55 protein-coding genes and 1 riboswitch (2 of these 56 running past the window's edge) are annotated in these 55,854 nt (G+C 73.3%); of the genes, 28 read left to right on the top strand and 27 right to left on the bottom strand.

Annotated elements, in window-relative coordinates:
* Positions 1 to 306: the 5' end (the start) of a GAF domain-containing sensor histidine kinase gene (locus ACIRFH_RS16610; RefSeq protein WP_403521083.1), read on the bottom strand. It extends 873 nt beyond the left edge of the window; 306 of the gene's 1,179 nt are visible here — the first part of the coding sequence; the start codon lies at positions 304 to 306; its stop codon lies beyond the left edge, outside the window.
* A gap of 224 nt (positions 307 to 530) precedes the next feature.
* Here ACIRFH_RS16610 and ACIRFH_RS16605 point away from each other — a divergent pair, with 224 nt between their 5' ends.
* From ACIRFH_RS16605 to ACIRFH_RS16595, 3 genes are all read left to right on the top strand, one after another.
* Positions 531 to 1,229 (top strand): SDR family NAD(P)-dependent oxidoreductase, encoded by a 699-nt coding sequence (locus ACIRFH_RS16605; protein ID WP_403521081.1) that lies wholly within the window; start codon positions 531 to 533, stop codon positions 1,227 to 1,229.
* Entirely contained in the window at positions 1,226 to 2,443 is a 1,218-nt protein-coding gene (locus ACIRFH_RS16600; protein WP_403521079.1) for an S-adenosylmethionine:tRNA ribosyltransferase-isomerase, read from the top strand. Before ACIRFH_RS16605 ends, ACIRFH_RS16600 begins: the two co-directional genes overlap by 4 nt.
* 276 nt (positions 2,444 to 2,719) lie before the next feature.
* Positions 2,720 to 3,478, top strand: coding sequence for a transglycosylase SLT domain-containing protein (locus ACIRFH_RS16595; protein ID WP_403521077.1), 759 nt, complete (start codon positions 2,720 to 2,722; stop codon positions 3,476 to 3,478).
* A 96-nt stretch (positions 3,479 to 3,574) separates the two neighbouring features.
* On the opposite strand, the gene ACIRFH_RS16590 is transcribed toward ACIRFH_RS16595, so the two are convergent.
* On the bottom strand, positions 3,575 to 6,157 hold the full coding sequence (locus ACIRFH_RS16590) for an FHA domain-containing protein (protein ID WP_403521075.1): 2,583 nt from the start codon (positions 6,155 to 6,157) through the stop codon (positions 3,575 to 3,577).
* A gap of 239 nt (positions 6,158 to 6,396) precedes the next feature.
* Here ACIRFH_RS16590 and ACIRFH_RS16585 point away from each other — a divergent pair, with 239 nt between their 5' ends.
* A complete protein-coding gene (locus ACIRFH_RS16585; RefSeq protein ID WP_403521073.1) occupies positions 6,397 to 8,205 on the top strand; it encodes a streptophobe family protein in 1,809 nt (602 codons plus the stop codon).
* A gap of 125 nt (positions 8,206 to 8,330) precedes the next feature.
* Positions 8,331 to 9,563, top strand: a complete 1,233-nt coding sequence (serB, locus tag ACIRFH_RS16580) for a phosphoserine phosphatase SerB (RefSeq protein WP_403521071.1) — start codon at positions 8,331 to 8,333, stop codon at positions 9,561 to 9,563.
* 90 nt (positions 9,564 to 9,653) lie between these two features.
* On the opposite strand, the gene ACIRFH_RS16575 is transcribed toward serB, so the two are convergent.
* The 4 genes from ACIRFH_RS16575 to ACIRFH_RS16560 form a co-directional block, all read right to left on the bottom strand.
* Positions 9,654 to 10,172: a SixA phosphatase family protein gene (locus ACIRFH_RS16575; protein WP_403521069.1), complete on the bottom strand. Its 519-nt coding sequence runs from the start codon at positions 10,170 to 10,172 to the stop codon at positions 9,654 to 9,656.
* A gap of 123 nt (positions 10,173 to 10,295) precedes the next feature.
* Positions 10,296 to 10,502, bottom strand: a complete 207-nt coding sequence (locus ACIRFH_RS16570) for a hypothetical protein (protein WP_403521067.1) — start codon at positions 10,500 to 10,502, stop codon at positions 10,296 to 10,298.
* A gap of 171 nt (positions 10,503 to 10,673) precedes the next feature.
* On the bottom strand, positions 10,674 to 10,790 hold the full coding sequence (locus tag ACIRFH_RS16565) for an SGM_5486 family transporter-associated protein (RefSeq protein ID WP_403521065.1): 117 nt from the start codon (positions 10,788 to 10,790) through the stop codon (positions 10,674 to 10,676).
* A 34-nt stretch (positions 10,791 to 10,824) separates the two neighbouring features.
* A complete protein-coding gene (locus tag ACIRFH_RS16560; RefSeq protein WP_403521063.1) occupies positions 10,825 to 12,159 on the bottom strand; it encodes a CynX/NimT family MFS transporter in 1,335 nt (444 codons plus the stop codon).
* An 80-nt stretch (positions 12,160 to 12,239) separates the two neighbouring features.
* Here ACIRFH_RS16560 and ACIRFH_RS16555 point away from each other — a divergent pair, with 80 nt between their 5' ends.
* Positions 12,240 to 13,037, top strand: coding sequence for a FadR/GntR family transcriptional regulator (locus ACIRFH_RS16555; RefSeq protein WP_403521062.1), 798 nt, complete (start codon positions 12,240 to 12,242; stop codon positions 13,035 to 13,037).
* Here ACIRFH_RS16555 and ACIRFH_RS16550 read toward each other — a convergent pair.
* The 6 genes from ACIRFH_RS16550 to ACIRFH_RS16525 all read right to left on the bottom strand — a co-directional run bounded on the left by ACIRFH_RS16550 (position 13,015) and on the right by ACIRFH_RS16525 (position 16,508).
* The gene (locus ACIRFH_RS16550; RefSeq protein ID WP_403521060.1) at positions 13,015 to 13,365 is read right to left on the bottom strand and encodes a hypothetical protein; all 351 of its coding nucleotides are present in this window, start codon (positions 13,363 to 13,365) and stop codon (positions 13,015 to 13,017) included. The genes ACIRFH_RS16555 and ACIRFH_RS16550 overlap by 23 nt on opposite strands.
* A gap of 157 nt (positions 13,366 to 13,522) precedes the next feature.
* A complete protein-coding gene (fabI, locus tag ACIRFH_RS16545; protein ID WP_403521058.1) occupies positions 13,523 to 14,290 on the bottom strand; it encodes an enoyl-ACP reductase FabI in 768 nt (255 codons plus the stop codon).
* Positions 14,291 to 14,295: 5 nt separating this feature from the next.
* Positions 14,296 to 15,000 (bottom strand): 3-oxoacyl-[acyl-carrier-protein] reductase, encoded by a 705-nt coding sequence (gene fabG / locus ACIRFH_RS16540; protein WP_403521056.1) that lies wholly within the window; start codon positions 14,998 to 15,000, stop codon positions 14,296 to 14,298.
* Between the two features lie 162 nt (positions 15,001 to 15,162).
* On the bottom strand, positions 15,163 to 15,549 hold the full coding sequence (locus tag ACIRFH_RS16535) for a type II toxin-antitoxin system VapC family toxin (RefSeq protein WP_403521116.1): 387 nt from the start codon (positions 15,547 to 15,549) through the stop codon (positions 15,163 to 15,165).
* Between the two features lie 5 nt (positions 15,550 to 15,554).
* A complete protein-coding gene (locus ACIRFH_RS16530) occupies positions 15,555 to 15,839 on the bottom strand; it encodes a hypothetical protein (protein WP_356555166.1) in 285 nt (94 codons plus the stop codon).
* 147 nt (positions 15,840 to 15,986) lie between these two features.
* Complete coding sequence (locus ACIRFH_RS16525; protein WP_403521054.1) at positions 15,987 to 16,508, bottom strand: ATP-binding protein; 522 nt, start codon at positions 16,506 to 16,508, stop codon at positions 15,987 to 15,989.
* Positions 16,509 to 16,675: 167 nt separating this feature from the next.
* Between ACIRFH_RS16525 and ACIRFH_RS16520 the strand changes: the two genes are divergently transcribed.
* From ACIRFH_RS16520 to tyrS, 5 genes are all read left to right on the top strand, one after another.
* Positions 16,676 to 17,512, top strand: a complete 837-nt coding sequence (locus ACIRFH_RS16520; RefSeq protein WP_403521052.1) for a helix-turn-helix domain-containing protein — start codon at positions 16,676 to 16,678, stop codon at positions 17,510 to 17,512.
* A complete protein-coding gene (locus ACIRFH_RS16515; RefSeq protein ID WP_403521050.1) occupies positions 17,509 to 17,709 on the top strand; it encodes a DUF397 domain-containing protein in 201 nt (66 codons plus the stop codon). The genes ACIRFH_RS16520 and ACIRFH_RS16515 overlap by 4 nt, the downstream gene beginning before the upstream one ends.
* Positions 17,710 to 17,889: 180 nt before the next feature.
* Complete coding sequence (locus ACIRFH_RS16510) at positions 17,890 to 19,413, top strand: TldD/PmbA family protein (RefSeq protein ID WP_403521048.1); 1,524 nt, start codon at positions 17,890 to 17,892, stop codon at positions 19,411 to 19,413.
* A complete protein-coding gene (locus ACIRFH_RS16505; RefSeq protein WP_403521046.1) occupies positions 19,410 to 20,804 on the top strand; it encodes a metallopeptidase TldD-related protein in 1,395 nt (464 codons plus the stop codon). The genes ACIRFH_RS16510 and ACIRFH_RS16505 overlap by 4 nt, the downstream gene beginning before the upstream one ends.
* Positions 20,805 to 20,866: 62 nt before the next feature.
* Positions 20,867 to 22,135: a tyrosine--tRNA ligase gene (tyrS, locus tag ACIRFH_RS16500; protein ID WP_403521044.1), complete on the top strand. Its 1,269-nt coding sequence runs from the start codon at positions 20,867 to 20,869 to the stop codon at positions 22,133 to 22,135.
* Between the two features lie 65 nt (positions 22,136 to 22,200).
* Here the strand turns inward: tyrS and ACIRFH_RS16495 are convergent, their stop codons facing one another.
* Positions 22,201 to 22,482 (bottom strand): GlsB/YeaQ/YmgE family stress response membrane protein, encoded by a 282-nt coding sequence (locus ACIRFH_RS16495; protein ID WP_403521042.1) that lies wholly within the window; start codon positions 22,480 to 22,482, stop codon positions 22,201 to 22,203.
* Between the two features lie 261 nt (positions 22,483 to 22,743).
* Here ACIRFH_RS16495 and ACIRFH_RS16490 point away from each other — a divergent pair, with 261 nt between their 5' ends.
* Both ACIRFH_RS16490 and ACIRFH_RS16485 read left to right on the top strand, forming a co-directional pair.
* A complete protein-coding gene (locus ACIRFH_RS16490) occupies positions 22,744 to 23,142 on the top strand; it encodes a DUF3099 domain-containing protein (protein WP_403521040.1) in 399 nt (132 codons plus the stop codon).
* 232 nt (positions 23,143 to 23,374) lie between these two features.
* Positions 23,375 to 23,596 (top strand): hypothetical protein, encoded by a 222-nt coding sequence (locus ACIRFH_RS16485; RefSeq protein ID WP_403521038.1) that lies wholly within the window; start codon positions 23,375 to 23,377, stop codon positions 23,594 to 23,596.
* Positions 23,597 to 23,635: 39 nt separating this feature from the next.
* Here ACIRFH_RS16485 and moaA read toward each other — a convergent pair whose 3' ends face one another.
* The 3 genes from moaA to ACIRFH_RS16470 form a co-directional block, all read right to left on the bottom strand.
* A complete protein-coding gene (moaA, locus tag ACIRFH_RS16480) occupies positions 23,636 to 24,625 on the bottom strand; it encodes a GTP 3',8-cyclase MoaA (protein WP_403521036.1) in 990 nt (329 codons plus the stop codon).
* A 156-nt stretch (positions 24,626 to 24,781) separates the two neighbouring features.
* Positions 24,782 to 26,416 (bottom strand): cation acetate symporter, encoded by a 1,635-nt coding sequence (locus ACIRFH_RS16475; RefSeq protein ID WP_403521033.1) that lies wholly within the window; start codon positions 26,414 to 26,416, stop codon positions 24,782 to 24,784.
* Entirely contained in the window at positions 26,413 to 26,769 is a 357-nt protein-coding gene (locus tag ACIRFH_RS16470) for a DUF485 domain-containing protein (protein WP_403521031.1), read from the bottom strand. Before ACIRFH_RS16470 ends, ACIRFH_RS16475 begins: the two co-directional genes overlap by 4 nt.
* 265 nt (positions 26,770 to 27,034) lie before the next feature.
* Between ACIRFH_RS16470 and ACIRFH_RS16465 the strand changes: the two genes are divergently transcribed.
* The 9 genes from ACIRFH_RS16465 to ACIRFH_RS16425 all read left to right on the top strand — a co-directional run bounded on the left by ACIRFH_RS16465 (position 27,035) and on the right by ACIRFH_RS16425 (position 37,698).
* Entirely contained in the window at positions 27,035 to 28,567 is a 1,533-nt protein-coding gene (locus ACIRFH_RS16465) for a S8 family peptidase (protein WP_403521028.1), read from the top strand.
* A gap of 70 nt (positions 28,568 to 28,637) precedes the next feature.
* Positions 28,638 to 30,152: a S8 family peptidase gene (locus ACIRFH_RS16460; RefSeq protein WP_403521026.1), complete on the top strand. Its 1,515-nt coding sequence runs from the start codon at positions 28,638 to 28,640 to the stop codon at positions 30,150 to 30,152.
* A 72-nt stretch (positions 30,153 to 30,224) separates the two neighbouring features.
* A complete protein-coding gene (locus tag ACIRFH_RS16455; protein ID WP_403521024.1) occupies positions 30,225 to 31,607 on the top strand; it encodes a CoA transferase in 1,383 nt (460 codons plus the stop codon).
* 62 nt (positions 31,608 to 31,669) lie between these two features.
* Positions 31,670 to 32,677, top strand: coding sequence for a CopD family protein (locus ACIRFH_RS16450; RefSeq protein WP_403521022.1), 1,008 nt, complete (start codon positions 31,670 to 31,672; stop codon positions 32,675 to 32,677).
* A 223-nt stretch (positions 32,678 to 32,900) separates the two neighbouring features.
* Positions 32,901 to 33,887 carry a DEDDh family exonuclease gene (locus tag ACIRFH_RS16445; RefSeq protein ID WP_403521020.1) on the top strand — a complete coding sequence of 329 codons (987 nt, stop codon included), beginning with the start codon at positions 32,901 to 32,903 and terminating at the stop codon, positions 33,885 to 33,887.
* Between the two features lie 80 nt (positions 33,888 to 33,967).
* Complete coding sequence (locus ACIRFH_RS16440) at positions 33,968 to 34,201, top strand: hypothetical protein (RefSeq protein ID WP_071528763.1); 234 nt, start codon at positions 33,968 to 33,970, stop codon at positions 34,199 to 34,201.
* 89 nt (positions 34,202 to 34,290) lie between these two features.
* Complete coding sequence (locus ACIRFH_RS16435; RefSeq protein ID WP_403521018.1) at positions 34,291 to 35,082, top strand: SURF1 family protein; 792 nt, start codon at positions 34,291 to 34,293, stop codon at positions 35,080 to 35,082.
* A 73-nt stretch (positions 35,083 to 35,155) separates the two neighbouring features.
* Positions 35,156 to 36,937, top strand: a complete 1,782-nt coding sequence (locus ACIRFH_RS16430) for a glycoside hydrolase family 15 protein (protein ID WP_403521016.1) — start codon at positions 35,156 to 35,158, stop codon at positions 36,935 to 36,937.
* 5 nt (positions 36,938 to 36,942) lie between these two features.
* Entirely contained in the window at positions 36,943 to 37,698 is a 756-nt protein-coding gene (locus ACIRFH_RS16425) for an SDR family oxidoreductase (protein WP_403521014.1), read from the top strand.
* Between the two features lie 112 nt (positions 37,699 to 37,810).
* Here the strand turns inward: ACIRFH_RS16425 and amaP are convergent, their stop codons facing one another.
* Genes amaP through ACIRFH_RS16400 form a run of 5 tightly spaced genes read right to left on the bottom strand, consistent with a single transcriptional unit; the run spans position 37,811 to position 40,100 of the window.
* Positions 37,811 to 38,398: an alkaline shock response membrane anchor protein AmaP gene (amaP, locus tag ACIRFH_RS16420; RefSeq protein ID WP_403521012.1), complete on the bottom strand. Its 588-nt coding sequence runs from the start codon at positions 38,396 to 38,398 to the stop codon at positions 37,811 to 37,813.
* Entirely contained in the window at positions 38,395 to 39,048 is a 654-nt protein-coding gene (locus ACIRFH_RS16415; RefSeq protein ID WP_403521010.1) for a DUF6286 domain-containing protein, read from the bottom strand. The genes amaP and ACIRFH_RS16415 overlap by 4 nt, the downstream gene beginning before the upstream one ends.
* Complete coding sequence (locus tag ACIRFH_RS16410) at positions 39,045 to 39,428, bottom strand: Asp23/Gls24 family envelope stress response protein (protein WP_403521008.1); 384 nt, start codon at positions 39,426 to 39,428, stop codon at positions 39,045 to 39,047. Before ACIRFH_RS16410 ends, ACIRFH_RS16415 begins: the two co-directional genes overlap by 4 nt.
* Positions 39,425 to 39,610: a hypothetical protein gene (locus ACIRFH_RS16405; RefSeq protein WP_403521006.1), complete on the bottom strand. Its 186-nt coding sequence runs from the start codon at positions 39,608 to 39,610 to the stop codon at positions 39,425 to 39,427. Before ACIRFH_RS16405 ends, ACIRFH_RS16410 begins: the two co-directional genes overlap by 4 nt.
* 28 nt (positions 39,611 to 39,638) lie before the next feature.
* The gene (locus ACIRFH_RS16400; protein ID WP_403521004.1) at positions 39,639 to 40,100 is read right to left on the bottom strand and encodes an Asp23/Gls24 family envelope stress response protein; all 462 of its coding nucleotides are present in this window, start codon (positions 40,098 to 40,100) and stop codon (positions 39,639 to 39,641) included.
* An 84-nt stretch (positions 40,101 to 40,184) separates the two neighbouring features.
* On the opposite strand from ACIRFH_RS16400, the gene ACIRFH_RS16395 reads away from it, so the two are divergent.
* Positions 40,185 to 40,934: a nucleopolyhedrovirus P10 family protein gene (locus tag ACIRFH_RS16395; protein WP_403521002.1), complete on the top strand. Its 750-nt coding sequence runs from the start codon at positions 40,185 to 40,187 to the stop codon at positions 40,932 to 40,934.
* A 313-nt stretch (positions 40,935 to 41,247) separates the two neighbouring features.
* Here the strand turns inward: ACIRFH_RS16395 and ACIRFH_RS16390 are convergent, their stop codons facing one another.
* The 6 genes from ACIRFH_RS16390 to ACIRFH_RS16365 form a co-directional block, all read right to left on the bottom strand.
* Entirely contained in the window at positions 41,248 to 42,051 is an 804-nt protein-coding gene (locus ACIRFH_RS16390) for an enoyl-CoA hydratase/isomerase family protein (RefSeq protein WP_403521000.1), read from the bottom strand.
* A gap of 154 nt (positions 42,052 to 42,205) precedes the next feature.
* Positions 42,206 to 42,427, bottom strand: a complete 222-nt coding sequence (locus ACIRFH_RS16385) for a helix-turn-helix domain-containing protein (protein WP_018567695.1) — start codon at positions 42,425 to 42,427, stop codon at positions 42,206 to 42,208.
* Positions 42,428 to 42,762: 335 nt separating this feature from the next.
* Complete coding sequence (locus tag ACIRFH_RS16380; protein WP_403520998.1) at positions 42,763 to 44,361, bottom strand: ABC-F family ATP-binding cassette domain-containing protein; 1,599 nt, start codon at positions 44,359 to 44,361, stop codon at positions 42,763 to 42,765.
* Positions 44,362 to 44,626: 265 nt separating this feature from the next.
* Entirely contained in the window at positions 44,627 to 46,054 is a 1,428-nt protein-coding gene (locus ACIRFH_RS16375; RefSeq protein ID WP_403520995.1) for a hypothetical protein, read from the bottom strand.
* A 168-nt stretch (positions 46,055 to 46,222) separates the two neighbouring features.
* Complete coding sequence (locus ACIRFH_RS16370; RefSeq protein ID WP_403520993.1) at positions 46,223 to 47,353, bottom strand: alpha/beta hydrolase; 1,131 nt, start codon at positions 47,351 to 47,353, stop codon at positions 46,223 to 46,225.
* Between the two features lie 650 nt (positions 47,354 to 48,003).
* Positions 48,004 to 48,675 (bottom strand): class II aldolase/adducin family protein, encoded by a 672-nt coding sequence (locus ACIRFH_RS16365; RefSeq protein ID WP_403520991.1) that lies wholly within the window; start codon positions 48,673 to 48,675, stop codon positions 48,004 to 48,006.
* A gap of 236 nt (positions 48,676 to 48,911) precedes the next feature.
* Between ACIRFH_RS16365 and ACIRFH_RS16360 the strand changes: the two genes are divergently transcribed.
* The 5 genes from ACIRFH_RS16360 to cobN form a co-directional block, all read left to right on the top strand.
* Positions 48,912 to 50,168, top strand: coding sequence for an anion permease (locus tag ACIRFH_RS16360; RefSeq protein WP_403520989.1), 1,257 nt, complete (start codon positions 48,912 to 48,914; stop codon positions 50,166 to 50,168).
* 34 nt (positions 50,169 to 50,202) lie between these two features.
* Positions 50,203 to 50,424 (top strand): hypothetical protein, encoded by a 222-nt coding sequence (locus tag ACIRFH_RS16355; protein ID WP_403520988.1) that lies wholly within the window; start codon positions 50,203 to 50,205, stop codon positions 50,422 to 50,424.
* 187 nt (positions 50,425 to 50,611) lie between these two features.
* Positions 50,612 to 50,694: riboswitch (cobalamin riboswitch) on the top strand.
* A gap of 128 nt (positions 50,695 to 50,822) precedes the next feature.
* Positions 50,823 to 51,824 carry a cobalamin biosynthesis protein gene (locus tag ACIRFH_RS16350; RefSeq protein ID WP_403520986.1) on the top strand — a complete coding sequence of 334 codons (1,002 nt, stop codon included), beginning with the start codon at positions 50,823 to 50,825 and terminating at the stop codon, positions 51,822 to 51,824.
* On the top strand, positions 51,821 to 53,329 hold the full coding sequence (locus tag ACIRFH_RS16345) for a cobyric acid synthase (RefSeq protein WP_403520984.1): 1,509 nt from the start codon (positions 51,821 to 51,823) through the stop codon (positions 53,327 to 53,329). The genes ACIRFH_RS16350 and ACIRFH_RS16345 overlap by 4 nt, the downstream gene beginning before the upstream one ends.
* Positions 53,326 to 55,854 carry the 5' portion of a cobaltochelatase subunit CobN gene (gene cobN, locus ACIRFH_RS16340; protein ID WP_403520982.1) on the top strand. 1,122 nt of this gene lie beyond the right edge of the window, so only the first 2,529 of its 3,651 coding nucleotides appear in the window; the start codon lies at positions 53,326 to 53,328; its stop codon lies off the right edge, out of view. The genes ACIRFH_RS16345 and cobN overlap by 4 nt, the downstream gene beginning before the upstream one ends.

The raw sequence follows: 55,854 nt of genomic DNA, 5'->3' as shown, positions 1-55,854 counted from the left end.
GCGGGGGTCCTCGCGGACGTCGGCGAGGCGCTCGGGCCGGGCCTCGTGCAGCATCGCGGCGAGGATGCCGTGCTGGCGGGGCAGGGGGCCGATGGCCTTCCACTGCTCGTCGCTGACGCCGTCGACGACGAACTGGGCGAAGCCGCCGTGGTCGTCGGGGACGCCGAGGGCCGCGTACTGGGCGTCGAGCAGCTCGCGGGCGGAGGCGACGATCGTCTTGAGGACGTCGCGCACCTCGAGGTGCCTGCTCATGGCCAGCAGCGCGGAACTCACCGCGGCGAGGCCGGACCGGGGGCCGTGACTCATGTCCTCACGGTACCGGCGGGCTGTGACAGTGCGGATCGGTCGGGTGACGGCCGGGGCCTGGGGCGCTGGACCTAGGACGGAGGGTCCAGGCCCGGAGATCCCGTCCTCGGGGCCTAGGGCGAAGGGCCCCGCGGGGTTGCGGCCCGTGCCCGAGGCGGTCGGTGCGGCCCCGTTCCTAGGTTGAGGCCACGCCGATCAAGGCGCCGACGACGAGGAGACGGATCATGCCGGTAGCGATCATCACAGGGGCGTCGAAGGGGCTGGGCCGGGCGCTCGCCGGGGCACTGGCGGAGCGGGGCTGGGATCTGGTGCTCGACGCCAGGACTCCCGAGGTGCTCGGGGAGACGGCCGAGGCGCTGGCGTCGTACGGCACGCGGGTGACCGCGCTGCCCGGGGACGTCACGGACGCCGGGCACCGGGCGGAGCTGGTGGCCGCGGCGTGGCGGCTGGGCGGGGTGGACCTGCTGGTCAGCAACGCGAGTGCGCTGGGAGCGGAGCCGCTGGTGCGGCTGGAGGAGCTGCCGCTGGACGGGCTGCGCCGGGCGCTGGAGGTGAACACGGTGGCCGCGCTGGGTCTGGTGCAGGAGGCGCTGCCGTTGCTGCGGTCGGCCGCGGCGGGCGCGGTGATCACCCTCAGCTCGGACGCCGCCGCCGAGGCGTACGGGACGTGGGGCGGTTACGGGGCGTCCAAGGCGGCCCTGGACCAGCTGGCGGCGGTGCTGGCCGTCGAGGAGCCGGGGCTGCGGGTGTGGGCGGTCGACCCCGGGGACATGGCGACGGACCTGTACGCGGCGGCCGTACCGGACGACGACGGTCCGCGGCCCGATCCGGCGGATGTCGTCCCGGCGCTGCTGCGGCTGCTGGACGAGCGCCCGGCGAGCGGCCGCTACGCGGCCCCCGCGCTGCTGGAGGGACGGCGGTGACGCCGGCGACGGGGGTTCCCGCGCGTGAGCCCGTTCGAGCGTGGGGGCGCGTGCCCGAGGGGCTGTCGGCACGGTTGCCGGCCGAGCAGCGGGGCCCGGGGCGGGGCCGGGACGACGTACGGCTGCTGGTGTCCCGGGGCACGGAGGTGTCGCACCACTCCTTCCCGGAGCTGCCGCGGCTGCTGCGGGCCGGGGACCTGCTGATCGTGAACACGTCGCCCACGCTGGCCGCGGCCGTGGACGGGCGGGTGGGGCACGCGCGCGTGGTGGTGCACTTCTCCACGCGCGGGGACGACGGCCGGTGGGCGGTGGAGCTGCGGGAGCCGGACGGGCGGGGCACCACGCGCGCGCGTGCGGGAGTGGAAGGAGCGGGAGGGGGAGCGCCGTCCCGGGAGGGAGGCCGGCTCGCGGGGACGGAGGTGCGGCTGCCGGGCGGCGGGCGGCTGGTGCTGGAGGAGCCGCTGAGCGCCCGCGGGGAGCGGCTGTGGTGGGCGCGGGTGACCGGGGCGGAGGTTCCCGCGGTGCTGCGGGAGCACGGGCGGCCCATTCGCTACTCCTATACGGAGCGGGACCAGCCGCTGTCCGTGTACCAGACCGTGTTCGCGCTGCCGTCCGCCGACGGGGCGGGCAGTGCGGAGATGCCGAGTGCCGCGCGTCCCTTCACCGCGCGGCTGGTGACGGAGCTGGTGAGCCGGGGGGTGCAGTTCGCGCCGGTGACGCTGCACACGGGGGTGGCGTCGGCGGAGGCGCACGAGCCGCCGTATCCGGAGTGGTTCCGCGTGCCGGAGGCATCGGCGCGGCTGATCAACGCCGCGCGGGTGGAGGGCCGGCGGGTCGTGGCCGTGGGGACGACGGCCGTGCGGGCGGTGGAGTCGGCGGCCGGTGCCGACGGGGTCGTACGGGCCCGGGAGGGGTGGACCGGTCTGGTCGTCACTCCCGAGCGCGGGGTGCGGGTGGTGGACGGACTGCTGACGGGGCTGCACGAGCCGGAGGCGTCACACCTGCTGATGCTGGAGGCGGTGGCGGGGCGGGCGGCGGTCGACCGCGGGTACGAGGAGGCGGTGCGCGGGCGCTACCTGTGGCACGAGTTCGGAGACGTCCATCTCCTGCTGCCGCAGGAGGGACGCGGGAGGAACGTGCGAGGCCCGGAAACTCCCCTCACACAACGCATTGCTCAAGCAACCGTCAGTGAGACGGACGGGAGCGCGATGTGAGCCCGCGCATAGGGTGCACGTCACGTACGAAGGGGAGTAGGAGAACGACTCGTCCGTTTTGAGCGGGACAGATGGTCCTGTCTGCCCCGTTTTGCCGGACCCTGATCCACTACCTGGGATCGTACGTCACACCTTTGCCTCCCGATTTTGCGGCCGCTAAGAATTGCTCTCGTCGCTCAGCGCCGTGGGTTCGCCCCGCGGCGTTTGTGCCCCGAAGCACCCCTGTCCCCACCGGACGAGAGCGACCTCCGCGCTATCGAAGAGGTCTATCCCGCCATGCCCAAGAACATCCTCACCCGTGGTTATCGCAGCTCCCTGGACCGCGTTCAGAAGCTGAACCGCGTCCAGAAGGCCGCGTTCGCCGGTGTCGGCACGCTCGGCGTCACCGCCGTCGCCCTCGCCGCCTTCCCGGCCGGCGCGCAGACGACGACCACGAGCGAGGCCGCTCCGGCGGCCAAGGTGGCGTACAGCAGCCAGCAGCAGGTCATGGACGTGCACGCCGACGTCGCCGACCAGCTCGCCGGTGCGAGCCAGAAGATCGCCGCCATCGAGGCGAAGAAGGAGGCGGCCGTGAAGCAGGCCGTCGCCCAGAAGCAGGCGGCCGCCCAGAAGCAGGCCGCCGCGAAGAAGGCCGTCGCCGAGCGTCGGGCGCAGGAGACCGTGAACCGGTCCGCCCAGCGCTTCGAGGTGAAGCAGGTCTCCGCGAAGTCCTACCCGAACAACCTCGACGGCTGGATCCGCGAGGCCCGGGCCATCATGGCCAAGCACAACATCCCGGGTACCTACAGCGGCATCCACCGCAACGTCATGCGGGAGTCCTCCGGCAACCCGATGGCCATCAACAACTGGGACGTCAACGCCATCAACGGCATCCCGTCGAAGGGCCTGCTCCAGGTCATCCCGCCGACGTTCAAGGCCTACCACGTGCCCGGCACGTCCTGGAACATCTACGACCCGGTCGCCAACATCGCCGCCGCCTGCAACTACGCCGCGGACAAGTACGGCTCCATGGACAACGTCAACAGCGCGTACTGAGGTCGGCGCGGACCTCTTCACGCCGGCGCCCGGCCGAACGCCGAAGGGCGGCACCCTCCTGACGGGGTGCCGCCCTTCGGGCGTTCACGGACGCGGTTACTTGCGCATGACCTCGGGCTCGTGGCGGCGCAGGAAGCGGGCCACGAAGAAGCCGCAGATCACACCGAGGACGATCAGCGCGGCCATGTCCAGCCCCCAGGCGCCGACGGAGTGCTCCCACAGCGGGTCCGTCCCGGCGCCCTCCTCGGGCGGGCTGATCTTGTTGAAGTCCAGCGTGGCGCCGGCGGCGGCGACCGCCCAGCGGGACGGCATCAGGTACGAGAACTGGTTGACGCCTACCGTGCCGTTCAGGGCGAAGAGGCAGCCGGTGAAGACGACCTGGATGATCGCGAACATGACCAGCAGCGGCATGGTCTTCTCCGCGGTCTTCACCAGCGACGAGATGACCAGACCGAACATCATCGAGGTGAAGCCCAGTGCCATGATCGGCAGGGAGAGCTCGATCAACGTGGAACCGCCGAGGATCAGGCCCTCCTGCGGGATCTCCCGGCTGGCGAAGCCGATCACGCCGACCAGCAGGCCCTGGAAGACGGTGATCATGCCGAGCACGAACACCTTCGACATCAGGTACGCCGACCGCGACAGTCCGGTCGCGCGCTCCCGCTCGTAGATGACCCGTTCCTTGATCAGCTCGCGGACGGAGTTCGCGGCGCCGGCGAAGCAGGCGCCGACCGCGAGGATCAGCAGGACCGTGGTGGCGGTGCCGTTCGGGATGATCCGGCCGGTCTTCGGGTTGACCGGGTTGGGCAGCAGGCCCTTGTCCGCGTCGATGAGCAGGCTCACCGCGCCGAGCACGGCCGGCAGGATCACCATCAGGGCGAGGAAGCCCTTGTCGGAGGCGATCACCGAGACGTAGCGGCGCACCAGGGTGCCGAACTGCGACAGCCAGCCCTGCGGCTTCGGCGGCCTCATCGCCTGCATCGGCGGGACCTGTACGGCCTGCGGCGCGACGGCGTCGATGTCCGCGGCGTACATCTGGTAGTGCTGCGAGCCCTTCCAGCGGCCCGCCCAGTCGTAGTCGCGGTAGTTCTCGAAGGCGGAGAAGACGTCGGCCCAGGAGTCGTAGCCGAAGAAGTTCAGCGCCTCCTCGGGCGGGCCGAAGTAGGCGACCGAGCCGCCCGGCGCCATCACCAGCAGCTTGTGGCAGATCGCCAGCTCGGCCACCGAGTGGGTGACGACGAGGACGGTGCGGCCGTCGTCGGCGAGGCCGCGCAGCAGCTGCATGACGTCGCGGTCCATGCCCGGGTCGAGACCGCTGGTCGGCTCGTCGAGGAAGATCAGCGACGGCTTGGTCAGCAGCTCCAGGGCGACGGAGACGCGCTTGCGCTGGCCGCCGGACAGGGAGGTGATCTTCTTGTCCTTGTGGATGTCGAGCTTGAGCTCGCGCAGCACCTCGTCGATGCGGGCGTCACGCTCGGCCGCCGTGGTGTCGGCGGGGAAGCGCAGCTTGGCCGCGTACTTGAGGGCCTTCTTGACGGTCAGCTCCTTGTGCAGGATGTCGTCCTGCGGGACCAGACCGATGCGCTGGCGCAGCTCGGCGAACTGCTTGTACAGGTTCCGGTTGTCGTAGAGGACCTCGCCCTGGTCGGCGGGCCGGTAGCCGGTGAGCGCCTTGAGCAGGGTCGACTTGCCGGAGCCGGAGGGGCCGATGACCGCGACCAGCGACTTCTCGGGGACGCCGAAGGAGACGTCCTTGAGGATCTGCTTGCCGCCGTCGACCGTGACGGTCAGGTGACGGGCGGAGAAGGACACCTCGCCGGTGTCGACGAACTCCTCGAGCCGGTCGCCGACGATCCGGAACGTCGAGTGGCCGACGCCGACGATGTCGGCCGGGCCGAGCAGCTGGGAGCCGCCCTTGGCGATCGGCTGGCCGTTGACGTACGTGCCGTTGTGCGAGCCGAGGTCGCGGATCTCCATGCGCCCGTCGGGCGTGGAGTGGAACTCCGCGTGGTGGCGGGAGACCTGCAGGTCGGAGACGACCAGCTCGTTCTCCAGGGCGCGGCCGATGCGCATGACGCGGCCGAGCGAGAACTGGTGGAACGTGGTCGGGCTGCGGTCCCCGTGGACCGGTGGCGCCCCCGCCGCGCCGCCGGGTCCCTGCTGCTGGGGGAAGGGCGTCGCGGCCTGCTGCGGCTTCGGTGCGGGCTGCTGCGGTACGGCCTGCTGCGGCTGCTGCCAGCCGGCCTGCTGCTCCTGCTGCTGCGGGGCCTGCTGCTGCGGGGCCTGCCGCGGCGGCTCCTGCACCGGTGCCTGCTGCGCCCAGCCCGCGTTCGCGCCCTGCGCGGCGTACGGCTGCTGCTGGGCCTGCGGCGTGCCGGCGGCGGACTGCGCGGCGGTCAGGCTCAGGCGCGGTCCGTCGGTCGCGTTGCCCAGGTTCACGACCGTGCCGGCGGCGAGTTCCAGGTGCTGGATCCGCTGCCCGTGCACGAACGTGCCGTTGGTGCTGCCGTGGTCCTCCAGGACCCAACCGCGGCCGTTGAAGCTGATCGTGGCGTGGCGCCAGGAGACCCTGGCGTCGTCGAAGACGAGTTCCCCCTGCGGATCGCGCCCGAGCGCGTAAGACCGGGACGGATCGAGCGTCCAGGTCCGTCCATTAGATTCCAGTACGAGTTCCGGCACTCCATGCCCCACTAGTTGTCCCCCGAATAGCCCCCGTCGCGGGGAGTCTAGGGATGTCGAACATCGGGGGGAACTATTCCAGGCCCGGCCCCCTGACCGAAAGTCGGGCCTTGTGAAGACCGCGCGCGGGCCCGACCGCCGTTTCCGTTGACGGGGCGGAAACCTGCCCGGAAAGTGGTAATCCACGCGAGGGGGACATGCGCGGCAACCCGGCCGCGCCGCGGATCGGGGGGTCTGCCATGGGTGCGTCCACGAGCGTCGGGACCGAGGGGCACGGCAGGGGGGTGCCGTGGGCGGACGTCGTGCTGTCCGCGGTCGCCTCGGTGAGCTGGGCGTTGATCGGCATGGCCGGCACGGCGGCGCTGGGGCTGCGTCTGCTGGACGCGGACGCGGCGGGTTCCCTGGGCCCGATGACGGCGGCGGCCGTGGCGCTCGGCGCGGGCGGGTCGGTCGCGTCGTCCGGTGACGTGTCCGCGTTCGGACTGAAAGGCGCCGAGGCGCACATGGCCATCGAGATCACGCCACTGGGTGTGGGCCTCGTCGGTGCGGTGCTGCTGTCGTTCCTCTTCCTGCGGTCCCTACGGGCGGCGGGGGCCGTGGTCGCGCCCGTCGAACTCCTCGCCCGCGCGGGTGCGGTGACGGCCCTGTTCGTGGCGATGCTGGGCGGGCTGGCCCGGGTGGGGCACGGCGTCGTGACGATCGACGGCGGCTCGCTCGGGCTCGACGACCTGCCCGGCGGCGCGGGCGGTGGCGTGCAGGTCCCGGGGCTCGGTGACCTCGGGGACCTCGGCGGGGTGCTGCCCGACCGGATCGGTGACCTGGTCGGCGCGAAGGCCGCGGTCGGCTTCCGCGTCGAGACCGCGCCGACGCTGCTGGGGGGACTGGTCTGGTGCGTCGGGGTCCTGCTGGTCGCGCTGCTGGCCTCGCGCCGCGCTCCCCTGCCGCGCGGGTGCGAGGCCCTGCACCGGGTGGTGCGGCCGGCCGTGTCCGCCCTGGTCACGGTGGCGCTGACGGCGGTGGCGGCCGGGTACGCGGCGGCGGCGTACGCGGCGATCGGCGACGACCGTCCCCGCCGGATCGCGGGGGCCGCGCTGCTGGGCGCGCCGAACGGCGTCTGGCTCGGCGTGCCGGTCGGCCTGTTCGTGCCGTGGGACGGGCGGGCGACCGGCGCGCCGGCCCGGTTCCTGCCGGACCCGCTGGACGAGCTGTTGAGCGGCGGTGCCGACGGGCCGGTCACCCTGGGACGGCTGGCGGAGCTGGACGGGCGGGTGTGGCTGCTGGGCGTGGCGGCGGCGGCGCTGATGCTGCTGGCGGGGGTGCTGACGGCGATACGGACGCCGGTGGCGCCGTCCGACGCGCGCGGCCCGGGTTTCGCCGGGCGGTGTGCGCTGCGGCTGGGCGTCGCCACCGCGCCGGCGCTGGCGCTGTCGGTCCTGCTGACGGAGGTGTCCGTGGACGCCTCGCTGTCGGTGCTCGGCGTCGACGCGTTCGGCGCCGGTGTCGACCTGCGCGGACACCTCGGCGCGGCGCTGCTCCTGGGCGCCGCGTGGGGCGCGGGCGCGGGGGCCGCCGGGGCACTGCTGGCACGGTCGAGCGGAGCGGCGGGACGGCGGGCGACGCCGCTGGCACGGAGTGCCGGTGGGGTGGGGGTCGCCGGGGGCGCGGGGGTGGGGCTCGGCGGGGAGGCGGGACGTGCCGGGAGCGCGGACGGGGCGTCGCGCGCTGCGCCACCGTACGGGCCGTACGGGCCGGGAGGTGCGGCGCACCGGCCGCCCGACCCGGACACCAATCCCTACCTGCGTACGCCGGGCACCTCGCGCGGGCCGCAGGACGCCCGGCCCCCGGGGGCGGACGCGGCTGTGCCGGGTGGGCGGCCGTCCGACGACGGCGACGATCTGCACGGCGCCCCGACCGTGGTCGGCCCCTTGGATCCGCCGCCGCGTCCGCCCCGGCCCGGGAACCGGCCCTCGTCCCGGTGGGGCGAAGGTCCCCCGCCCCCACCGCCCCCGCCTCCGGTGCCGCCACCACGGCCGGGGGACGGGCAGTGATCCCGTGACCGGACGCCGTACGGTCCGGTCTCGGCCGCACGGCCCGTGCGCCGGCGCGTGTTCCGTGTCCGTCAGGCGGACCTCACGGGCGGGAGGCACCGAGTGCCGGATACGGTAAGAGCACCATGAGCGCTACGCAGACCTCTGACGTTCCCACTCTTCTCGTCAAGATCTTCGGCAAGGACCGGCCGGGTATCACGGCCGGCCTGTTCGACACCCTCGCCGCCTACTCCGTCGACGTGGTCGACATCGAGCAGGTCGTCACCCGTGGCCGGATCGTGCTGTGCGCGCTCGTGACCGAGCCGCCCCGGGCACTGGAGGGCGATCTGCGGGCGACCGTCCACAGCTGGGCGGAGTCGATGAAGATGCAGGCGGAGATCATCTCCGGCATCGGCGACAACCGGCCGCGCGGCCTCGGCCGCTCCCTGGTGACCGTGCTCGGCCACCCGCTCACCGCGGAGGCCACGGCCGCCATAGCGGCCCGGATCACCGGGACCGGCAGCAACATCGACCGTATCTTCCGGCTCGCCAAGTACCCCGTGACCGCCGTCGAGTTCGCGGTGTCCGGTGTGGAGACCGAGCCGCTGCGCACCGCCCTGGCCACCGAGGCGGCGGCGCTCGGGGTGGACGTCGCGGTCGTCTCGGCCGGCCTGCACCGGCGGGCGCAGCGCCTGGTCGTGATGGATGTCGACTCCACGCTGATCCAGGACGAGGTCATCGAGCTGTTCGCGGCGCACGCGGGCTGCGAGGACAAGGTCGCCGAGGTGACGGCGGCCGCGATGCGCGGGGAGCTGGACTTCGAGCAGTCGCTGCACGCGCGCGTGGCGCTGCTGGCGGGGCTGGACGCCTCGGTGGTGGAGAAGGTGCGCGCCGAGGTGCGGCTGACGCCGGGTGCCCGCACCCTGATCCGCACACTGAAGCGGCTCGGCTACCAGGTGGGGGTCGTCTCCGGCGGTTTCACCCAGGTCACCGACGATCTGAAGGAGCGGCTGGGGCTGGACTTCGCCCAGGCCAACACGCTGGAGATCGTCGACGGCAGGCTGACCGGCCGGGTCACCGGGGAGATAGTGGACCGGGCGGGCAAGGCCCGGCTGCTGCGCCGGTTCGCCGCCGAGGCGGGCGTACCGCTGTCGCAGACCGTGGCGATCGGGGACGGCGCCAACGATCTGGACATGCTGAACGCGGCCGGGCTCGGGGTCGCCTTCAACGCCAAGCCTGTGGTGCGCGAGGCGGCGCACACCGCGGTGAACGTGCCGTTCCTGGACACGGTCCTGTATCTGCTGGGGATCACCCGCGAGGAGGTCGAGGCGGCGGACATCCTGGACGAGGGCCCCTCCGCCGGCCTCGACCGGCCCTGATCCGTCCGTCCCGCCCGTCCTCGCCGGGGGTGTGCCCCGAGGCTGAGGGCCCGGACCGCACGAGTGCCGGGCCCTGCCCGTCGGATCCGGTCAGTCGGTCGGCGCCCAGTAGTCGTCCAGCGAGGCCACGCCCGGCTCCACGGTCTTCCAGGGGCCGGTGTGGGACAGGACGGCGAAGGCGGCGGTCGGGAAGCCGCGGCGGCCCATCCGCTCGCGGACGTCGTCCTCGGCGGAGCCGGCCAGGATCTCGGTGAGGCCCTCCATGCCCGGGTTGTGGCCGATCACCAGCACGTTCCGCAGGTCGTCGGGGAGCTCGTTGAGCACGGCGATCAGTTCGCCGGGCGAGGCATCGTAGATCCGCTCCTCGTAGACGGTTTTCGGCCGGTGCGGGAACTCCGCGACGGCGATCTTCCAGGTCTCGCGGGTGCGTACGGCGGTGGAGCACAGGGCCTGATCGACGGGGATTCCGGTGTCGGCGAGCCGGCGCCCGGCCTCCGCGGCCTCCTTGCGGCCCCGCTCGGCGAGCGGCCGCTCGTGGTCGGACATCTGTGGCCAGTCGGCTTTCGCATGCCGGAAGAGGATGATCCTGCGGGGTTCTGCGACGCTCATGGCATCCAGCTTCGCATGAAACAGGCCACAGAGCGCAGGGAGTTGACACGCGGATCCACCGGGGAACGCACGACCGGAAGACACCGGCGGCCGGCCGCGTGCCTCGGGTCCGCCCGGTCGGCGTCAGCCGGTGGTCAGGTGCTGCATCCGCTCCAGGAGGTGCGCGATCACCGGCTCGCCGCCGGCCGCGTGGGCGTCCGAGGGATCGAGCACCAACAGGAGCAGCGTGACGAAGGCGAGCGCGGGCAGGACGATCGCCCACCAGGGCAGCCGCGTCTCGGCGTGGCCCCGGGTCGCCGGGTGGGGCCGGGTGCAGGTAGGGGCCGACATGAGTGCCTCCGCTGGTCTTCGGACGTCCCTGGTGCGTGCTCCGTGACCCGCCTGTCGCGGTCACGTCTCGACGCTACGGAATCCGCGCGGTCCCGCCCATCCGGAGATCCACCCACTCGACCCTGACCCTCGCCCCCTAGGGGACGGGGGGTTGTCCCCACCCCCGGCCGGTCACGGTGAGGCGATCGTCGCGATGATGCCGATGATCACGAAGATCGCGAGGAAGGCGCCGAAGACGATCAGCATCTTCTTCTGGCTGTGCTGGGGGTTCGGGTCCAGGACTGGCATGGTGCCAGTCTCGCATCCCGGTCCCGCGCCGCGGTCAGCGGGCCGCTTCCTCCTCCACGGTGCGGTCGCGTCCCGCGAGGACGCCCACCACCATCTGCGGCACCATCAGGGCGCTCATCAGCGCGATCGGCAGGCCCCAGCCGCCGCTGTGCTGGTAGAGCACGCCCACCAGGAGCGGCCCGGGGATGGAGATCAGGTAGCCGGTGCTCTGCGCGAAGGCGGACAGCTGGGCGACGCCCGTGCCCGTCCTGGCCCGCATCCCGACCATGGTCAGGGCGAGCGGGAAGGCGCAGTTGGAGATGCCGAGCAGCAGCGCCCAGGCCCAGGCGCCGCCGGCCGGGGCCAGGTACAGGCCGGCGTACCCGGTGAGTCCGCACAGGCCCAGGACCACCACGATGGGGCCCTGCTGGGGCAGGCGGGTGGCGACGCGCGGGATGACGAAGGCCAGCGGCACGCCCATCACCATGATGACGGCCAGCAGCAGACCGGCGGTGCCGGCGGACACCCCCGCGTCCCGGAAGATCTGCGCCGCCCAGCCCATCGTGATGTAGGCGGCGGTGGCCTGCAGGCCGAAGAAGACGGCGAGTGCCCAGGCGGTACGGCTGCGGGTGATCCGCAGCGCGGGCTGCCCGGCCGGCGCGTCCGTGCCCTCGGGGGCGGTGCCGGCGGGGGTCTCCTGGGCGGAGGGCGCCTTCCGGTTCCGTACGAACGGGATCCACGGCAGGACGGCCGCCGCCGCCAGCGCGGACCACACCGCGAGGCCGGGCTGCCAGTTCCCGCCCAGCGCGTTCGTGAGGGGCACGGTCGCCGCGGCGGCGGTCGAGGTGCCGAGGGCGAGGGCCATCGAGTACAGGCCGGTCATGGAGCCGACCCGGTCGGGGAAGAAGCGCTTGACGATGACCGGCATCAGGACGTTGCTGACCGCGATGCCCATGAGCGCGAGGGCGCTGGCGGCCAGGAAGCCGGCCGTGCCGCCGGCGTACGGGCGGATCAGCAGGCCCGCGGTGATCGCGACCATGCCCGCGCACACCACCGCGCCGGGCCCGAAGCGGCGGGCGAGCCGCGGGGCGGTGACCCCGAAGACGGCGAAGCAGAGCGACGGGACGGAGGTGAGCAGTCCGGCCACGCTGCCGCTCATGCCGAGCCCGTCGCGGACCTCCTCCAGGAGCGCGCCGAGACTGGTGATGGCCGGGCGCAGGTTGAGCGCGGCCAGGACGATGCCGAGCATGAGCAGGCGGGTCGTCCACGTCGTCCACGCGCGCGTGCCGGGCCGCCCGGGTCCTGAGGATTCCTCGGGTTCCCGGGCGTCGCGCGCCGCCGACTCGCCGGGGGGCGTTGGATTCAGCGTCCGGGTTTCGTCACTAGCCATGAGACCCATCATAGAATCATGGGATGATTGGTTGTCCATCCGCGACTGTCCGCCGCGGGATCCGCGTGCGAAGGTGAGCCATGCCTCTGAGCCATCCCCGTCGTTCGGCACTGTCCGAGCAGGTCATCACGGCGTTGCGGCAGCAGATCGTCTCGGGCGAGTGGCCGGTCGGCTCCCGCATCCCCACGGAGCCCGAACTGGTCGAGCAGCTCGGTGTCGCCCGGAACACGGTCCGTGAGGCGGTCCGCGCCCTGGCGCACAACGGGCTGCTGGACATCCGCCAGGGCTCCGGCACCTACGTCGTGGCGACCAGCGAGCTGGCGGGCGTGATGCACCGCCGCTTCGCCGACGCCGATCCCCGGCACTTCGCCGAGCTGCGTTCCACGCTGGAGTCGGCGGCCGCCAGGCTCGCGGCCGAGCGGCGCACGGAGAAGGACCTCAAGCAGCTCGACGCGCTCCTGGTGCGCCGGGAGGAGACGTGGGCGTCGGGTGACACGGAGGCGTTCGTGACGGCGGACGCGACCTTCCACCTGGCCGTCGTGGCGGCCTCGCACAACGAGGTGATGACCGCGATGTACGCGGACCTCGGCGAGGTGATGCGGGAGTGGCTGCGCGAGGACGTCGGCAGTGAGCTGACGCCGGAGACGCACATGGACCACACGCGGCTGGTCGACGCGATCCGCGCGTCGGACGCGGCGACGGCCGGCCAGGAGGCGGCGGGCTACCCGTTCCTGTGCCGCGCGGGCCGGATCGGAAGGCCCGCCGGTGACGCCGACGGGCCCGCCCCGGACGCCGGCACGCCGACCGCCGGTGCCGACACGCCGACCGTTCGTGCCGGTGCCGATGCCGGTGGCCTCAGTTCGCCCGTCGGTGGCTGACCCACGCCGTCCGCACGTCCTTCCAGCACCGTCCGCCCAGCCGTACGGTCTGTGCGGGCCCGGCCTCGACCGTCGGTCCGTCGCTGTCGAGGTCCCACCAGCGGGCGCACTCGACGTGCAGGCGCACCTCGTCGGTCTCCGGGTAGGGGTTGTGGCAGTACGCGGTCACCGCGGAGTCGTCGACGCGGACCCGGCACGCGGCGCCGAACGGCTCGGCCGGTGCGGTGTCCCCGTCGGGCACGCGTGCGTGGGACATCGCTTCGTACGGCAGGAACAGCACGCAGGCGAGGGCGAGGGTCGCCGGGACCGGACGGTGGAGTGGGCGCACAAGAGGACCTCCTCGGCCGTGCTGGGGAGGGAGATCGCGTGGTGACTCGCCCTTCAGCCTGTGCCGCCGGCCGCCGTGCCGCCCGGCCGGTTCCGCCGAACGGGTGACATGCCTCGGGCCCGCGCCCCGGAGGGACGCGGGCCCGAGGGGCGTTCGGTCAGGCGCCGATGGCGTGCAGACCGCCGTCGACGTGGATGATCTCGCCCGTGGTCTTCGGGAACCAGTCGCTCAGCAGCGCGACGACACCCTTGCCGGCCGGCTCCGGGTCCTTGAGGTCCCACTCCAGCGGGGCGCGGCTGTCCCACACGGAGGCCAGCTCGCCGAAGCCCGGGATGGACTTGGCGGCCATGGAGCCGATCGGACCGGCCGAGATGAGGTTGCAGCGGATGTTCTGCTTGCCGAGGTCACGGGCCATGTAGCGGCTGGTGGCCTCCAGCGCGGCCTTGGCCGGGCCCATCCAGTCGTACTGCGGCCAGGCGTACTGGGCGTCGAAGGTGAGGCCGACGACCGAGCCGCCGTTCTGCATCAGCGGCAGGCAGGCCATGGTCAGCGACTTCAGGGAGTACGCCGAGACGTGCATGGCGGTGGCGACCGACTCGAACGGCGTGTTCAGGAAGTTGCCGCCGAGCGCGTCCTGCGGCGCGAAGCCGATGGAGTGCACGACGCCGTCCAGGCCGCCGAGCTCCTCGCCGACGATGTCGGCCAGGCGGCCGAGGTGCTCGTCGTTGGTGACGTCCAGCTCGATGACCTTGGTCGGCTTCGGGAGCTTCTTGGCGATGCGCTCGGTCAGCGTGGGCCGCGGGAACGCGGTCAGGATGATCTCGGCGCCCTGCTCCTGGGCCAGCTTGGCGGTGTGGAAGGCGATGGAGGACTCCATCAGCACACCGGTGATCAGGACGCGCTTGCCCTCGAGGATTCCGCTCATGGTGTTCAGTGACCCATTCCCAGTCCGCCGTCAACGGGGATGACGGCTCCAGTGATGTACGACGCGTCGTCCGAGGCGAGGAACCGCACCGTCGCGGCGATCTCCTCCGGCTGCGCGTACCGGCCGAGCGGGACCTGCGACACGATGCCGGCCCGCTGCTCGTCGGTGAGCACCTTGGTCATGTCGGTGTCGACGAAGCCGGGCGCGACGACGTTGAAGGTGATGTTGCGCGACCCCAGCTCGCGGGCGAGGGAGCGCGCGAAGCCGACCAGGCCGGCCTTGGAGGCGGCGTAGTTCGCCTGCCCCGCGGAGCCGAGCAGCCCGACCACGGACGAGATCAGCACGACGCGGCCCTTCTTGGCGCGCAGCATGCCGCGGTTGGCGCGCTTGACGACCCGGAAGGTGCCGGTGAGGTTGGTGTCGAGGACGGAGGTGAAGTCCTCCTCGGACATGCGCATCAGGAGCTGGTCCTTGGTGACGCCGGCGTTGGCGACCAGGACCTCGACGGGACCGTGCGTCTCCTCGATCTCCTTGTAGGCCTGCTCCACCTGCTCGCTGTCGGTGATGTCGCACTTGACGGCGAGGAAGCCTTCCGGCGGCTCGCCCGAGCGGTACGTGATCGCGACCTTGTCGCCGGCGTCGGCGAAAGCGCGGGCGATGGCGAGGCCGATGCCCCGGTTGCCTCCGGTGACGAGAACCGAGCGGCTCAACGGATCACCCTTTCCCTTACGGTCTGGTAGCCCCTGCGCGCGGCAGGCGCCTTCCCCGAAAACCTATCGGTCCGTCCGCTTCCCGGAGCGATCGGGCACCGACAGTGCCATGCGGGTGTCGCTGTCGGGTCCCTACAGTCGGCGCGTCCGCCGCCCGGAGTGTCAGTCCGCCGTTCCAGGGGCGTGGGCGGACAGCCCTTCGGCGCGGGCTGTATCGAGCATCCTGCGGTCGTACGTCACCAAGGCCGTCAGGTCTTCCCTCAGCGACAGCGCACTGGCCACATGGATCGCGTCCAGCGTCCTCAGACGCCCGACGAGCAGGGCCGCCCCGTCACGCACCTCCCGGGTGAGCAGGATCTCGGTGATCCGGGCGTCCAGATCCTCCATCGCCTTCGGAAAGTGCCCCATCAGGTCCAGGGTCCGTACGGTCTCCACGAAGCCGAGGGTGCTGGTGGCGAGCGGCTCCGTGATGCGCTGCTGGAGGAAGGCGTCCAGCTCGGACCAGTGGTTGCGGCGGGTCATCCACGTGACCAGCGCCGACGTGTCCATGTAGATCAACGGTCGTCTTCCTCGCGCTCGGCCAGCAGCAGCGCCAGGGGGTCGACGTCCTCCGGGACCTCGTAGTACGGCATGCCGTGCCGGTCCGCGGCGGTGACCGGCTTCAGCTTGATCTTCCCCTGTGCCACCAGGTGCGCGTACCGCTCCATGGGCCCACCGGCCGGCGACAGTATGGCGATCACGTTGCCGTGCCGGGTGACCTGGATGGACTCGCCCTTCTCGACCCGGGCGAAGACCGCGCTGGGGTTGTACGAGAACTCACGGACGGAAATGGTGCTCATCCGAGCTCCCTTCCTACGGCGCAGGCATTGTGCCTACATCATCCCGATTCTACCTACACGGGTGCCCCCGCTCAGCGCCGCGCACCGGTCGCGGGGCGGGGACGGGCGGGACGCGGGGCGCAGTGGAGGTGTCGGGTGCGCCCGCGCTCAGTCCAGGCCGACCGGAGGGCCGGGAGTGACCGGGGTGCCGTCGGGGCCGTTCGCCCGAGCACGGCAGAAGCGGCCCGCCACGTGGACCTCACACTCCGCCCACACGGTCTTGCCCGGTCCCGTGCGCTCGTGGACGCCCCAGCGGGCGGCGAGGGTGTCCACCAGGAACAGCCCCCGGCCGCCGTCGGCGTCCGCGGGGCCCGGCACCGCCCCGGGCTGCCGCGGACGGCCCGGGCGGGTGTCGGACACCTCGACGCGCACGACGCCGGCGGCGCGGTCGTACCGCAGGCACAGCTCGAAGTCGCGGCCGGGAACGCGGCCGTGGAGGACGGCGTTGGCGGCGAGTTCGCCGACGACGAGGGCGATGCCGTCGGATTCCGGGCTGCCGTACGGCACGCCCCAGAGATCGAGCCGGTACGTGGCGAGTCTGCGGGCGAGACGCGCGCCCCGGCGCGTGGCGGAGAACCTCTGGACGAACACACTTACGGTAACGGCCTCTTGGGCCTCAGGTGCTGGCATGCGCCCAGCGTTCCGGCCCCTCCCGGCCCCCTGACAGGGACGACACCCATACAGGCATGGCTGTACCAGCGCACACTCTGGACTGGGTGGGTCACTCCCCGTGACCCTGGTTGGTCGGGCGGGGTTCGGAGAGGCGCGGACACGTGAGCACGGGAGGCGTTGCGGGGATGAGGGCGGACAACGGCGGAACGGAAGCGGAACTCTCCGACAGTCTCAAGACCTTCGGCGTGGTCCTGAAGGCGCTGCGCGAGGAATCCGGCCTGACCCAGGAGGAGTTCGCGCTGCGGGTGCGGTACTCGGCCGCCTACGTCGCCAAGATCGAGCAGGGGAAGCGGTTCCCGCCGGCGGACCTGCCCGCGCGGGCGGAGGAGGTACTGGGGCCGGTCGCGCACAAAGTCCTCACGGCGGCGGCGAAGAGCCTGACGAGGCGGGCGGGGCTGGCGTCGTGGTTCCGGCAGTGGGCGGGGATCGAGGAAGAGGCGATCTCCTTGTACGCGTACGAGTGCCGGGCGGTTCCCGGGCTGTTGCAGCCGGAGGAATACGCCAGGGCGGTGTTCGCGCGCCAGCTTCCGCCGTTCACCCAGGAGCAGATCGACCGCAGGGTGACCGCACGGCTTGAGCGTCAGACGCTCTTGACCGAGCGACCGAACACCGCCTTTACGTTCATCATCGAACAGGCGATCCTGGAGCGCGGGGTCGGCGGCACATCGATCACCAGGGCTGTCATCGACCACCTGCTGAACATGGGTGACAGGACCAACATCGAGATCCAGATCATGCCGTTGCACCAGGAAGACCACTGCGGAGTCGATGGCCAGCTGTACATGGCCGAGACACCGGGGCACCAGTGGTTCGGTTACATCGAGGGACACCGGTCGAGCAGTCTGATCGCGGATCCCGGCGAGGTGAGTGTCCTCCATCAGCGCTATGGCAAGTTGCGTTCCCAAGCCTTGGATTGCCGGGCTACGGTGAACCTCCTGGAACGGATGCGAGGAGCGCTATGAGCACCACCCCTGAGCTGCACTGGTTCAAGAGCAGTTACAGCGGCGGAGACGGGGACAACTGCGTCGAGGTCGCCGTGCGCCCCGAAGCCGTCCACGTCCGCGACTCCAAGGACAAGCGCATCCGTCCCCTCGTCGTCGCGCCGGCCGCCTGGACGGCGTTCGCGGCACTCGCGGCCGGCGCGTCCCTGGACGGCTGACTCCGCGTCGTACACGACGTTCGCGGGCGGGTACGGGAGGTGTTCCCGCACCCGCCCGCCGGTCTGTCACCGCGTGTCCTCCCCTGTCCGCCCACGCCGGACCTGGGTGCCCGGGGACGCGGCCGTGGTTCACTGCCTCCCATGGTCACCACCGGCAAGCGCCCGAAGGGATCTTCCCCCGTGCCCCACGACATCGATCAGTCCTTCACGGCACTCCCCCTGCGCGCCCTCGCCGACGCCGCGCTCGCGCGTGCGCGTGCGCTCGGTGCGGAGCACGCGGACTTCCGGCTGGAGCGGGTGCGCAGCGCCTCCCTGCGGCTGAGGGACGCCAGGCCCGCCGGGTCCTCGGACACCACCGACCTCGGGTACGCGGTGCGCGTGGTGCACGGCGGCACCTGGGGGTTCGCCTCCGGCGTGGACCTGACGATGGACGCCGCCGCGAAGGTCGCCTCCCAGGCGGTGGCGATGGCGAAGCTGTCCGCGCAGGTCATCAAGGCCGCCGGGTCGGACGAGCGGGTGGAGCTGGCCGACGAGCCGGTGCACGCCGACCGGACGTGGGTCTCGTCGTACGAGATCGATCCGTTCACCGTGCCCGGCGAGGAGAAGGCGGCCCTGCTGTCCGACTTCAGCGCGCGGCTGCTGGCGGCCGACGGGGTCGACCACGTCGACGCCTCCCTGCTCACCGTCCACGAGAACAAGTTCTACGCCGACACCGCGGGGACCGTGACCACGCAGCAGCGCGTGCGGCTGCACCCGGTGCTCACGGCCGTGTCGGTGGACGACTCCAGCGGCGAGTTCGACTCCATGCGCACCCTGGCGCCGCCCGTCGGGCGCGGCTGGGAGTACCTGACCGGCACCGGCTGGGACTGGGACGCCGAGCTGGCAAAGATGCCGGGGCTGCTCGCCGAGAAGATGCGGGCGCCGAGCGTGGAGCCGGGCCTGTACGACCTGGTCGTCGATCCGTCGAACCTGTGGCTGACCATTCACGAGTCCGTCGGGCACGCCACCGAGCTGGACCGCGCCCTCGGCTACGAGGCCGCCTACGCCGGCACCTCCTTCGCCACCTTCGACCAGCTCGGCAGGCTCCGCTACGGCTCGGAACTGATGAACGTCACCGGCGACCGCACCGCCGAGCACGGCCTGGCGACCATCGGGTACGACGACGAGGGCGTCGAGGCCCAGTCCTGGGACCTGGTGAAGGACGGCACGCTGGTCGGCTACCAGCTCGACCGGCGCATCGCGCGGCTCACCGGGTTCGAGCGGTCCAACGGGTGCGCCTACGCCGACTCCCCCGCCCATGTGCCCGTGCAGCGGATGGCCAACGTGTCACTGCGGCCGGATCCCGGCGGGCTGTCGACGGAGGACCTGATCGGGGGTGTGGAGCGGGGCATCTACGTCGTCGGGGACCGGTCGTGGTCCATCGACATGCAGCGCTACAACTTCCAGTTCACCGGGCAGCGGTTCTTCCGGATCGAGAACGGGCGGCTGGCCGGTCAGGTGCGGGACGTGGCCTACCAGGCGACGACCACCGACTTCTGGGGGTCCATGGCGGCCGTCGGCGGTCCGCAGACGTACGTCCTGGGCGGCGCCTTCAACTGCGGCAAGGCCCAGCCGGGGCAGGTCGCGGCCGTCTCCCACGGCTGCCCGTCCGCCCTGTTCAAGGGAGTCAACATTCTGAACACGACGCAGGAGGCGGGTCGATGAGCGCGCGCACGGGCAAGCCGCACGAGATCGTCGAGCGGGCGCTGGAGCTGTCCCGCGCGGACGGCTGCGTGGTCATCGCCGACGAGGAGTCCACCGCCAACCTGCGCTGGGCGGGGAACGCGCTCACCACCAACGGCGTCACGCGCGGGCGCACGCTCACCGTGATCGCGACCGTCGACGGGCGGGAGGGCACGGCGTCCGGGGTCGTGTCCCGCTCGGCGGTGACCGCGGACGAGCTGGAGCCGCTGGTGCGTGCCGCGGAGGCCGCCGCGCGCGGCGCAGGCCCCGCCGAGGACGCGCAGCCGCTGGTCACGGGCGTGCCCGCCTCGCCCGACTTCACGGACGCGCCCGCCGAGACGTCGTCGGCCGTGTTCGCCGGCTTCGCACCGGCCCTCGGGGAGGCGTTCGCCCGCGCGCGTGCGGGCGGGCGCGAGCTGTACGGCTTCGCCCGCCACGAGCTGACGTCGACGTACCTGGGGACGTCCACGGGTCTGCGGCTGCGGCACGACCAGCCCACCGGCACGCTGGAGCTGAACGCCAAGTCCCCGGACCGGACCCGGTCGGCGTGGGCGGGGCGTTCCACACGGGACTTCGCGGACGTCGATCCGGCGGCGCTCGACGCCGAGCTGGCCGTACGGCTGGGCTGGGCAGAGCGGCGGGTGGAGCTGCCCGCCGGCCGGTACGAGACGCTGCTGCCGCCGACGGCGGTCGCGGACCTGCTGATCTACCAGCTGTGGTCGGCCTCGGGACGGGACGCGGTGGAGGGGCGCACGGTGTTCTCGAAGCCGGGCGGCGGCACGCGCGTCGGGGAACGGCTCGGTGAGCTGCCGCTGACCCTGCGCAGCGATCCGCACGAGCCGGGCCTGGAGAGCGCGCCGTTCGTGATCGCGCACTCCTCGGGCGGCGACCAGTCGGTGTTCGACAACGGGCTGCCGGTGACGGCGACGGACTGGATCCACGCGGGCGAGCTGAACCGGCTGACCACCACCCGGCACAGCGCCTCGCTGACCGGGCTGCCGGTGGCGCCGGCGATCGACAACCTCGTCCTGGAGGGCGGCACCGGCCGTTCCCTGGAGGAGATGGTCGCCGGCACCCGGCGGGGACTGCTGCTGACCTGCCTGTGGTACATCCGCGAGGTGGACCCGGCGACGCTGCTGCTGACCGGCCTGACCCGGGACGGCGTGTACCTGGTCGAGGACGGCGAGGTGGTCGGCGAGGTGAACAACTTCCGGTTCAACGAGTCGCCGGTCTCGCTGCTGGGCCGGGCCACGGAGGCCGGGCGGACGGAGAAGACGCTGCCCAGGGAGTGGGGCGACTGGTTCACCAGGGCCGCGATGCCCGCCCTGAGGGTGCCGGACTTCAATATGAGCTCGGTCAGCCAGGGCGTATAACCTCGTAGTCGGCTGTCACTCGACTGCCCGAAGATCATGACCATGTAGGAGACACGAGAACCGTGACGGACATCGTCGACGAGCTGAAGTGGCGCGGGCTGTTCGCCCAGTCCACCGACGAGGACGCTCTGCGCAAGGCGCTCGCGAACGGTCCCGTCACGTTCTATTGCGGCTTCGACCCGACCGCGCCGTCCCTGCACGTCGGACACCTGGTGCAGGTGCTCACCGTGCGCCGGCTCCAGCAGGCCGGCCACCGGCCGCTGGCGCTGGTCGGCGGCGCCACGGGCCAGATCGGTGACCCGCGTCCGACCGCGGAGCGCACGCTGAACTCGCCGGAGACCGTCGCGGGCTGGGTCGAGCGGCTGCGCGGCCAGATCGAGCCGTTCCTGTCCTTCGAGGGCGAGAACGCGGCCGTGATGGTCAACAACCTCGACTGGACCGCGAACCTGTCCGCGATCGAGTTCCTGCGGGACATCGGCAAGCACTTCCGCGTCAACAAGATGCTGACCAAGGACTCGGTCGCCCGGCGGCTGGAGTCCTCGGAGGGCATCAGCTACACGGAGTTCAGCTACCAGCTGCTCCAGGCGATGGACTTCCTCCAGCTCTACCGGCGCTACGGCTGCACGATGCAGCAGGGCGGCAGCGACCAGTGGGGCAACCTCACGGCCGGCCTCGACCTGCTGCACCGCCTGGAGCCGGACGCGACCGTCCACGCCTACGCGACGCCGCTGATGACGAAGGCGGACGGCACCAAGTTCGGCAAGACCGAGGGCGGCGCCGTCTGGCTCGACCCGGAGATGACGACGCCGTACGCGTTCTACCAGTTCTGGCTGAACGTGGACGACCGGGACATCTCGCGCTACATGCGCATCCTGTCCTTCCGCTCCCGCGAGGAGCTGGAGGAGCTGGAGCGGCAGACCGAGGAGCGCCCGCAGGCCCGCGCCGCGCAGCGCGCGCTGGCCGAGGAGCTGACGACGCTGGTGCACGGTGCCGACCAGACGGCCGCCGTGATCGCCGCGTCCAAGGCCCTCTTCGGCCAGGGCGACCTGGCCGGGCTGGACGCCCGGACGCTGGCCGCGGCCCTCTCCGAGGTGCCGCACGTCGCGGTCACCGAGCCGGCCCCGGTCGTGGACCTGTTCGCCGAGGTCGGCCTGGTGGCCAGCAAGTCCGCCGCGCGCCGCACGGTGAAGGAGGGCGGCGCCTACGTGAACAACGTCAAGGTCACCGCCGAGGACGCGGTCCCCGCGGCGGAGGACCTGCTGCACGGGCGCTGGCTGGTGCTGCGCCGCGGCAAGAAGAACCTGGCCGCGGTGGAGGTCACCGGCGCCTGACGCGCGCACGAGGGGCGGTTCCCGGTGCCTTGCGGCCCGAGGGGCCGCCCCTTCGCCGTATCGCGTCAGGCGCGTTCCCGGCGCCTGTTGCCCCGCACCGCCATGTAGGCGGCGTCACCGACGCCGACGATGATGATCGCGGCCACCAACTGGAACACGTGCCGCCACCAGTCGATGCCGCGGGTCGCCTCGACCCCGACCGCGCGGGCGATCGCGTTGCCGGCGATGGCTCCGAGCATGCCGAAGATGGTGGTCAGCCACAGAGGGCTGTGCTGCTTGCCCGGAATGACCGCCTTGGCGATCAGACCGAGCACGAATCCGACGATGATCGCCCACAACCAGCCCATGGCTGCCTCCCTCATACGGCTCTACGCGAGCATTGCCGTCAGTCTTCGGCCGTACCGCGAACGGCGCATGCCGGGTACGGCCGAACGGGGGACCCGCCTACGCGGCACGGCGCACGCCGGGCGCGCGGACCGGGGGCGACCCGGTCTCGTCGCGACCGCGGCCGCGGCGTAACGTGGAGTCCGTCCGGGACCGGGATCCCCGAGCGGCCGCGGACGGAAGCGGGGCGGGGAAAGACCGATGCGGGCGGTTGGTGGAACGTGATGCGGAAGCTGAGCGGCGGGCAGAACACCGAGGTGTTCCGGATCACCGGGGCCCGTACGGGCCTCCAGGAGGACGTGCGCGGGCGGCAGCGCCGCTACGTCATCTCGATGTCGGTCCGTACGGTTTCGGTCATCCTCGCGGCCTGCCTGTGGAACGTGGAACGGTACGTCGCGATCGTGGCGCTGGTGCTCGGCGCGGTCCTGCCCTACATCGCGGTGGTGATCGCGAACGCCGGACGGGAGAACGCGCCCTCGTTGCCGTCGACGTTCGTGACGGTGCCGCCCCCGCCGATGATCACTGCTCCGCGCGCGGAGGACGACCCGGCGGAATCCGTTGCGGAAGGCGTCGCGCCCGACGCCGCGCGGGACGCGGGCGGTGAGTCGCGCGGCCGGTCGTGACCGCGGGGCCGTGGTGACGGCGACGGCGGGCCCGGCCCGGACGGGCGTCGGTTCCGCGCCAAGGCCCGAGAAAAGCTCAGATCAATCATGTGGTTCCGGTGCCGGGCGGCAGGTGACCCGTGACATACTTCGTACGCGCTCCGCATCCCCCGTCGGAGCGACGGACCGACGCCGGGCAGCTCCCCCCGTGGCTGCTCGGCGTCGCCTTTTCCGCGAGTTGTGAGACGAAGCCGTGAGTGACGAGTCGACCCCCATCTGCTCCGCCAAGGGCTGCCGCGATGCCGCGGTGTGGGTGCTGGCGTGGAACAACCCGAAGGTCCACACCCCGGAGCGCCGCAAGACGTGGCTCGCCTGCGAGGAGCACCGGGAGCACCTGTCCCAGTTCCTCGGGGTGCGGGGCTTCCTGAAGGACGTCGCCCGGTTCGAGGACTGGCAGGCGGCCGAGCACTCCTGAGGCCGCGGGCGCCCCGCGGCCCGGTCCGCCAAAGGGGTCTCAGCCGCCGATCGCGGACATCGGCCGGTCGGGCTGGACGAACGTGGGGTCGTCCAGGCCCGCGCCCGCCTTCTTGCCCCACATGGCGAGCCGCCAGATGCGGGCGATCTCCTCGTCCGGGGCACCGGAGCGCAGGGCGGCGCGCAGATCGGTCTCCTCGGTGGCGAACAGGCAGGTGCGCACCTGGCCGTCGGCGGTCAGGCGGGTGCGGTCGCAGGCCGAGCAGAACGGGCGGGTGACGGAGGCGATGACGCCGACGCGGTGCGGTCCGCCGTCCACCAGCCAGCGCTCGGCGGGGGCCGAGCCGCGCGCCTCGGAGCCCTCGGCGGTCAGCTCGAAGCGGGTGCGCAGGGAGGCGAGGATGTCACCGGCGGTGACCATGCCCTCGCGCTTCCAGCCGTGCTGGGCGTCCAGGGGCATCTGCTCGATGAAGCGCAGCTCGTAGTCGTGCTCGACGGCCCAGGCCAGCAGGTCGGGGGCCTCGTCGTCGTTGAGGCCGGGCATCAGGACCGAGTTGACCTTCACCGGGGTCAGACCGGCCTCGCGGGCGGCCGCCAGGCCCTCCAGGACGTCCTTGTGGCGGTCGCGGCGGGTGAGGGTCTTGAAGACGTCCGGGCGCAGGGTGTCCAGGGAGACGTTGACCCGGTCCAGACCCGCGGCCTTCAGGGCGCTCGCCGTGCGCCTGAGGCCGATGCCGTTGGTGGTGAGGGACATCTGGGGGCGCGGCTCCAGGACGGCGACGCGCTCGACGATGCCGACCAGGCCGGGGCGCAGCAGGGGCTCCCCACCGGTGAAGCGGACCTCCTCGACGCCGAGGGAGGTGACCGCGATGCCGATCAGGCGGACGATCTCGTCGTCCGTGAGCAGGTCGGGCTTGGCCAGCCACTGCAGGCCCTCTTCCGGCATGCAGTACGTGCAGCGCAGGTTGCAGCGGTCGGTCAGCGAGACCCTCAGGTCGGTGGCCACTCGGCCGTAGGTGTCGATGAGCACGCGGGCCCCCTCCTCGACGCGGATCGGCGGAGCGCTTCTGTCCCCCGACACCTGCGAGCCTACGTGACCGCGCCGACATCGACAGCGGCCCGATCCCTACGACGTATGCCGCGGCCCCGTCGTAGGGATCTACGACGGGGCCGCGGCGGGGTGGGATCAGTGGGCGCCCGTGCCGGTCAGCGACCGGACCTCGAGCTCCGCGTACTTCGCCTTGTCGGGTTCCTCCTTGGACAGGACCGTGCCGAGCCAGCCCATGAGGAAGCCGAACGGGATGGAGATGATGCCCGGGTTCTTCAGCGGGAACCAGGCGAAGTCGACGTCCGGGAACATCGCCTTGGGATCGCCGGAGACGACGGGCGAGAACAGCACCAGGCCGACGGCGACGATCAGACCGCCGTAGATCGACCACAGGGCGCCCTGGGTGGTGAACCGCTTCCAGAACAGGCTGTAGAGGATGGTCGGCAGGTTGGCGGAGGCCGCGACCGCGAAGGCCAGGGCGACCAGGCCGGCCACGTTCAGGTCGCGGGCGAGGGCGCCGAGCGCGATGGAGACGATGCCGATGAAGACGGTCGCCCAGCGGGCCGCCCGCATCTCCTCCTTCTCGGTCGCCCGCCCCTTGCGGATGACGTTGGCGTAGATGTCGTGCGCGAAGGACGACGAGGAGGCGAGGGTGAGGCCGGCGACCACGGCGAGGATGGTCGCGAAGGCCACCGCCGAGATCGTGGCGAGCAGGATCGCGCCCCAGGCCGAGTCGACGCCGCCCACGTGCAGGGCGAGCAGCGGCGCGGCCGTGTTGCCGGACGGGTTGGAGGCGATGATCTCCTTCTGCCCGATGAGCGCGGCGGCGCCGAAGCCGAGGGCGATGGTCATCAGGTAGAAGGCGCCGATGATGCCGATCGCCCAGTTCACGGACTTACGGGCGGCCTTGGCGTTGGGCACGGTGTAGAAGCGGATCAGGATGTGCGGCAGGCCTGCCGTGCCGAGTACCAGGGCGATGCCCAGGGAGATGAAGTCGAGCTTGGTGGTGCCGGTCGCGCCGTACTGGAGGCCGGGCTCCAGGAAGGCGGAGCCCTTGCCGCTGTTCTCGGCGGCCTTGCCGAGCAGGTCGGAGATGTTGAAGTCGAACTTCAGCAGCACCAGGAAGGTGATCAGGACGGTGCCGCCGATCAGCAGCACGGCCTTGACCATCTGGACCCAGGTGGTGCCCTTCATGCCGCCGATGGTGACGTACACGATCATCAGGACGCCGACGAGGGCGACGATGAGGATCTTGCCGGCGTCGGAGGTGATGCCGAGCAGCAGCGAGACGAGGACGCCCGCGCCGGCCATCTGGGCCAGCAGGTAGAAGATCGACACGACGATCGTGGAGGTGCCGGCGGCGGTGCGCACGGGGCGCTGTCGCATGCGGTACGCGAGGACGTCGCCCATCGTGTAGCGGCCGGAGTTCCTGAGCGGTTCGGCGACCAGGAGGAGGGCGACCAGCCAGGCGACCAGGAAGCCGATGGAGTACAGGAAGCCGTCGTAGCCGAAGAGGGCGATGGCACCGGCGATGCCGAGGAAGGACGCGGCCGACATGTAGTCGCCGGAGACGGCGAGGCCGTTCTGGAAGGCGCTGAACTGGCGGCCGCCCGCGTAGAAGTCGGCGGCGTCCTTGGTCTGGCGGCCCGCCCAGACGGTGATGCCGAGCGTCGCGAGGACGAACACGGCGAAGAGCGTGATGATCAGCGGCCGGTGCTCGCTGGCCTCGTTGGCGGCCAGTTCGGCGGCGAGAGAGGTCTGTGCGGGGCTCATGCGCCGCCCTCCATCCGGGACTTGATGGCCTCGGCCTTGGGGTCGAGCTTCGCGGCGGCGTGCCGCGAGTACCACCAGGCGATGAGGAACGTGGTGACGAACTGGGCGAGACCGAAGACGAACGCGACGTTGATGTTGCCGAACAGCTTGGCGCCCATGAAGTCGCCGGCGTAGTTCGACAGCAGCACGTAGAGCAGGTACCAGGCGACGAAGGCGATCGTCAGCGGGAAGGCGAAGGAGCGGAAGGTGCGGCGCAGTTCGGCGAACTCGGCACTCTGCTGCACCTCGGAGAACTCCTCGGCGGAGGGGAGTCGGTGTTCCTCTTTCGAGGGGGGCGGTGCGTCGGTGGCCACGGAGTCTCCTCGTACGACGGACATGACGGCTTGGACCTCGGTGTTCTCACGGGGGCCCGGTCGTGCTCGGGCCCCCTGTCCAACCACACGGCCACTGCCGGGGCGTGGTTCAACATCCGTGGCACTTTCCCCAAGTCACTTGGGAGGAATCATTGCTGGCCGACGACTTCGGGGATAGCTTCGCCCTGCACCACTGCGTCATGTACCTGCCCGAGGACCATCCGCGTCCCGGGCCGGTCTCGTTTCCGGATGATGTGGAGACCCCATGGTTCATCTGCGTTCCAGACGTCGGCTCGCCCTCGCCGTGCCGGTCGCGCTGTCGCTGACCGCCTCGCTCGGCTTCCTGCCGGCGGCGGGGGTGTCGGCCGCCGAGCGGGTGGAGGCCACCGCGCGGGCCGCGGACGCGCCGAAGCTGGCGTACGTCGTCAACACGAAGGCGGACCACCGCACGATCGCCTCGGTGAAGAAGGCGATCGCCGCGGCCGACGGCAGCGTGGTGGCCACGTACGAGAAGATCGGTGTCATCGTCGTGCACTCGGCGAACCCGGACTTCGCGAAGACCGTGCGCGCGGTGCGCGGAGTGCAGTCGGCCGGTGCGACCCGCACCGCGCCGCTGACCGCCGCCGGGACGACGGACGAGGGCGCGGCGGAGATCCTCTCCGCCGACCAGGCCGCACGGACCGCGAAGGCGTCCAGGGCCGCGGGCGCCGGCGAGCCCCTCGAAGCGGACCAGTGGGACCTGCGCGCGATCGGCGCCGACAAGGCCGCGAAGATCAACCCGGGCAGCGACAAGGTCACCGTCGCCGTGATCGACACCGGCGTCGACGACACCCACCCGGACCTCGCGCCGAACTTCTCCGCGTCCCAGTCCGCCAACTGCGTCGGCGGCAAGGCGGACACCAGCGAGGGCGCCTGGCGGCCGTACACCGCCGAGGACTACCACGGCACCCACGTGGCCGGGGAGATAGCCGCCGCCCGCAACGGCATCGGCGTCGCCGGCGTCGCCCCGGGCGTGAAGGTCGCCGGCATCAAGGTGAGCGACCCGGACAACGGCCTGTTCTACCCCGAGAACGTCGTCTGCGCCTTCGTGTTCGCCGCCGACCACGGCGTGGAGATCACCAACAACAGCTACTACGTCGACCCGTGGCTGTACAACTGCATGGACGACCCCGACCAGCGGGCCATCGTCGACGCGGTCAACCGGGCCCAGCTGTACGCCCAGAAGAAGGGCACGCTCCACCTCGCCTCGGCGGGCAACTCCAACCACGACCTGGACTCCGACGCGATCGTCGACGCCTCCAGCCCGGACGACTCCACGCCGGTGACGCGGACCGTCGACCCGCACGCGTGCTTCGACGTGCCGACCCAGCTGCCGGGCGTCGTCACGGTCAGCGCGACGGGCGTGCAGAACCTCAAGTCGTACTACTCCTCCTACGGCAAGGGCGTGGTGGACGTCGCGGCGCCGGGCGGCGACCGGCGCTACCAGCTCCCGGACACGCCGTCGAAGGACGGCCGGATCCTGTCCACCATGCCGAACAACCAGTACGCCTACCTTCAGGGCACGTCGATGGCCTCGCCGCACGCCGCCGGCGTCGCCGCGCTGCTGAAGTCGAAGTACCCGCACGCCTCCCCGGCCCAGCTGCAGGCGCTGCTGAAGGCCCAGGCGGACAACCCGGGCTGCCCGGCCTCCTACGACCAGGACGGCGACGGCACACAGGACGCGACGTGCGAGGGCGGCAGCCGGGTCAACGGCTTCTACGGGTTCGGCATCGTCAACGCGCTGCGCGCGGTGAAGTGACCCACCCCCCAGCACACTTCGGCACCCGCCACCGCACTTCGGCATCTCGAACGAACTGGAGACCTCGCACATGACAGTGTCCCGCTCCCGTCACCGTCGCGCTCTCGCCGTGCCGGTCGGCATGGCCATGGCGACGGCGCTCGCCTTCCTGCCGGGCGTCCAGGCCACCGCGGCCGAGGCGCCCGCGGCCACCGCCGAGGCGGCCTCGCTCAGCTACGTCGTCAACGTCCAGCCGGGCCACGGCCCTTCGGCGCACGTGAAGCGTGCGATAGCCAAGGCCGGCGGCACGATCGTGACATCGTACGACCGGATCGGCGTGGTCGTCGTCCACTCGGCGAACCCGGACTTCGCGAAGACCGTGCGCAAGGCGCCCGGCGTGCAGTCGGCCGGTGCCACCCGCACGGCGCCGCTGCCCTCGGCGGCGACGACCGACGTGGGCACCCCGAAGGTGCTCAGCGCGCGGGAGGCCGCCGCCGCCCAGGCCGCCGAGGGCAAGGACCCGCTGGAGTCCCTCCAGTGGGACCTGCCGGCCATCAAGGCGGACAAGGCGCACGAGAAGTCGCTGGGCAGCAGCAAGGTGACCGTCGCGGTGATCGACACCGGCGTCGACGACACGCACCCGGACATCGCGCCGAACTTCGACCGGCGGGCGTCGGTCAACTGCGTGGCGGGCAAGCCGGACACCACCGACGGCGCCTGGCGGCCGGGCGCGGCGGAGAGCCCGCACGGCACGCACGTGGCCGGGGAGATCGCCGCCGCGAAGAACGGCGTCGGCATGACCGGCGTGGCGCCGGGCGTGAAGGTCGCGGGCATCAAGGTGTCCAACCCGGACGGCTTCTTCTACACCGAGGCCGTGGTCTGCGGCTTCATGTGGGCGGCCGAGCACGGCGTCGACGTGACCAACAACAGCTACTACACCGACCCGTGGTACTTCAACTGCAAGAACGACCCGGACCAGAAGGCGCTCGTCGAGGCCGTCTCGCGGGCCTCGCGGTACGCGGAGAAGAAGGGCGCGGTCAACGTCGCCGCGGCCGGCAACGAGAACTACGACCTCGCCTCCGACGAGATCCTCGACCCGTCCTCCCCCAACGACACCACGCCCGGTGACCGGGTGATCGACCCGTCGGAGTGCTACGACATCCCGACCCAGCTGCCGGGTGTCGTCACGGTGGCGGCGACCGGGGCCAAGGGCCTGAAGTCGTCCTTCTCCAACTACGGTCTGGGCGTCATCGACATCGCCGCGCCCGGCGGCGACTCGACCGCCTACCAGAAGCCGGCGCCGCCGGCGACCAGCGGCCTGATCCTGGGCACGCTGCCGGGCGGCAAGTGGGGCTACATGGCCGGTACGTCGATGGCGTCGCCGCACGTCGCCGGTGTCGCCGCGCTGATCAAGTCGACGCACCCGCACGCCTCCCCGGCCATGGTCAAGGCGCTGCTGTACGCGCAGGCCGACGCCACGCCGTGCACCAAGCCGTACGACATCGACGGCGACGGCAAGGTGGACGCGGTGTGCGAGGGGTCGAAGAACCGCAACGGCTTCTACGGCTGGGGCACGGCCGACGCGCTGGACGCGGTGACCCGGTAGGACCCGGCGGAACCCGGTAGGAGCCGGCACCCGGCCTTCCCGTCGATCCGGTCGGTACTGCATGGTGCTGTCATGACCGACCTCGACCACGCCTGGTCCGCTCTGGGCGGTGACCCCGCCCTCCTCCGGCGCGTGACGACCACCGTGCGGGAGGGTGCCCTTCCGGGGCGCCTTCCCGTGCGGGAGTCCGCCCGGATCTGCGTCGGCGTGTGCGCGCTGGCCGCCGCCGAGCTGGCGGCGCGACGGGCGGGGCTCGCGCGGGTGCCCGGCGTGCGCGTGGACGACGGAGCCGTCGCCACCGCGTTCACCAGTGAGCGGCACCTGCGGATCGCCGGCCGGGAGCCGGTGTCGTTCGCGCCGCTGTCCCGGTTCTGGCGCACCGCCGACGGCTGGCTGCGGACCCACGCGAACTATCCGCACCACCGGCGGCGCCTGCTCGCCGCCCTGGACCTGCCGGACGACCCGGAGCTCGTGGCGGCGGCGCTCGGCGAACGGTCCGCCCTCGAGGCCGAGGAGGCGGTGTACGCGGCCGGCGGCCTGGCGGTCGCGCTGCGCACCCCGGAACAGTGGGCGGCGCACGGGCAGGGCGCTGCGGTGGCCCGGCGTCCCCTGGTCGAGCGCGAGCTCCTGGGCCCGGCGCCCGTGCGCGCGTTCACGCCCGCCCCGGCCTCCCTCGCCTCCCCCGCCGCCGGGCTGCGCGTCCTGGACCTGACCCGGGTCATCGCGGGCCCGGTCGCCACCCGCACCCTCGCGCTGCTCGGCGCGGACGTGCTGCGCGTGGACCCGCCCGGTCTGCCGGAACTGCCCGACCAGCACGCCGACACGGGCTTCGGGAAGCGGTCGGCGGCGCTGGACCTGGCGTCCGGCCGGGCGGCGTTCGAGGAGCTGCTGGCCGGGGCGGACGTCGTCGTCACCGGGTACCGGCCGGGCTCCCTGGACCGCTTCGGGCTCTCTCCCCGGGCCCTGGCCGAGCGCCGGCCCGGGCTGGTCGTGGCCCAGCTGTCGGCCTGGGGCGCGGACGGGCCGTGGGCGGGGCGGCGCGGCTTCGACAGCCTGGTGCAGGCCGCCACCGGCATCGCCGCCGTCGAGGGGTCCGCCGAGCGGCCCGGGGCCCTGCCCGCGCAGGCCCTCGACCACGGCACGGGCCATCTGCTGGCGGCCGCCGTACTGCGGTCCCTGACCGACCGGTCGCGGGAGGGCGGCAGCCGGCTGGTACGGCTGTCCCTGGCGCGGACCGCCGCCTGGCTCATGGACGCGGTCCGGCCGGACGGCACGGGACCGGACCGGCGCGAGCACGCGGGGGCGCACCCGGGGCCGGAGCCCTGGCTCGCCGAACGGGACAGCCCGCTCGGGCGGCTGCGGTACGCCCTGCCGCCGGTGTCCTACGCCGGCGGCCCGGCCGACTGGGCCCGCCCACCGGGGCCCTGGGGGGCGGACGCCGCGGCGTGGCTGTGACGCGGCGCCGGTTTCTTTTCCAGAACTTGCCCGCTTCTGGGGGAGTTGGTGAAGATCCAGAGGTGACCTCGACAAGACCCCCGTCCCCGGCCGCCGGCGCCGGACGGCACGCACGGCCCTCCGGCACCGGCCGGGCCGCGGCCGTTCTCGCGCTGGTGGCGCTGGCCGCGCTGATACCCGTGCTCGGCCCGTCCCCCGCCCTGCACGGCACCGGAGAGGCCGAAGCACCCGGCACGGGCGGCATCGCCCTGCTGCGCACGGTGCTGTTCGCGGCACTGAGCGTCCCGGTCGGCGAACTGTTCGTGAACCGGCTGGCCCGGTCCCTCCCCGGAGCTCCCCCGGGCCGGCCCCGCAGCTGGTCCCCGGCGGCGAACGCCGTCGCGTTCGCCGCCGCGCTGGGGCTCGCGTCGGTCGTGGCCACCGGCAACCTGGTGCCGGGCGGCATCGCCGAGATCGACGTCGGCGGCCTCTACGCGTCCCGCGACGGCAAGCTCGCGCTCCTCGAGGTCAACGCGTTCCTCGTGGCGGGCCTGTGCGCCGTCTCGCGCCGGCCGGGCACCCAGGTCTGGCCGCTGGCCGCCGTGATCGTCGCGGAGGCCCTGCGCGCCCACCCCACCACCGAGTACAGCCCCCTGATCGGCTCCGGCCTGACCCTGGTCCACCTGACGTGCGCGTCACTGTGGGTGGGCGGCCTGCTGTACGCGCTGCGCGTCCTGCGCGGGTGGCGGGGCGCCGCGGCGGGCGCGGCCCTGCTGGGTCTCTACGCGCGCGTGGCGGCCGTTCTGCTGGCCGCCGTCACGGCGACGGGGGTGTGCAGTTCGCTGCGCCGGATGCCGGCGGGCACGATCCTGGACCAGCTGACGGACACGGCGTACGGGAGGGTGCTGCTCGCCAAGGTGATCCTGGTGGCGGCCGTCGCCGCCCTCGCCCTGTGGGCCCGGATCCGGCTGGGTCGCGCCGCCGACCCGCTGTCCGCCTGCTCCCCCGCGCGCGGGGAGGTCGTCGCCCTCGGCGTGGTGGTCGCGGTGTCGGGACTCCTGACGGCGCTTCCGGTGCCGATCCGCTGGTGAGACCGGGCCGGAGGGTCCCTCGCCGCGCGTGGGTTCCGTCACACCCGGGGCACGCCGTCCGAGGCGCCGGGGCGTCCGGCCGGTGCTCCGCGGCCGGTCCCGGCGGTCGTGGTCGCGGCGCCCCCGGCCCGGGCGGCAGGACATGGCACGGCGGCGGTGCGCGGGGCCCGGCGGGGCACCTGCGGGGAGGGACTGTCAGTCGCGGCCCGTATCCTCATGGACCATGCTCGAAGACCGCACGACCGCAGCGCCGTCCGCCACCGCGTGGCCGGCCGCGTATCCGCAGGGGTACGCGGTCGTCGACGTGGAGACCACCGGCCTGGCCCGCGACGACCGCATCATCTCCGCGGCCGTCTACCGGCTGGACGCGCGCGGAGAGGTCGAGGACCACTGGTACACGCTGGTCAATCCGGAACGGGACCCGGGTCCGGTGTGGATACACGGGCTGACGAGCGAGGTGCTCGAGGGCGCGCCCCTGTTCCGGGACATCGCCGCGGAGTTCGCGGCCCGGCTCGACGGACGGGTGCTCGTCGCGCACAACGCCGTCTTCGACTGGCAGATGATCGCCCGGGAGTACGCGCGCGCGGAGGGTGCGGCCCCGGTGCGGCAACGGCTGTGCACCATCGCGCTCTCCAAGGAGCTGGGGCTGCCGCTGCCCAACCACAAGCTGGAGTCGCTGGCCGCGCACTTCGGTGTCGTGCAGCAGCGGGCGCACCACGCGCTGGACGACGCGCGCGTGCTGGCGGAGGCGTTCCGGCCGAGCCTGCACGCCGCGGCGGCGGGCGGACTGCGGCTGCCGCTGCACGAGTGCCGGCCGCTGACGGAGTGGTCGGACCGGCCCGCACCCCGGCTCGGGCAGCAGACGGGCTACGGCGGCCACCGGCAGAGCGGTTGGCGCCCCTCCCGCAAGAGGCCCGCGTGCCCCTATCCCAACCCGGGCCGGTACGAAGTGGGCAAACGACTCAAGCAGGGCATGCGGGTCGCCTTCTCGGGCGACACCTCGATCGAACGGGACCTGCTGGAGGACCGCGCCACCGAGGCCGGACTCCACGTCGCCACCAGCCTGTCCCGGCTGACCAGCCTGCTGGTCACCAACGACCCGGACTCGGGCACGTCGAAGGTGGTCAAGGCCCGGCAGTACGGCACGCCGGTGGTGGACGAGGCGGCCTTCGGGCAGCTGCTGGCGGACGTCGAGCCCGCGGACGACTGACCCGTACGGACGGGTGATTGCCGGACGACTCGCCCGGCACCCGCTCGCCCGCGCCCCCGCCACGGCCCACCCTGTGCCCCATGGCGACATGCGAAGTCTGCGGCAACAACTACGGAATGACCTTCGAGGTCCACGCCCAGGGGGCGGTGCACGTCTTCGACTGCTTCTCCTGCGCGATCCACCGGATGGCCCCCATCTGCGAGCACTGCCGGGTGCAGATCATCGGCCAGGGCGTCGAGGTCGAGGGCCACTGGTACTGCGGCGCCCACTGCGCCCGCGCGGAGGGGAGGGCGGGCATCGTCGACAAGGTCTGAGGCCGGATGTGGTTCCCGCCGGCGCGGGGCCGCGGTCCTCGTCCGGCCCCACCGGCGAGGGCCGCGTTTCGGCAAGGTACCGTCGACGCGTGTACCGCTTCCTGTTGTCCCGCCAGTGGGTGATCATCACGCTGGTCGCCCTGCTGCTCATCCCGACGATGATCAAACTGGGCTTCTGGCAGATGCACCGCTACGAGGAGCGCACCGCCCGGAACGACCTGGTCGCCGAGGCGCTCGGTGCGGAGCCGGTGCCGGTGGAGTCGCTGACCGCTCCCGGCAAGAAGATCACCACCCGCGAGCGGTACCGCTCCGTGACCGCGAAGGGCCGCTTCGACACGGACCACGAGGTCGTCGTCCGCCGGCGCACGAACTCCCAGGACAAGGTCGGCTACCACGTGCTGACCCCGTTCGTCCTCGACGACGGCAAGGTCCTGCTCGTCAACCGGGGCTGGATCCCCGCGGACGGCCCCAGCCAGACCGCGTTCCCCGAGGTTCCCGCACCGCCCCGGGGAGAGATCACCCTCACCGGGCGGATGATGCCCGACGAGACGACCGCCGCGAGCGGCATCAAGGACCTCAAGGACCTGCCGGACCGGCAGATCATGCTCATCAGCAGCGAGCGGGAGGCCGCCCGCCTGGACGCCCGGGTGCTCGGCGGATACGTCGTCCTGACGGCGCCGGAGCCGAAGGGCGACACCCCGGAGCCGATCGGCAAGCCGGGCAACGAGGACGCCGCGCTGAACTACGCGTACGCGATCCAGTGGTGGCTGTTCTCCGCGGCCGTCCCGGTCGGCTGGTGGATCCTGGTCCGCCGCGAGAAGCGCGACCGGGAGAACGCCGAGCCCGTGGAGAGCGCGGAGGCGGAACCCGCCACCGTGTGACGGTGTGCCCGCGGGCGTGCGGCCGCCGGTCCGGAACCGATTGCTCCGCCACCGGCCGGGAAGACGCAATCCCGTGCACCCCCGCATCGAGGACTACGCGCTCATCGGCGACCAGCAGACCGCGGCCCTGGTCTCCGCGGACGGCTCCGTGGACTGGCTGTGCCTGCCCCGTTTCGACTCCGCCGCCTGCTTCGCCAAGCTGCTCGGCGACGAGGACAACGGCCACTGGCGCATCGCCCCCGTGGGCGCCGGGCGCTGCACCCGGCGTGCCTACCGCCCCGACACCCTCGTCCTGGACACCGAGTGGGAGACCGCCGACGGCGCCGTCCGGGTCACCGACTTCATGCCGCAGCGCGACCGCGCCCCCGACCTGGTGCGCGTCGTGGAGGGCCTGCGCGGCGAGGTCACCGTGCACAGCGCGCTGCGGCTGCGCTTCGACTACGGCTCGATCGTGCCGTGGGTGCGCCGGTCCGACGGTCACCGGGTGGCCGTCGCGGGACCGGACTCCGCGTGGCTGCGCAGTGAGCCGGAGGTGCACAGCTGGGGGCAGGACTTCGGGACGCACGCGGAGTTCACGGTCGCCGAGGGCGAGAAGGTCGCGTTCGTCCTCACCTGGCACCCCTCGCACGAGCCGCGCCCGCCGCTGATCGACCCGTACGAGTCGCTGGAGCACAGCGTCGAGGACTGGCGTGCCTGGGCCGCGCACTGCCGCTACGACGGTCCGCACCGGGACGCCGTGGTCCGCTCCCTGATCACGCTGAAGGCGCTCACCTACCGGCCGACCGGCGGCATCGTGGCCGCCACCACCTCGCTGCCCGAGGAACCGGGCGGCGTGCGCAACTGGGACTACCGCTTCTGCTGGCTGCGCGACTCCACGCTCACGCTCGGCGCCCTGCTGTCGGCCGGGTACCTGGAGGAAGCCGAGGCCTGGCGCGACTGGCTGCTGCGCGCGGTCGCGGGCAACCCGGCCGACCTGCAGATCATGTACGGCCTGGCGGGCGAGCGGCGGCTGCCCGAGTCGGAGCTGCCGTGGCTGCCCGGCTTCGCCGGGTCGTCGCCGGTACGCATCGGCAACGACGCCGTGAACCAGCTCCAGCTGGACGTGTACGGCGAGGTCATGGACTCCCTGTCGCTGGCCCGGCTGGCCGGCATGCGTCCGCAGCCGCAGATGTGGGAGCTCCAGTGCGCGCTGATGGACTTCCTGGCCACGGCCTGGCGGCAGCCGGACGAGGGGCTGTGGGAGGTGCGCGGCGGACGCCGGCAGTTCGTGCACTCGAAGGTGATGACCTGGGTGGCCGCCGACCGGGCGGTGCGCACCCTGGAGGACCACCCGGAGCTGGGCGGCGACCTGGACGGCTGGCGCGCGCTGCGCGAGGAGGTGCACCGGGAGGTGTGCGAGAAAGGCTACGACCCCGAGCGCAACACCTTCACCCAGTCCTACGGCTCGGCGGAGCTGGACGCCGCGCTGCTCCTCATCCCCCGGGTGGGTTTCCTGCCGCCGGACGACCCCCGTGTCGTCGGCACGGTCGACGCGATCGGCGAGGAGCTGACCCGGGACGGCCTGATACGCCGCTACAGCACCGAGGGCCCGCCCGTGGACGGTCTGCCGGGCGGCGAGGGCACCTTCCTGGTGTGCTCGTTCTGGTACGCGGACGCCCTGGGCGCGACCGGCCGGACCAAGGAGGCCCGGGAGCTGTTCGAGCGGCTGGTGGGGCTCGCCAACGACGTGGGACTGCTGGCCGAGGAGTACGACCCGGTGGCGGGCCGTCAGCTCGGGAACTTCCCGCAGGCGTTCAGCCACATCGGCCTGGTGAACACCGCCCTCGCCCTGTACGGGGACGAGGGGGCAGGATAGGAGTCATGGATCTTGGACTGAAGGACCGGGTGTACGTCGTCACCGGAGCCACCCGTGGCCTGGGCAACGCCGCCGCGCGCGAGCTGGTCGCCGACGGCGCGAAGGTGGTCGTCACGGGGCGGAACGAGAAGAGCGTCGCGGACGCCGCGTCCGCGCTGGGCCCGGACGCGGTGGGCGTGGCCGCCGACAACGCCGACCCCGAGGCCGCCGCCCGGCTGGTCGCGGCCGCGCGTGAGCGTTTCGGACGCTTCGACGGGGTCCTGATCAGTGTGGGCGGGCCGCCGCCCGGCTTCGTCGCCGACAACACCGACGAACAGTGGCGGTCCGCGTTCGAGTCGGTCTTCCTCGGTGCGGTGCGGCTGGCCCGCACGGCGGCCGCCGAGCTGGACGACGGCGGCGTGATCGGCTTCGTGCTGTCGGGGTCCGTGCACGAACCGATCCCGGGCCTGACCATCTCCAACGGCCTGCGGCCGGGGCTGGCGGGCTTCGCCAAGTCCCTCGCCGACGAACTGGGCCCGCGCGGCATCCGCGTCGTCGGCCTGCTGCCGGGCCGCATCGACACCGACCGGGTGCGCGAGCTGGACGGCCTGTCCGCCGACCCGGAGGCGACCAGGGCGGCGAGCGAGTCCCGCATCCCGCTGCGCCGCTACGGGGCTCCCGAGGAGTTCGGCCGTACGGCGGCGTTCCTGCTGTCGCCCGCGGCGTCGTACGTGACGGGTGTGATGCTGCCGGTGGACGGCGGGGGGCGGCGCGGCTTCTAGACCTTCTGGGCCCGGGCCTTGGTCCGGGCCTGCTGGGTCCGGGCCTGCTGGGTCCGGGCCTGCTGGGCCGGTGAGCGACGCCCGGGTGCCCGCGCCGGCGGCCGGGCGTGCGTCAGCTGACCCGTTCGGCGTGGTGTCTGACGCCGTGGAGGCGTACCTCCGCCGGCAGGGCCGTGAGACCGGCCGATTCGCGGGCGTGGGTGAGGGCGCGCGCGGTGAGGTCGTCCAGCGCGGTGCCGGGGTCGACGTGGGGGGCCAGCCGCAGCCGGACGCGGGCCCGCGGGGCGTCGCGCCGCCCGGTGAGCCGGACCTTGACCCGTTCGACCCCGTCCACCCGGTCGGTCTCCCGGGTGAGGACGTCCTCCAGGGCCCGGCCGCGCAGCACCGCGCCCTCGCCGTCGCCGGTGTCGACGAGGACCTCGGAGAGCCGACGGCGGCGCAGCACCGCGACGAGCCACCACAGGGCGAGCAGCAGCAGGACCGCGAGCGCGGCGATGAGGGCCGGCCACCACCAGCCGGCGTCCCGCCAGCGGGTCCGCTCGGCATCACCGAGGAGCACGTCGTGCGGCCCCTGGTGCACCCACCAGGAGGGCGGCGACACGTCGAACCCCACCGCGAGGACGGCTCCGCCCACGGCGAGCAGGACCAGGCCCACGAGGCCGAGCAGCACACGGTCGACGGTCCTGAGCACGGATCTCACCCCTTCCGTCCCGGCCGCGCCACCCGGACCGACACGGCGGGCGGCCGGGCCAGGCCCAGCCCGCGCACCGTGTCGTCGAGCACGCCGTCCAGATCGGCTCGTACGTCGTCCAGTTCCCTGAAGTGCGCGAGCGCGCGCACCCTGGCCTTCCTGCGGCGCATCCGCACGCGCGCCGACTGCACACCGGCGACCTCCACGGCCCGGTCGCGCAGCGCCGCGGCGGCGGCCTTCCGGTGCAGTCCCGCGCGGACGTCCGGGTGGGTGCGCCGCATCGGCAGCATCCTGCGCAGGCCGGGCGTGAGCGCCAGCACCAGCAGCCAGAGGCCGAGGGCGGCGGCGACGCCGGCGCCGACCCGCACCCAGGTGTCGTCGAGGGGCCGTTCGGCGAGCTGCCGGGCCAGCTCCCGGCGCCAGCCCAGGGCGGAGCGGCCGGCGCGGACGGCGACGACGTCGTAGAGGAAGGCGCCCGCGGCGACCAGGAGCAGCAGGGCGACGATGCCGGCGGGGACACGGCGTGCCGACCAGAAGCGGCCGCGCGGTCCGCGTTCGCCCTCGGGCAGGGGCTGCGGCCCGGACGCGGTGCCGTCCGTCTTCCTCTCCATGACGGGCAGGTGCTGCGTGCTGCCCTCGGAGCCCTGGGGTTCGCTCATCGCGTCCTCCGCTGTCGCGCGCCGTACTCCGCCGCCAGGTGCAGCCGCTCCACCTCGACGCCGACCTCCGGCACCGCCATGCCGGCCAGTCCGCGTACCTGTTGGACGACGTGGTGGCGCACCTGACCGCAGCGGGCACCGATGTCGCAGGGGTAGTCGAGTTCGACGTGGACCCGCACCCGGGCGGTGTCGTGGTGGACGACGACGGTGGCGTACGGGCGCTCGGCGTCCGGATGGAGCACCCCGAGCGCCTCGCGGGCCGCCCGGGCGGCGATCTTGGCGACGACCCGGTCGGCGATCCGCGTGGCCCCGCGCTCGCCCGCGGGGACCGGCACCGGGGCTTCACGGACCTCGCCGGGCCCTTCGCTCACGCCGGTCACCGCCGCCGGTCGTCACGGGAGCGGAACAGGTCGCCGAGGTCCATGTCCCCCTCCAGGAACCGGCCGGCGACGAACCCGACGGCACCCAGGGCCGCCACCAGCAGGAAGGCGCCGAACCCGCCGAAGTACCCGGCGAATCCCAGCGCCATCCCGGCGATCATGCCGACCACCGCCATGCTCATGGTGCGCTCCCCTCAGTCCGCGTTCCCGTCACTTGATCCGCGGCTCTTCCTGCTCCTCGTCCTCTTCGTCCGGCAGTTTCACGTCGCTCACCGCGATGTTGACCTCGACGACCTCGAGGCCGGTCATCCGCTCCACCGCCGCCACCACGTTCTCCCGTACGTCCCGGGCCACGTCGATGATCGACACGCCGTACTCGACGACGATCTCCAGATCGAGCGCCGTCTGCTTCTCGCCGACCTCGGCCTTCACACCGCGCGTCACCGACCTGAACCCGCCCGGCACCCGGTCCCGTACGGCACCGAAGGTCCGCGACATCCCACTGCCCATGGCGTGCACACCCGCGACATCACGTGCCGCCATCCCGGTGATCTTCTCCACGACGCCGTCGGCGATGGTCGTCCGGCCGCGGGCTCCGGGGTCGCCGCCTCCGCGCCGGACCCCCTGTGCCCTGCCGGTCTCCAGCGTGTCCTTCTCCGTCACATCGCTCATGGCCGCACGTCCCTTCGGTCGTCGTTCTCACCACCGTAAGCACGGTGCCGCAATCGCGCGCCGTGGATGCGGCAGGCTGAAGGAATGACAACGCCTGATCGGTGGACGCGGACGGTACGGGAGCAACTGGGGCTCGGCAGGCTGCTGCCCCTGGGCGGGCCGCGGGACGGCGCGTGGGTCGCCGAACGCGCGGCACGGGAGGTGCTGCTGGCCGCGGCCCGGGGCGTGCCGGGCGTCCGTCCCGGGCGTCTGCGCATCGCCCACGCCGCCCCGGAGGAGAGCCGAGAGCCGGTCGTGCCGGCGCCGCCGAGCGCGCTGCCGCCCGGTCCGCTGCGGGTGACGGCCGACTTCGCGGCATCGGCGGCCGAGCCCGTGCCGGCCGCGGCCGGCCGCCTGCGCGCGGCGCTGGCCGAGGCGGCGACGCGCCGGGTCGGTCTGACGGTGACGGAGGTCGACCTCCGGGCGACGGACCTGCTCGACGCGGCACCGGAGCCGGCCCCCGGTGCCGCGCCGGAGCCGGGGCCCGATGCCGAAGCCGCGGGCCGCCCGGTGGTCCGGGTGGAGGCGGACGGGACGGACGAGGGCCGCGCGGCGGGCGCCGCGCTGGCGGTCCCCGGCGTACGGGGGCTGACCGACGCGCTGGGCCGTCCGGTGCACATCACGGAGCAGGACACCGGGCGGGAGGCGGCCCTGCCGCGCCGCCATGTCCGGGTGGAGCTGGCGGTCGGCGCGGACCGGCCGGCCGCGGAGGTGGCCCGGGCGGTACGGGCGGCAGTGGCCGCCGCCCTGCCGGACCGTCCCACGGTGGCCGTCCTGGTGACGGCGATCGGCTGACCGCGCCGGGCGGAGCGAGCGGGACCGGCCGGGCGGGACGGCGGGGCGTGCCGCGGACGTGAGGGCGGCACGTTCCCGTGACGGTCCGAGGGCGGCGGGACGACGCCGGTCGCCTGCACGCCCTCCCCAGGACGCGCTCACACGGAGCGTGCCCGCCGCCCCGGCGCGCATCCCTCCGGGGTACGGCCGGGCCGCACCGGTCCCGTGGGTCCGGGACCGCGTGACCGCTTCGGCCACCGGCGGCGGACACGGCGTCGCGCTCGCCCGTACCGGCGGGAGCCGTGGGTGTCCCGCTCGGCCCGCCGCCGAAGGTTCAGTCGCCGAGTCCCGCCAGGTCGCGCAGCCGGCGTCCCTGGGCGGCGCGCTCCGCGGCGCGCTGGGCCTCGTAGTCCCGGCTCCGGGCGCCCTGCAGCAGCGCCTTGGTCTCGACGACCGCGTCGCGCGGCGCGGACAGGATGGCGGTCACCAGGTCGTGCACGGCGCCGTCGAGCTGGTCCGCGGGCACGGCGAGGTTGGCGAGGCCGGTGCTCACGGCCTCCTCGGCCGCGACGAACCGCCCGGTCGCGCAGATCTCCAGCGCGCGGGCGTACCCGACCAGGGACACCAGGGGATGCGTGCCCGTCAGGTCCGGCACGAGGCCGAGGCTGGTCTCGCGCATGGCGAACTGCACGTCGTCCGCGACGACCCGCAGGTCACAGGCGAGGGCCAGCTGGAAACCGGCCCCGATGGCGTGTCCCTGCACGGCGGCGACGGACACGAGGTCACTGCGCCGCCACCAGGTGAACGCCTCCTGGTACTCGGCGATGGTCCCGTCCAGCTCGGCGTCGCCGCCCCGGGCGAGGTCGATGAACGACGGTTCACCGTCGAAGCCCTCGGGCGTGAACGCCTGCCGGTCGAGGCCGGCCGAGAAGGACTTGCCCTCGGCCCGCAGCACGACGACCCGGACGGAGCCCGGCAGCAGCCGGCCCGCCTCGGTGAGCGCGCGCCACAGAGCGGGGCTCTGCGCGTTGCGCTTGGCGGGGTTGGTCAGCGTCACCGTGGCGATCGCGTCGTCGACGGTGAGCCGCACGCCGTCCTTGTCGAGTGCGGGACCGGGGTCGTGGGCGGGCGAAGCCATGGGGCGCCTCCGAAGGGTGCGGTCGTCGTCCCCGCCGTGCGCCGGCTGCCACGCCGTACCACGACAGAGCTGAGTGACTGCACAGTAACCACCCGGCCGGCCGGACGACCGACCGGGTGGCCACCATCGGAGCCGAGGGGCCACCCGGGGTGGATCAGGCCGATGCGGCCTTCTTGCCCCGGGTCGCCCCGCCACGCCCTCGGAGCGTGACGCCCGACTCGCTGAGCATGCGGTGCACAAAGCCATACGAGCGGCCGGTTTCCTCGGCCAACGCCCGGATGCTCGCACCGGCGTCGTACTTTTTCTTCAGGTCTGCCGCGAGCTTGTCGCGCGCGGCGCCGGTCACCCGGCTGCCCTTCTTCAGAGTCTCGGCCACCCGTGCCTCCTCATGGGAAGTGCGCTCTGGTCTCCTCATGATCACCCCTCAGGGGTCTCATGGCCACCCATTCGGCAAGGTCGATGAGACAAGGTGGTGACGACAGGAGCGCGTCCCCACATACGGAATACACAATTCCAAAGGTTCGCGCGCCTGCGGCCGAACGATTTCCCTGGTGAAACCGCAGGTCAGAAAGACAAGGCGGCCGGGGCCTCCATCGTGGAGGCCCCGGCCGCGAAATCGATGTAGGACACACCTCATGATGAGGAGATCTCACACAGATGGTGGATCACGGATCGGCCGAATGATCCATACCCAGTGGATCATCCGTTCGATCAAGCGAGGGCGACGAGATCCGCGTAGTCGGAACCCCACAGGTCCTCGACGCCGTCCGGAAGCAGGATGATCCGCTCCGGCTGGAGCGCCTCGACGGCGCCCTCGTCGTGGGTGACGAGCACGACCGCGCCCTTGTAGGTGCGCAGCGCGCCGAGGATCTCCTCGCGGCTGGCCGGATCGAGGTTGTTCGTCGGCTCGTCGAGCAGCAGCACGTTCGCCGAGGAGACCACGAGGGTGGCGAGCGCCAGGCGGGTCTTCTCGCCGCCGGACAGGACCCCGGCCGGCTTGTCGACGTCGTCACCGGAGAACAGGAACGAACCGAGCACCTTGCGGACCTCGACGAGGTCCATGTCGGGCGCGGCGGAACGCATGTTCTCCAGGACCGTGCGGTCCGGGTCGAGGGTCTCGTGCTCCTGCGCGTAGTAACCGAGCTTGAGGCCGTGGCCGGGGACGACCTTGCCGGTGTCGGGCTCCTCCACGCCGCCGAGCAGGCGCAGCAGGGTGGTCTTGCCGGCGCCGTTGAGACCGAGGATGACGACCCGGGAGCCCTTGTCGATGGCCAGGTCGACGTCGGTGAAGATCTCCAGGGAGCCGTACGACTTGGACAGGCCCTCGGCCATCAGCGGGGTCTTGCCGCAGGGCGCGGGCTCCGGGAAGCGGAGCTTGGCGACCTTGTCGGACTGGCGGACCGCCTCCAGGCCGGACAGCAGCTTGTCGGCGCGGCGGGCCATGTTCTGCGCGGCGACCGTCTTGGTGGCCTTGGCGCGCATCTTGTCGGCCTGCGAGTGCAGGGCGGCGGCCTTCTTCTCGGCGTTGGCGCGCTCGCGCTTGCGGCGCTTCTCGTCGGCCTCGCGCTGCTGCTGGTAGAGCTTCCAGCCCATGTTGTAGACGTCGATCTGGGAGCGGTTGGCGTCCAGGTAGAACACCTTGTTGACGACCGTCTCGACCAGGTCGACGTCGTGGGAGATCACGATGAAGCCGCCGCGGTAGGTCTTCAGGTAGTCCCGCAGCCAGACGATGGAGTCGGCGTCGAGGTGGTTCGTCGGCTCGTCGAGCAGCAGCGTGTCCGCGTCGGAGAACAGGATCCTGGCCAGCTCGACCCGGCGGCGCTGACCGCCGGAGAGCGTGTGCAGGGGCTGGCCGAGCACGCGGTCGGGCAGGTTGAGCGCGGCGGCGATGGTGGCGGCCTCGGCCTCGGCGGCGTACCCGCCCTTGGTGAGGAACTCCGTCTCCTGGCGCTCGTACTGCCTGAGGGCCTTCTCCCGGGTGGAGCCCTGGCCGTTGGCGATGCGCTGTTCGTTCTCGCGCATCTTGCGGATCAGGGTGTCCAGGCCGCGGGCGGAGAGGATGCGGTCGCGGGCCAGCACGTCGAGGTCGCCGGTGCGCGGGTCCTGCGGGAGGTAGCCGACCTCGCCGGAGCGGGTGACGGTGCCGCCGGCGGGGATGCCCTCACCGGCGAGGACCTTGGTGAGGGTGGTCTTGCCGGCGCCGTTGCGGCCGACCAGACCGATGCGGTCGCCCTTGGCGACGCGGAAGGTGGCGTTTTCGATGAGGACGCGGGCACCGGCGCGCAGCTCGATGCCGGAGGCGGAGATCACGGACAGACTCCAGGGCGGGTGGTTGACGGGATGGGCGGCTGAGGACGTTTCCCGCCGTCTAATGCGCGAGGAGAATGGCCATGGGGCCAGTCTAACGGGACCGTGCAACCACTTTTCCCGGGCGCCGGTCCCGCCGGGCCCCGGGCCGCACGGTCCGCCGGGCCGCGCGGCCCGGCGGGCGGCATCCGGGGCTTCGGGACGTACGCGCCCGAGATCCGGGGCCGGCGTCCGGCGCCCGGACCACCGCGCGGGGACCAAGCTCCGTTCAGCTGCCTCCCGTGTGCACCTGGAACGCGGCCCGGCGGACGGCCTTGGCCAGGGCCGGGTCGGGGTGGGCGGCGGCGAGGGCGACCAGGACCTGGACGGTGCGCGGGTGCCCGACGGCGCGGACCTCGTCGAGGAGGGCCGGGACGGTGGGCTGCACGGCGGACTCCAGATGCCGGACCAGCAGCGGGGCCTCGCCGTGGTCGGCCACGGCGGCCGCGGTGTCGACCCACAGCCAGGTGGCCTCCTGGCGGGTGAGGACCTCGTGGGCGTCCTCGGGGTCGGCGCCGTCGTGCTCGGCCAGCCACAGCAGGGCGTACGGGCGCAGTGTGGGCTCGTCGAGCACGGCGCGGACGTCGGGTTCGGCGGGGGCGCCGACGACGCGCAGCGCCTCGAAGGCGAGGCCGCGCAGCAGGGCGTCCTCGCCGCGGGCGGCGGCGAGCAGCTCGGTGACGGCGCTGCCGACGGGGCGGGCGGCGAGCCAGGCCCGGTACTCGGCGCGGGCCGCGTTCGGGCGGAGCCGGGCGCAGCCGCGGAGCATGTCCTCGGCCGACTGCTCGATGTTCCCGGCGGGGCTCTGCGCGGCCACGCAGATCTGCTCCAGCTTGATCCAGACCGCCCAGCTGCCCAGCGGGGTGAGGGTGGCGTGGCCGTCGCCGCAGGTGAGGGCGCCGACGGAGGCAAGGGCGTGCAGGGCCCAGTCGAGCAGGGGGGCGAGCGGGGTGCCGTCGGCGCCGGCCGCGGGCTGCTGGGGCTGCGGGGCCTCGGGGGTTCCCGGTTCGAGCCGGGGGCCGTAGGGGACCTCGCAGCGCTCGGTGCGCAGTTCGGTGACGCGCTGCTCCAGCAGGTCCAGGAGCTGCGCCACGGGGACGGGCCCGGCGGACAGCTGGAGGAAGGAGAGCACCTGGGGCATCGCGGAGACGACCTCGGCGACGGCGGCGGGCTCGTGGCCGTCGGGCTCGGGGTGGGCGAGCGACCAGGCGTCGAAGAGGGCGACCCAGCCGCGCAGGACGGCGCTGTCGTCGCGGTTCCAGGCGCGCAGGCGCCAGCCGGGGCGGGCGGTGCCGCCGTGGACCTCGATCAGGCCGGCGAGGCGGGCGGTGTCCCAGTCGGCACGGACCTCGGCCACGGTCAGACCCAGCTCGCGGGCCGCGTGTTCGGCGGTCGTGTCGGACAGGGTGGCCTTGCCGTCGGCGGTCGCGCTGCCGCGGCCGGGGCCGAGGGCGGCGTCGGCCCAGCGGGCGATGCGGGCGGCGTCGGCCAGGCCGGAACGCGCCATGCGGGCCAGTTCCGACCGGGCCGGTGTGCCCTCCGGGGGGCGCGGTGCGGCGCGGTGCGGGCGCCGCTGGTTCATCGCTCTGGGGGCGGCGGCCAGGGGTCGCGGACGGACGAGTCGAAGCCTGGAGTCGCGCGGAATACGGGACGTCACGGGTGCAGTCTTCCGGTTGACGGTCCGAAAACCCAAACGGAATGCCCGGGGCGGCGACGGGAGCGGCCGGCGCGGGGCCTCGGCAGGCGGCCCGGGCGGTGGAACCGGCCACCGGTACGGCCCTGAACGGAACCTGCGCGGCGCGGGTCGGGGCGGGGCCCGCCGGGGTCAGACGAGGGGGGTCATGAAGCGGCGCAGGGTCTCTTCGTAGGAGTCGGGATCGGCGTTCCACATGGCGCCGTGCGGGGCGCCCGGGACGGTGTGGAGGGAGACCAGGTTCCGGTGGGCGTCGGCGAAGCGGCGGGTGAAGCGCCAGGGGGCGACCGTGTCGTCGGGGCCGTGGAAGACGAGGGCCGGCACCGTGAGCGGCTCGCGGCCGACCTGCTCGGCGGAGCCGTCGGCGTGCAGCCCGGCACGGCCCTGCGCGGCGCGGACCGCGAGCGGCAGCAGCACGCCGGGCGTGTGCCGGGCTGCGGCCAGGGCGCGCAGGGTGGTCTCCCAGCTGAGGACCGGGGAGTCCAGGACGAGCCCCGCGATGCGGTCGCGGGCGGCGGAGCGTGCGGCGGTGCGCAGGGCCATGGTGGCGCCGGTGGACCAGCCGAGCAGGACGATCTGGCGGGCGCCGTGGTCGAGGGCGTAGTGGACGGCGGCGTCCACGTCGCGCCACTCGCTCTCGCCGAAGTGGTGCAGGCCGTCGGGCGAGGGCGGGGCGCCGGCGTCGCCGCGGTAGGCGAGGGCGAGCACCGGGACGTGCCGCTCGTGCAGGGGGGCCATGAGGTTCAGGGCGTGTTCGCGGGTGGTGCCCAGGCCGTGCACGGCGATGATCCAGGTGGGGCGGGCGCCGGGTACGAACCAGGCCGGGAGCGGGCCGAGTTCGCCGGGGACCTCGACGTCGGTGTGGTCCAGGCCGAGGGCGGTGCCGGGCGTGCCGACGTGCAGGTTGGGCGTGAGCCAGGCCTTGTCGCCGGCGCTGAAGGTGCCGTGTGTGACGCCTTCGAGGCGGCGTACGACGGTGTCGGCGCCGTGCTGGGCGCCGTTCAGGACCGGGCCGACGATCGCGTGGGACGCGTCGCCCGCGAGGCCGTAGCGGCCGGGGCGCAGCGCGGCCAGGTCCCGGGTGAGGGTGATCTGCCCGGCGGCGGTCCCGTGCACGGTGAGCCGGGGTTCGGTGGGCAGGGGCCGGCCGGGGGGCGCCTTGAGCGCGGCGTCGCTGGCCAGCCGGCCGGCGGCGACGCTCGCCGCGCCGGCCGCCGCCAGGGCTGCGGTGACTGCGGCGGCCGTTGCTGTGACAGTGCGCATGGGGCCAGTCTCCCGGTGGAGTCCGTGGGCGGCCAGCGGACGGACGGCACGGAGTGACGTCGCCCGGCCGGGCCCGGGGCCGTGGGCCGACCCGACTGCCGGTACCCCCGAACCCGCCCCGTAACCATCGCGCGCCCCGTCCCAGGGCGCCGTCGCCCCGGACTCCGCGCACCGCCCCCGCACCGGGCACGCCCGCCACCGGCCTCCGGCCCGGCCCCGGCACCCGACGGCCTTCGGCCGGCCGGAACACCCGTCGGCCGCGGCATCCGCCCGCGGCCGTCCGCCGGCCGGGCTCCCCGCCGCCCGGCCCACCGCCACGGGCGCCGCCCGGCCCGCGGGCCTCCTGGGCTCCCCGGCGGACGCCCGCCACCGGCCGGGCGCCGACGGAGCGGAGGCCGTGTGCGAGCCCGCCCGCGCTCCACTGTTCCCCCTCCCCCGGTCGGCCCGGCGGACGCCCGCCCGCCCGGTCGCGCGGTGCTCGGCGCGAGGGCGCGGCGGCGCGAAGGCGCGGCGGCGCGAAGGCGCGGCGGCGCGGCGGCGCGAAGGCGCGAGGGCGCGGCGGCGCGAGGGCGCGAGGGCGCGGCGGCGCGAGGGCGCGAGGGCGCGGCGGCGCGAGGGCGCGAGGGCGCGGCGGCGCGGCGGCGTGGTCGTCAGGTCGGCCGGCCGTAGCCGCGCAGGCGTTCCGTCACCTCGTCCAGCTGGGCCGGGGTCAGCAGGGAGGGGGTGTGGCCCGGGACCGAGGAGGCCGTCAGCCACAGGCGGCACATCCACTCCAGCTGGGCGGTGCGGTCGTAGGCTTGGTCGAGGGTGGCGCCGTAGGTGATCGTGCCGTGGTTGCGCAGGAGGCAGCCGGTGCGGTCGGTGAGGGCGGTCAGCACGGCGCGGGCGAGTTCGTCGGTGCCGTAGGCCGCGTAGGGGGCGACCCGGACGGGGCCGCCGAGCGCGGCGGCCATGTAGTGGACCGGTGGCAGCTCGGGGACGAGCAGCGAGACCGCCGTCGCGTGCACGGCGTGGGTGTGGACGACGGCCCGGGCGTCGGTGGTGCGGTAGACGGCGAGGTGCATGGGCAGCTCGCTGGTGGGGGCCAGCGTGCCGAGCACCTGCCGGCCGTCGAGGCCGACGCCGGTCACGTCGCCGGGGGCCAGACGGTCGTAGGGAACGCCCGAAGGGGTGACCAGCACCGTGTCGCCGACCCGCACCGAGACGTTGCCGGAGGTGCCGACCACCAGCCCGTCGGCCACCGTCCGCCGGGCCGTCGCGACGAGCGCCTCCCAGGCCTCGGACTCCTCCGCGGACACCCGTCCGGCCTTCGATTCCGTCACAGTCCACGCCTCCCGCCGGGCGTCCCGCACGCCCCTCGCCGCGCCGCGGTCCGGCGCCTCGCGGCGATCCTGCCAGGCGCCTTTCCGGAGAGCGTCGGCACGGGCACGCAGCGCAGGCGTTCGCGGAGGTCACGGCGCCGTTTCCGGTCACCATGACGCCCGGTCCAGTTCATCTTCCGTTCACTCTGGTTACCTACGTTCAACGCGCCAATGACCTCGAACGATTGCCTGGGTAAATGGAAAGCTTCTCGCTGATCCTCGCGATTGTGGTGGTGACCGCACTCGCGTTCGATTTCACGAACGGTTTCCACGACACCGCGAACGCGATGGCAACGACCATTTCGACCGGTGCGCTCAAGCCCAAGGTGGCGGTGGCGATGTCCGCCGTCCTGAACCTTGTCGGCGCCTTCCTCTCGGTGGAGGTCGCCAACACGATCTCCAAGGGTCTCGTCGACGAGACCGGTATCCGTCCCGAGGTCATCTTCGCCGCGTTGGTCGGCGCGATCCTCTGGAACCTGCTGACCTGGCTGGTCGGGCTTCCGTCCAGTTCCTCGCACGCCCTCATGGGCGGCCTGATCGGCGCCGCCGTCGCCTCGGCGGGCGTCGGCTCGGTCCACGGCGACGTGCTCGTCACCAAGGTGCTGCTGCCGGCCGTCGCCGCCCCGATCGTCGCGGGCGTCGCGTCGATGCTCGCCTCCCGGCTGACGTACTCGCTCGGCCGCAGGGCCGACGGCAGGGCCGCGGAGAAGGGCTACCGCGCCGGGCAGATCGCCTCGGCCGGCCTGGTCTCGCTCGCCCACGGCACCAACGACGCCCAGAAGACCATGGGCATCATCACCCTCGCCCTGATCGCCGGCGGCTCCCTCGCCCCCGGCTCGAACCCGCCCGTGTGGGTCATCCTGTCCGCGGGCATGGCCATCGCGCTCGGCACCTACCTCGGCGGCTGGCGCATCATCCGCACCATGGGCAAGGGCCTGACCGACCTCCAGCCGCAGCAGGGCTTCGCCGCCCAGACCAGCGCCGCCACGGTCATCCTGGCCTCCTCCCACCTCGGCTTCTCCCTCTCCACCACGCACTCGGTCTCCGGCGCGGTCATGGGCGCGGGCCTCGGCCGCAAGGGCGGCGTGGTGCACTGGTCCACGGCCACCCGCATGTTCGTCGCCTGGGGCCTGACCCTGCCGGCCGCGGCGCTGGTCGCCGCGCTCGCCGAGTGGGTGTGCGGCTTCGGGGACTGGGGCACGGCGCTCGTGGCGGTCTTCCTGGTCGCCGCCAGTTTCGCGATCTGGCGGATCTCCCGGCGCGAGGTCGTCGACCACACGAACGTCAACACGGGCGACGAGCCGGCGCCCGAGCCGGCCGGTGTGGTGACCACGGCGATCGCCGCCGTGACCCCGCCCCCGGCGGGCCCGGGCCAGGAGCTCACCGCCACCGTCGCGGCCCCGGCCGCCGCTCCCTCCGGCACCAAGGCCCCGTCGGCCGCCACCCCCGTCTGAGCCCGCGTCCCGGGTACGAAGGAAGAGAACCGCCATGACAATCGACTGGGCAGCCCTCGGCTCCGTCTTCGGGGTCAGTCTCGTGGCCACCGTGGGTCTCGTGGCCCTGTTCACCCTCGGCATCGCCGGCCTCTCCCGCCAGGAGCGGGCCGCCGCCCAGGGCGGTTCCGCGGCGCTCGCGGTCACCGGTGCCTACGCCTGCTTCGCGGCCTGCGCGGCGGCGGTGGCGTACGGGATCTATCTGATCGTCGCCTGACCCGCCGGGCACACACCGCGTGCGCGGGGCGCGGGACGGACTCCACCGTCCCGCGCCCCGCGCTTTTCCCGTGCCGGCGCGCACCACCCGCGTGTGGGCCTCCGCACACTCCCCCGGCGCAGGTCAACAGCAAGTTGACGGGTGTTCGCGGGCCGTGGTGGACTGCCGGAGCCATTACGGCGGCAGGAGAGGAAGCCGGTGCGAGTCCGGCGCGGTCCCGCCACTGTCACCGGGGCGGTACGCAAGTACGGCCCCGGGAGCCAGGAACTCTCGCCGCCGATTTCGTCGAACCAGGGCGTGGACACCCTGAGTGAGGACATATCGCCATGCGCGGCTGCCGTTCCCGGCTCACCAGCGACGCACTTCCGCTGCCCCTCCTTCCCACGGCCGGCTGAGCCGTGCGCGCCGAACGCGTCTTCGCGTACGGCGCCGCCGCCGGCCTTCTCGGCGACCTCCTCCTCGGCGATCCGCGCCGGGGGCACCCGGTCGCCGCGTTCGGCCGTGCCGCCGGTGCCGTGGAACGGGTGCTGTGGCGTGACCACCGGGGCCGGGGCGCGCTGCACACCGCCGTGTGCGCCGGTGGCGCCGTCGCCCTGGGGGCCGTGGCCGCCCGCGCCGTCCGCCGCTCCCCCGCCGCCTCCGTCGCGCTGACCGGCGCGGCCACCTGGGCCGTCGTGGGCGGAACCTCGCTGGCCCGCGAGGCCCGCGCGATCGGGCGGGCGCTGGAGGCCGGGGACGTCGAGGCGGCCCGGGCCCGGCTGCCGCACCTGTGCGGGCGGGACCCGCAGGCGCTGGACGCCGACGGGATCGCCCGGGCCGTCGTGGAGTCCGTCGCCGAGAACACCTCCGACGCGGTCGTGGGCGCCCTGGTGTGGGGTGCCGTGGCGGGAGTCCCCGGGCTGCTCGGCTTCCGGGCCGTGAACACCCTGGACGCCATGGTCGGCCACAAGTCCCCGCGGTACCGGCGGTACGGCTGGGCCTCGGCCCGGCTCGACGACGTGGCGGGCTGGCCGGGCGCCCGTCTGACCGCCGTCCTGACCACCGTGGCCGGCGGCGCCCCCCGGGGGGCCGTGCGGGCCTGGCGTGCCGACGCCGCGCAGCACCCGAGCCCCAACGCCGGTCCCGTGGAGGCGTCCTTCGCGGGCGCCCTGGGCGTGCGGCTCGGCGGGACGCTCTCGTACGGCGGGCGCGTCGAGCACCGGCCGGTGCTCAACGGGGCGGCGGGACGCGCCGTCCGGGCCGGCTCCGGCGACATCGAGCGGGCCGTACGGCTGTCCCGGCGCGTGGGCTGGCTGGCGCTGGGCGTGTGCGCGGGCGCGCGGCTGCTCGTCCGCGGGGTCGGAGGGGGCGGCGGGATCAACGGGATCAATGGAGTCCGTGGGAAGGGACGTACGTCATGAACGGTGGCCTCCTCGTCGCCGGCACCACCTCCGACGCCGGCAAGAGCGTCGTCACCGCCGGGATCTGCCGCTGGCTGGTGCGGCAGGGCGTGAAGGTGGCGCCCTTCAAGGCGCAGAACATGTCCCTCAACTCGTTCGTGACGCGGGAAGGCGCCGAGATCGGGCGGGCGCAGGCCATGCAGGCGCAGGCGTGCCGCGTCGAGCCGACCGCGCTGATGAACCCGGTGCTGCTCAAGCCGGGCGGCGAGCAGAGCAGCCAGGTCGTGCTGCTCGGCAAGCCGGTCGGGGAGATGAGCGCCCGCGGCTACCACGGCGGGCGGCAGCAGCGGCTGCTCGGCACGGTGCTCGACTGTCTGGCCGAACTCCGGGGTACGTACGACGCGGTGATCTGTGAGGGGGCGGGCAGTCCGGCCGAGATCAACCTGCGCCGGACGGACATCGTGAACATGGGGATCGCCCGGGGCGCCGGGCTCCCCGTCCTCGTCGTCGGCGACATCGACCGCGGGGGCGTCTTCGCGTCCTTCTTCGGCACGGTGGCGCTGCTCTCCCCCGAGGACCAGGCGCTGGTCGCCGGGTTCCTCGTCAACAAGTTCCGGGGCGACGTCTCGCTGCTGGAGCCGGGGCTGGAGATGCTGCACGGGCTGACCGGGCGGCGCGCGTACGGCGTGCTGCCGTTCCGGCACGGGCTCGGCATCGACGAGGAGGACGGGCTGCGGGTCTCTCTTCGGGGGACGGTGCGGGAGTCGGTCGTCGCCCCGCCCGTCGGCGAGGACGTGCTGCGGGTCGCGGTGTGCGCGGTGCCGCTGATGTCCAACTTCACGGACGTGGACGCGCTGGCCGCCGAGCCGGGTGTCGTGGTGCGGTTCGTGGACCGGCCGGAGGAGCTGGCCGACGCGGACCTGGTGATCGTGCCGGGGACGCGCGGGACCGTGCGGGCGCTTCGGTGGCTGCGGGAGCGGGGACTCGCGGACGCGATCGCGCGCCGGGCCGCCGAGGGGCGGCCGGTCCTCGGGATCTGCGGCGGTTTCCAGCTCCTCGGTGAACACATCGAGGACGAGGTCGAGTCCCGCGCCGGACATGTCGACGGACTCGGACTGCTGCCCGTGCGGGTGCGGTTCGCCCGCGAGAAGACCCTCACGCGGCCGGTGGGCGAGGCCCTCGGCGAGCGCGTCGAGGGGTACGAGATCCACCACGGGGTCGCCGAGGTGCTGGGCGGCGACGCCTTCCTGGACGGCTGCCGGGTCGGCCGGACCTGGGGCACGCACTGGCACGGTTCGCTGGAGTCGGACGGCTTCCGGCGGGCGTTCCTGCGCGAGGTGGCCGCCGCCGCGGGCCGCCGCTTCGCGCCGGCCCCCGACACCTCGTTCGCCGCGCTGCGCGAGGAGCAGCTCGACCGGCTCGGCGACCTGATCGAACAGCACGCGGACACGGACGCGCTGTGGCGGCTCATCGAGTCCGGCGCGCCACAAGGACTGCCCTTCATTCCACCGGGAGCGCCCGCATGAGCACAGTGTTGTTGTTGTCGACCGCCGACACGGACCTGTTGGCGGCCCGCGCGTCGGACGCCGCCTACCGGATCGGCAACCCGACCCGGGTCGACGTCCGCGAGGACCTGCCGGGACTGGTCGAGGGAGCCGACCTCGCCGTCGTCCGCCTGCTGGGCGGCAAGCGCGCCTGGGAGGACGGGCTGGCCGCGCTGAAGGCGTCCGGGATCCCGACCGTGCTGCTCGGCGGCGAGAGCGTGCCGGACGCGGAGCTGATGGCCGAGTCGTCGGTGCCGGCCGGGGTCGTGGCGGAGGCGCTGCGCTACCTGGTCGAGGGCGGCCCCGACAACCTCACCCAGCTCGCCCGGTTCCTGTCGGACACGGTGCTGCTGACCGGCGAGGGCTTCGACGGGCCGCGGAAGATGCCGGAGTACGGCGTCCACGGCTCGCGGTCCTTCGTCGAGGGCCGCCCGACGGTCGGCGTGCTCTTCTACCGCGCCCACCACCTCAGCGGCAACACCGCCTTCGTGGACACGCTGTGCGACGCGATCGAGGCGCGCGGCGCCAACGCGCTGCCCGTGTACTGCGGTTCGCTGCGCGGCGCGGACGCCGGGCTGTACGAGCTGCTGGGCCGGGCCGACGCCCTGGTCGCCACCGTCCTCGCGGCGGGCGGCACCCACGCGTCACAGGCGTCCGCGGGCGGTGACGAGGAGGCGTGGGACATCGGGGCGCTGGCCGACCTGGACGTGCCGGTGCTGCAGGGGCTGTGCCTCACGTCCTCCCGCGCCGCCTGGGAGGCGTCCGACGCGGCGCTGTCCCCGATGGACGCGGCGATGCAGGTCGCGATCCCGGAGTTCGACGGCCGCCTGATCACCGTGCCGTTCTCCTTCAAGGAGCAGGGCGCCGACGAGGTGCCGGTGTACGTGGCCGACCCCGAGCGGGCCGGGCGGGTCGCCGGGATCGCCGTGCGGCACGCGGCGCTCAAGCACAAGCCGAACGCCGACAAGAAGCTCGCGCTGGTCTTCACCGCGTACCCGACCAAGCACTCCCGCGTCGGCAACGCCGTGGGGCTGGACACCCCGGCGTCCGCCGTGCGGGTCCTGGACGCGCTGCGGGACGCGGGGTACGGGGTCACCGGGTACCCGTCCGGGGGCGACGAGTTGATCCACCGGCTCATCGAGGCCGGCGGGCACGACGTCGAGTGGCTGACGGAGGACCAGCTGGCCGCCGCGCCCGCGCGGGTGCCGCTGGCCGACTACCGGGCGTGGTTCGAGAAGCTGGACCCGGAGCTGCGGGACGCGATGCGGGAGGCGTGGGGTGAGCCGCCGGGGTCGCTGTACGTCGACGGGGACGACATCGTGCTGGCCTCCCTCCAGTTCGAGAACGTCGTCGTCATGATCCAGCCGCCGCGCGGCTTCGGCGAGAACCCGATCGCGATCTACCACGACCCGGACATGCCGCCGTCGCACCACTACATGGCGGCGTACCGGTGGCTGGAGAACAGTTTCGGCGCCGACGCGATCGTGCACATGGGCAAGCACGGCACGATGGAGTGGCTGCCGGGCAAGGGCCTCGGCCTGAGCGGCGGCTGCGCGCCGGACGCGGTGCTGGGCGACCTACCGCTGATCTACCCGTTCATCGTCAACGACCCCGGCGAGGGCACCCAGGCCAAGCGGCGCGGACACGCCACGGTCGTCGACCACCTGGTACCGCCGATGGCCCGCGCCGACACCTACGGCGACCTGGCCAAGCTGGAGCAGCTGCTCGACGAGTACGCGCTCGTCTCCGACCTGGACCCGGCGAAGGCGCCCGCGGTCCGGGCGCAGATCTGGACCCTCGTCAAGGCCGCCGAGCTCCACCACGACCTGCACGTGGACGACCAGCCGGACGACGACGCGTTCGACGAGTTCGTCATGCACATCGACGGCTACCTGTGCGAGATCAAGGACGTGCAGATCCGCGACGGCCTCCACATCCTCGGCGGCGGCCCGGTCGGCGAGCCGCGCGTGAACCTGGTGCTGGCGGTGCTGCGCGCCTCGCAGGTGTGGGGCGGTCAGGCGAACGCGCTGCCGGGTCTGCGGGCGGCGCTGGCCTCGCATTTCGGGCTGGTGGAGAAGGAACTGCTGGCCGAGCCGGGCGCGCCGGTGAAGGCGCCGGTGGAGCTGACGGACCTGGTGGACGGTCCGGGGCGGTCGGCCGCCGACGCGATCGACCTGCTGGAGCAGCTGTGCCGGCGGTTCGCCGAGGGCATGGAGGCGCGGGACTGGGACACCGCGGCGGTACCGGGTCTGGTGCGAGAGGTGCTCGGCGCCGAACTGCCCGACGCGGTGGCCGTGCTGGAGTTCGCCTGCCGGGAGGTCGTGCCGCGGCTCGCGCGGACGACGGACGAGATCGGGCACATCCTGCGCGCCCTGGACGGCGGTTACGTGCCGGCGGGACCCTCCGGTTCGCCGACGCGCGGGCTGGTCAACGTCCTGCCGACCGGCCGGAACTTCTACTCCGTCGACCCCAAGGCGATCCCGTCCCGGCTGAGCTGGGAGGTCGGG

The sequence above is a fragment of the Streptomyces sp. NPDC093586 genome, assembly GCF_044764905.1.
In the GTDB taxonomy this organism is placed as follows: Bacteria; Actinomycetota; Actinomycetes; order Streptomycetales; family Streptomycetaceae; genus Streptomyces.
The sequence above is the reverse complement of the archived record's forward strand: the minus strand, read 5'-3'. Positions and strand labels throughout refer to the sequence as shown.

Bases quoted from the DNA above. Each gene is read 5' to 3' on its own strand.
- ACIRFH_RS16390 (WP_403521000.1), bottom strand. From the start codon at position 42,051: ATGGCTTCGCCCGCCCACGACCCCGGTCCCGCACTCGACAAGGACGGC.
- ACIRFH_RS16475 (WP_403521033.1), bottom strand. From the start codon at position 26,416: ATGAGCCCCGCACAGACCTCTCTCGCCGCCGAACTGGCCGCCAACGAG.
- ACIRFH_RS16440 (WP_071528763.1), top strand. From the start codon at position 33,968: ATGGCGACATGCGAAGTCTGCGGCAACAACTACGGAATGACCTTCGAG.
- ACIRFH_RS16415 (WP_403521010.1), bottom strand. From the start codon at position 39,048: ATGAGCGAACCCCAGGGCTCCGAGGGCAGCACGCAGCACCTGCCCGTC.
- ACIRFH_RS16345 (WP_403520984.1), top strand. From the start codon at position 51,821: ATGAACGGTGGCCTCCTCGTCGCCGGCACCACCTCCGACGCCGGCAAG.
- ACIRFH_RS16555 (WP_403521062.1), top strand. From the start codon at position 12,240: ATGCCTCTGAGCCATCCCCGTCGTTCGGCACTGTCCGAGCAGGTCATC.
- ACIRFH_RS16425 (WP_403521014.1), top strand. From the start codon at position 36,943: ATGGATCTTGGACTGAAGGACCGGGTGTACGTCGTCACCGGAGCCACC.
- ACIRFH_RS16395 (WP_403521002.1), top strand. From the start codon at position 40,185: ATGACAACGCCTGATCGGTGGACGCGGACGGTACGGGAGCAACTGGGG.
- ACIRFH_RS16530 (WP_356555166.1), bottom strand. From the start codon at position 15,839: ATGAGCACCATTTCCGTCCGTGAGTTCTCGTACAACCCCAGCGCGGTC.
- ACIRFH_RS16520 (WP_403521052.1), top strand. From the start codon at position 16,676: ATGAGGGCGGACAACGGCGGAACGGAAGCGGAACTCTCCGACAGTCTC.
- ACIRFH_RS16570 (WP_403521067.1), bottom strand. From the start codon at position 10,502: ATGTCGGCCCCTACCTGCACCCGGCCCCACCCGGCGACCCGGGGCCAC.
- ACIRFH_RS16400 (WP_403521004.1), bottom strand. From the start codon at position 40,100: ATGAGCGATGTGACGGAGAAGGACACGCTGGAGACCGGCAGGGCACAG.
- ACIRFH_RS16560 (WP_403521063.1), bottom strand. From the start codon at position 12,159: ATGGCTAGTGACGAAACCCGGACGCTGAATCCAACGCCCCCCGGCGAG.
- ACIRFH_RS16505 (WP_403521046.1), top strand. From the start codon at position 19,410: ATGAGCGCGCGCACGGGCAAGCCGCACGAGATCGTCGAGCGGGCGCTG.
- ACIRFH_RS16465 (WP_403521028.1), top strand. From the start codon at position 27,035: ATGGTTCATCTGCGTTCCAGACGTCGGCTCGCCCTCGCCGTGCCGGTC.
- ACIRFH_RS16370 (WP_403520993.1), bottom strand. From the start codon at position 47,353: ATGCGCACTGTCACAGCAACGGCCGCCGCAGTCACCGCAGCCCTGGCG.
- ACIRFH_RS16525 (WP_403521054.1), bottom strand. From the start codon at position 16,508: ATGCCAGCACCTGAGGCCCAAGAGGCCGTTACCGTAAGTGTGTTCGTC.
- ACIRFH_RS16455 (WP_403521024.1), top strand. From the start codon at position 30,225: ATGACCGACCTCGACCACGCCTGGTCCGCTCTGGGCGGTGACCCCGCC.
- ACIRFH_RS16445 (WP_403521020.1), top strand. From the start codon at position 32,901: ATGCTCGAAGACCGCACGACCGCAGCGCCGTCCGCCACCGCGTGGCCG.
- ACIRFH_RS16360 (WP_403520989.1), top strand. From the start codon at position 48,912: ATGGAAAGCTTCTCGCTGATCCTCGCGATTGTGGTGGTGACCGCACTC.
- ACIRFH_RS16515 (WP_403521050.1), top strand. From the start codon at position 17,509: ATGAGCACCACCCCTGAGCTGCACTGGTTCAAGAGCAGTTACAGCGGC.
- serB (WP_403521071.1), top strand. From the start codon at position 8,331: ATGAGCGCTACGCAGACCTCTGACGTTCCCACTCTTCTCGTCAAGATC.
- ACIRFH_RS16535 (WP_403521116.1), bottom strand. From the start codon at position 15,549: ATGGACACGTCGGCGCTGGTCACGTGGATGACCCGCCGCAACCACTGG.
- ACIRFH_RS16595 (WP_403521077.1), top strand. From the start codon at position 2,720: ATGCCCAAGAACATCCTCACCCGTGGTTATCGCAGCTCCCTGGACCGC.
- fabI (WP_403521058.1), bottom strand. From the start codon at position 14,290: ATGAGCGGAATCCTCGAGGGCAAGCGCGTCCTGATCACCGGTGTGCTG.
- ACIRFH_RS16490 (WP_403521040.1), top strand. From the start codon at position 22,744: ATGCGGAAGCTGAGCGGCGGGCAGAACACCGAGGTGTTCCGGATCACC.
- ACIRFH_RS16575 (WP_403521069.1), bottom strand. From the start codon at position 10,172: ATGAGCGTCGCAGAACCCCGCAGGATCATCCTCTTCCGGCATGCGAAA.
- ACIRFH_RS16605 (WP_403521081.1), top strand. From the start codon at position 531: ATGCCGGTAGCGATCATCACAGGGGCGTCGAAGGGGCTGGGCCGGGCG.
- ACIRFH_RS16405 (WP_403521006.1), bottom strand. From the start codon at position 39,610: ATGAGCATGGCGGTGGTCGGCATGATCGCCGGGATGGCGCTGGGATTC.
- ACIRFH_RS16460 (WP_403521026.1), top strand. From the start codon at position 28,638: ATGACAGTGTCCCGCTCCCGTCACCGTCGCGCTCTCGCCGTGCCGGTC.
- ACIRFH_RS16585 (WP_403521073.1), top strand. From the start codon at position 6,397: ATGGGTGCGTCCACGAGCGTCGGGACCGAGGGGCACGGCAGGGGGGTG.
- ACIRFH_RS16355 (WP_403520988.1), top strand. From the start codon at position 50,203: ATGACAATCGACTGGGCAGCCCTCGGCTCCGTCTTCGGGGTCAGTCTC.
- ACIRFH_RS16565 (WP_403521065.1), bottom strand. From the start codon at position 10,790: ATGCCAGTCCTGGACCCGAACCCCCAGCACAGCCAGAAGAAGATGCTG.
- ACIRFH_RS16495 (WP_403521042.1), bottom strand. From the start codon at position 22,482: ATGGGCTGGTTGTGGGCGATCATCGTCGGATTCGTGCTCGGTCTGATC.